The organism is Seleniivibrio woodruffii (assembly GCF_029267515.1).
In the GTDB taxonomy this organism is placed as follows: Bacteria; Chrysiogenota; Deferribacteres; order Deferribacterales; family Geovibrionaceae; genus Seleniivibrio; species Seleniivibrio woodruffii_A.
Map to the genome: position 1 here is coordinate 1 of NZ_JAJUIS010000007.1, position 57,048 is coordinate 57,048.

Sequence of the window (57,048 nt, forward strand, 5' to 3'; positions counted from 1 at the left end):
AGCCACTATCGGTCAGGTAAGCAACACCGAGCATGAGAACATTCAAATCGGTAAAGCGGGTAGAACTCGTTGGAAAGGCGTCAGACCTACTGTTCGAGGCGTTGCAATGAACCCTGTTGATCACCCCCATGGTGGTGGTGAAGGTAGAACTTCCGGTGGTCGTCACCCTGTGACACCCTGGGGCGTACCTACTAAGGGTTACAAAACAAGAGCCAAAAACAAGCCCTCTAACAAGTACATAGTTTCCCGCAGGAAGAAGTAGGAGGATTGACAAGTGCCTAGGTCATTAAAAAAAGGTCCTTTCCTTGACGATCACCTTGAAAAAAAGGTGATGACAGCCAAAGAGAGCGGCGATAAAAAAGTCATCAAGACTTGGTCTAGAAGAAGCACCGTGATTCCTGAGATGGTCGGCCTGACATTTGCGGTCCACAACGGACAGAAGTTCATCCCTGTTTTCGTAACAGAGAACATGGTTGGCCATAAACTTGGTGAATTCGCACTCACCAGAACTTTCAGAAGTCACAAGAAAGACGACAAAAAGGTAAAGGGTAGGTAATATGGAAGCTAAAGCATTCGCAAGATTTCAAAGAGTTTCCACCAGAAAAACCCGCCCTGTAGCTGACCTTATCAGAGGTAAAAAAGTTGAGGAGGCTCTTGCTATCCTCAAATTTACCCCCAACAAAGGCGCAGAAGTTCTGTACAAAGCCATCAAATCCGCTGCAAGCAACGCAGAGGAAAACCATGGTCACACAGACGCAAGCCGCATGATTGTTAAAGAGGTCAGAGTGGATGGAGGTCCCGCTATGAAAAGGTTTACCCCCAGAGCATACGGCAGAGCTTCACTTATCCGCAAACCTACAAGCCACATTACTGTCGTGCTTTCAGACTAAGGGAGGTATTTGGTGGGACAAAAAGTTAATCCTAACGGATACAGAATTGGTATAAACAAGCCCTGGAAATCAACTTGGTATGCCAATAAAAAAGAATACAGACAGCAGCTTCTTGAGGACATCAAGATAAGAAAGTTCCTCAAAGAAAAGCTGAATCAGGCCGGTCTTGCCAGAATAGGCATCGAGCGTATGGGAAACAGAGTGCGCATCACTCTTAACACTTCACGCCCCGGTATCGTAATCGGTAAAAAAGGCGCTGAGATAGACAAACTTAAAAAAGATCTGAAAAGATTCACAGATTCGGAAGTGCTTCTCGTTATCAGAGAAGTTAAGAAACCCGAAATCAACGCTCTGCTTGTCGGCGAGAACATCGCTATGCAGATACAGAGACGTGTGGCTTTCAGACGCGCAATGAAAAAAGCCGTTCTTCAGGCTATGAAGTCCGGCGCACTGGGTATCAGAGTTGCTTGCTCCGGTCGTCTTGCTGGCGCCGATATGGCGAGAACAGAGTGGTACATTAAAGGACGCGTTCCGCTTCAGACGCTTCGTGCGGACATCGACTACGGCACCACAGAAGCCCTTACAACTTACGGTATCATCGGTATCAAAGTTTGGGTCTTCACAGGTGAAGTTCTCGAAGACAGAGGCAGAACAGAGGCAGGTGAGTAATGCTTACACCCAATAGAATGAAATACAGAAAGCAGTTTAAAGGCCGCATCAGAGGTATCGCTTCTAAAGGTCACTATGTGGCTTTCGGCGACTTCGGTCTTGCTGCGGACGGCAAAGCTAAACTTACAAGCCGTCAGATAGAGTCCGCGAGGATCGCTATCAACAGATATCTGAAAAGAGGCGGAAACCTTATTATCCGCATCTTCCCCCACAAACCTATTACCGCAAAGCCCCTTGAAGTCAGACAGGGTAAAGGTAAGGGTGCTGTTGAATACTACGTTGCATGTGTCAAAGAAGGCACGATACTTTACGAAGTAGGCGGCGTAACGGAAGAACAGGCAAAAGAAGCGTTCAGAAGAGCTTCACATAAACTGCCCGTTAAGACTAAATTTGTCAGACGTGAGACAGTGGAGGCGGCACAATGAAAGCAGCAGAACTGAAAAACATGAGCGCCGCCGAGCTGAAAGCCAAAGAGCTTGAGCTGAGCGAAAACATCTTCAGAATGAAGTTTAAACTGGCAACAGGCGATATTGAGGATTCCTCACTTATCAAAAAGGCTAAAAAAGACATAGCTCGTATTCAGACCATCCTGAACGAGAAAAGCACCGAGGGCAAATAATGGAAGCCAGAAACGCGAGAAAAGTAAGGAAAGGAGTGGTAGTCAGCGACAAGATGGACAAGACAGTCGTTGTTAAAGTCCAGAGCCTGAAACTCCACCCCCGTTACCAGAAGTTCATCAAGAGCACAAAAAGTTTCAAAGCTCATGATGAGAACAACGAATGCAAAGTTGGCGATACTGTGGAAATCGTAGAAACAAGACCGATCAGCAAAGATAAACGCTGGAGAGTCTCCAAGGTTCTGCAACACTCCATCGAAGCCGCAAGCGAGGAGTAAGATAGTATGATACAGGTAGAATCCAGACTCAGAGTTGCCGACAACTCCGGAGCCAAGGAAGTGCTTTGCATCAAAGTCCTCGGCGGATCAAAAATCCGCTACGGAAGAATAGGCGACATCATCGTGTGTACCGTTAAACAGGCAGCAGCAGACAGCAACATTAAAAAAGGTTCTGTCGTTAAAGCCGTTATCGTGCGCACAGCGAAAGAACAGCGCCGCCCCGACGGCACATACATCAAGTTTGACGACAACGCGTGTGTGCTTCTGGGTAAAAACAACCTTGAACCTATCGCAACAAGGGTTTTCGGACCCGTTGCCAGAGAGCTGCGCGGAAAAGGCTATCTGAAAATAGTTTCAATGGCTCCCGAAGTACTCTAAGAGGGTTTGTCAATGAGTGTTAAACTGAAAATTAAAAAGGACGACCCGGTTATCGTTACCACCGGTAAGGATAAAGGACAGAAGACAAAGGTCGTTAAAATGGACAGGGATAACGGTAAAGTGTTTTGCGAAGGCGTTAACGTCTCCAAAAAACACGTTAAACCTAACCAGTTCAACCCCGACGGCGGCATAGTGGACAAAACAATGCCTCTGGCGGTTTCCAACGTTATGTACTACTGCGAAAAATGCAGTAAAGGCGTAAAACTTGGAATCAAGGTTCTGGAATCCGGCAAAAAAGTGCGGTTTTGCAGAGCCTGTGGCGAAGTAATCGATAAGTAACGGAGACTAAAAAGAAATGGCGGAACTTAAAAAGATCTATAAAGAAGAGGTTGTGCCGAAACTTATTCAAAAGTTCGGTTACAAGAACGTCATGCAGGTTCCGAAGATCGATAAGGTCACTCTGAACATGGGCGTCGGCGAGGCAGTGCAAAACTCCAAAGCCGTTGAAGGCGCTCTCAGAGACATGACCCTCATCGCGGGACAGAAACCTGTTGTCACCAAGGCTAAAAAGTCCATCGCCAGCTTCAAACTGAGAGAGGGGATGCCCATCGGCTGTAAAGTCACTCTCAGAGGCGACGCTGCATACGACTTCCTGTTCAGGCTGACAAGAATCGCTCTGGCAAGGGTTAGAGACTTTTCGGGTGTAAACCCCAAATCTTTCGACGGCAGAGGCAACTTTGCAATGGGTCTGAAAGAGCAGATCGTCTTCCCTGAGATCGATTACGATAAGATCGATAAGATCAGAGGCTTTGACATCATCGTCACAACAACAGCTAAAACAGACGCAGAGGCAAGAGAGCTTCTTAGAGAGCTCGGTATGCCTTTCGAAAACCCGGAGGCGTAAGTGGCTACTAAAGCTAAATACCACAGCGGATTTCAGAAGAAGAAATTCAAAGTACAGGAATATAACCGCTGCCCCATCTGCGGTAGACCTCGTTCTTTTATGCGCAGGTTCAACATGTGCAGACTTTGCTTCAGGAAGTTCGCCGCTGAGGGAGAAATCCCCGGCGTAAGAAAGTCCAGCTGGTAATATAAGGAGACTATAGTCATGGGAATGACAGATCCTATCGCTGATATGCTTACAAGAGTACGTAACGCTCTTATGGTCAAACATCAGGAGGTTGTAATGCCTCACTCAAAGATGAAAGAGGCAGTGGCTTCCCTTTTCAAAGACGAGGGTTACGTTAAGAATTTCCGTGTGGTAACAGACGGAAATAAGAAAAATATAGTGATTCACCTTAAATATCATGATAACGGCGAGTCCGTTATCCGCGGGATAAAGAGAGTATCTAAACCCGGTCAGAGAGTGTATGTGAACACTAAGAACCTTAAACCTGTACTTGGCGGACTTGGAAACGGAGTAGTATCCACCTCAAGAGGCATCAAGACCGTTAAGCAGTGCATCGCTGAAAAAGTCGGCGGTGAGTACATTTGCCAGATATGGTAATGGAGAGCGTTAATGTCCAGAATTGGTAAAAAACCTATAGATATTCCCGCAGGCGTAACAGTGACAATCGACAGAAACACTGTCAGCGTCACAGGACCCAAAGGCAAGCTGGAGCAGGAAATCCATTATAAGGCTGTTGTTACTGTTGACGGCAACGTTGTGAACGTGGACAGAAAAGATGAGACAAAAATCTCAAGATCCGTGCACGGTCTTACACGCACGCTGATCAGCAACATGGTGACAGGTGTTACGCAGGGTTATGTGAAAAAGCTCGACATCGTCGGTGTGGGTTACAGGGTTGCCCAGAAGGGTGCAGATCTCGATCTGTCCCTCGGCTTCTCTCACCCCGTTGTTTTCGCTCCCCCCGCAGGCATAGAGCTGAAAGCGGAGAGCCAGACAAAGATCGCCGTAAGCGGTATTGATAAGCAGCTTGTCGGTCAGGTTGCTGCAAACATCCGCAAGCTGAGAGCTCCCGAACCTTACAAAGGTAAGGGTATCAGATACGAAGGCGAGTACATACTCAGAAAAGCCGGCAAGACCGGTAAGAAATAAGGGGAGTTGAGATGGCTGTATTTTCAAAAGCGACTGCCCGCGTAAGAAGGCACGTTCGTAACAGAAAAAAGGTACAGGGCTCTGAAATCAGACCTAGACTGGCTGTTTTCAAAAGCAACAAATATATCTACGCTCAGGTAATAGACGACTCTAAGGGTACAACTATTGTTTCTGCCAGCTCCCTTGAAAAAGAGCTTAAAGAGCAGTTCAAAGGCTGTGTAAACCTCACAGTTGCTAAAGCTATCGGCGCAGAGGTTGCTAAAAGAGCTTCCGAAAAGGGAATCAGCAAAGTTGTTTTCGACAGAGGCGGTTTCCTCTATCACGGCAAAATCAAGGCGCTTGCTGAAGGCGCCCGTGAAGCCGGACTTGAGTTCTAAGGAGGTAACCTATGAACAATGCTAACGTAAACGGCGAAAACCAACTTGTAGATAAAGTGGTAAACATTGGCAGAGTTACGAAAGTCGTTAAAGGCGGTCGTATATTCAAGTTCACTGCTCTTGTTGTTGTCGGCGACATGAACGGCAAGGTCGGCATCGGTCACGGCAAAGCAAGAGAGGTTCCGGACGCTATTAAAAAAGCGCTTGAGAACGCTAAAAAGAGTATGGTGGAAGTGCCCGTTGTAAACGGCACTATCCCCCACGACGTTATCGGACGTTTCGTTTCCAGCGAAATCGTTATGAGACCCGCCGCAGCCGGTACGGGTATCATCTCCGGTGGTGTAACCCGCTCGCTTTTCGAGCTGGCAGGCGTTCAGAACATCCTCTGCAAGTCAACCAGAAGCAGAAACCCCTATAACTCGCTTTATGCGGTTATGGACGGGTTTAAGAACATCAGAACCCTGGATAAAGTTGCCGAAATGAGAGGCAAAACCATTCAGGAAATCATTAAGTACTAAGAGGATACACAGATGGAACTTCATGATCTGAGACCGGCTCCCGGTGCCAATAAAGACAGAAAAAGACTCGGAAGAGGCAGCGGAAGCGGACGCGGTACGACTGCCGGCAAGGGTACGAAAGGTCAGAAAGCCAGAAGCGGCGGTAAAGTGAGACCCGGATTCGAGGGCGGTCAGATGCCTCTTAACAGAAGACTTCCCAAAAGAGGTTTCAACAACGCACAGTTCGCGACTGTTTTTGAAACAGTTAACCTTGAAGCCATCAACAATGCCTTCTCTGAAGGCGAAGTGGTGAACTTCGTTTCTCTTAAAGAGAAAGGACTTGTTAAAGGCAACAAAGACGGTATTAAGGTTCTCGGCGACGGCGAGATCAGCAAAAAGCTGAAACTCGAAGTTGACAGAATCTCCGGCTCTGCCAAAGAGAAAGCAGAAAAAGCAGGCTGCGAAGTCGTTGTTCTGGGGTAATTAATGTTTAGAAAAATAGAAGAAATCTTCTCAATAGCAGAACTTCGGAAGAGGATCCTTTGGACCCTCTTCTTCCTGTTTGTTTATCGGGTGGGAGCGCACGTTCCCACACCCGGCATCGACGGCGAGGCTCTCAGCCAGTTCTTTGCCCAGCAGTCCGGAAACCTTCTCGGTTTCTTCGACATGTTCACGGGCGGGGCGCTTTCAAAGCTGACGGTTTTCGGTCTCGGTGTAATGCCGTATATCTCCGCATCAATCATTCTTGAACTGATGACGGTTGCGGTACCTCACCTTGCTGAACTCAAAAAGAGAGGTCAGGAGGGAAGGGACAAGATAACCAGATACACAAGGTACGGTACCGTCCTTATCAGTATGATACAGGGTCTAGGTATCGCAATCGGTCTTGAGGGGATGACATCCCCCGGCGGAGCGCCTGTTGTCATGTTTCCCGGAATGGGTTTCAGACTGCTGACAGCACTCACGCTGACAACCGGTACTATATTCCTTATGTGGCTGGGAGAGAAGATTACTGAAAAAGGTCTCGGTAACGGTATGTCCGTTCTGATCTTCGCAGGTATCATCGCCGGTTTCCCCTCTGCGGTAAGCCGTTCGGTAACACTGCTTAAATCGGGCGAACTCCAGCTCATAATACTTATTATTGTGCTGGGTCTCATTTTCCTCGTTACCGCGGCAATCGTGTTTATGGAAACTTCGCATAGAAGAATACCCATACAATATGTAAGAAAAGGCGGAAGCGGCAGTTCGGCTGCAACAACATCCTATCTGCCGCTGAGGCTTAACCCCGCAGGGGTTATACCGATCATCTTTGCGATGTCAATACTTGCCTTCCCCAGCACAATGGCTACTTTCAGTCAGGATCCGCTGGTTCAGAAGATAAGCTACTGGTTCTCGCCCAGCCACGTTTTCTATTACGTGGTGACAGTGGGATTCATCGTGTTTTTCACATACTTTTATACGTCCATTATCTTCAACCCCGATGACATCGCCGACAACATAAACAAGTCCGGCGGCGTTATTCCCGGAAAAAGACCCGGAGCTGAAACCGCGAAGTTCATTGACTTCACCCTTTCAAGACTCACGTTTGTGGGCGCAATATACCTCGGCGCGGTGGCTATCCTGCCCCAGCTGATAATCCACAGTTTCAGCGTCCCTTTCTATTTCGGCGGAACGTCTGTGCTCATCGTTATCGGTGTCGGTATGGATATGATCTCCAAGATTGAGGCTTCTCTGGTTACAAACAACTATGACGGCTTCCTGAAAAAAGGAAGAATCAAAGGCAGAGGGGGTTATTAATGATCAATCTTATTTTCCTGGGACCTCCAGGAGCAGGCAAGGGCACTCAGTCTGCTAAAATAATTGATGACTATAAGGTTGTGCAGATATCCACCGGCGACCTTCTCAGAGCGGCTGTTAAAGCCGGAACACCTCTGGGCAAGGAAGCGAAAGTATATATGGACGGCGGACAGCTTGTTCCAGACAGCCTTATTATCAATATGATGAAAGAGCGTTTTCAGGCGGATGACTGCAAAAACGGTTTCATCCTCGACGGCTTCCCCAGAACAACAGCTCAGGCTGAGGCTCTGGACGCAATGCTTGTAAACGATCTTAAAACCGAGATAACTCACATCATCAGCCTTGAGGTTGACGATGAAGTGGTCGTGACCCGCAACACAGGCAGAAGAGTCTGCCAGAAATGCGGAGCCACTTACCATATAAAATTCAATCCTCCCAAACACGGCGGTCAGTGTGACAACGACGGCGAAACTCTTGTCCACAGAGACGATGATCAGGAGGAAACAATCCGCAAAAGACTGGCGGTTTATCACGGCACCACCGCTCTGCTTAAAGACTATTACGGCAAAAGCGGCAAGTTCCATGAACTGAACGGCGACGACACAACCGACAACGTTTTTTCGGCTATTAAGAAGATACTGGGATAAATGGTTGTAATTAAATCAAAGTCCGAACTCGACCTGATGAGAATTTCCGGTTCAGTCGTTAAAGAGGTTCTGGAAAAACTGGAAGAGTTCATAAAGCCGGGACTTACAACATTAGATATTGACAAATTCGCAGAGAATATTATATCCTCACGGGATGCTCTGCCATCCTTCAAAGGATATAGAGGCTACCCGGCTTCTATCTGCGCGTCAATAAACGAAGTTGTGGTTCACGGCATCCCTTCTGACAGAAAAATTGTCGAGGGCGACATCATAAGCGTTGATGTCGGGGCATACAAAAACGGTTTTCACGGAGATGCAGCCCGCACCTATGCGGTGGGGAAAATCTCCAAAGAAGCGGAAGATCTTATGAGAGTGACTGAAGAGTCATTCTTTAAAGGTATAGAAAAAGCCGTAGACGGCGGCAGACTCACGGATATCTCGCACGCTGTGCAGGTACATTGTGAGTCCCACGGATACGGAGTTGTAAGAGACTTTTTCGGTCACGGAATCGGAAGAGAAATGCACGAAGAGCCGGCGATTCCCAATTACGGGAAACCAAACCGCGGGCTGCGGCTGCGTGCAGGAATGGTCCTCGCTGTGGAACCTATGGTAACCGCAGGACATTACAGTGTTAGAACCCTCAAAGACGGCTGGACCGCTGTTACAGAAGACGGCAGTTTAGCGGCACATTATGAAAACACTGTGGCCATTACCCCGAACGGACCGGAAATATTAACCATGTAAAAGGCATATGGGAAAAAAAGAAGACGTTATCGAAGCCAGCGGGACGGTGCTTGAAGCTCTTCCGAACGCGATGTTCAAAGTTGAGCTGGAAAACAAGCACGTAATCCTGTCGCACCTCTCAGGCAAGATGAGGATGCACTTTATCAGAATTCTTCCCGGAGACAAGGTTACGGTGGAGCTTTCCCCTTATGACCTCTCCAGAGGACGAATTACTTACCGACATAAGAAATGACGGGGTGAAAAATGAAAGTTCGGGCTAGTGTAAAGCCTATATGCGCTAAGTGTAAAGTTATCAAACGTAAAGGGGTAATCCGTATAATCTGCGACAACCCCAGACATAAGCAGAGACAAGGTTAAAGGAGGCTTTTTGTGGCACGTATTGCTGGTGTGGACATTCCCAACAACAAAAAAGTCGAGGTTGGCCTTACAGGAATTTACGGCGTAGGCCGTGAAACTGCTAAAACGATACTTGGCGTAATCGGCGTAGACCTGTCCAAAAGGATAGGCGACCTTTCTGAGCAGGATATATCTGCAATCAGAAAGTACATCGAGGAAAATCTTACCGTTGAAGGTGATCTCCGTAAAGAGATATCGCTGAACGTTAAGAGACTTATGGAAATCAGCTGCTATCGCGGCCAGAGACACAAAATGCACCTGCCTTGCAGAGGTCAGAAGACCAGAAGCAACGCAAGAACAAGAAAAGGTCTCGCCGGAAAGCGCGGCATTAAGAAAAAGTAAGGATTGAACGAAGATGGCTAAAAGAGGCTCTAAAAAAAGAGAGAGAAAAAACGTCCCCAGAGGCGTTGCTCATATCAGGTCAACTTTTAACAACACTATCGTAACATTTACCGATGCACAGGGCAACACTGTCTGCTGGGCAGCGGGCGGCGGCGTGGGTTTTAAAAACTCCCGTAAGTCCACCCCTTTCGCAGCACAGATAGCCGCCGAGCAGGCTGCTAAAAAAGCTGTGGATAACGGTATGCGCGAAGTGGAAGTTAACGTTAAGGGTCCCGGCGCAGGTCGTGAGAGCGCAATCCGTGCTATTGCCGCTGCCGGAATGAAAATCACCGTTATCAGGGACGTTACACCCGTACCCCACAACGGTTGCAGACCCAGAAAGAAGAGAAGAGTGTAACGGAGGCTAAAGTTGGCTAGGTATACAGGTGCAGTATGCAAACTTTGCCGTAGAGAGGGCATGAAGCTCTTCCTCAAAGGCGAGCGTTGCTACAAAGATAAATGCGGTTTTGAGAAAAAACCTTACGCTCCCGGTCAGCATGGCCAGGCACGCAAGAAACTGAGCGACTACGGTACTCAGATGCGTGAGAAACAAAAAGTTAAAAGACTGTACGGCGTTCTTGAAAAACAGTTCCGCCGCTACTTCGATAAAGCTACCAGGATGCAGGGCATCACCGGTGAAAACCTGCTTCAGCTTCTTGAAAGAAGACTGGACAATATCGTTTACAGAGCAGGCTTTGCAGGCAGCCGTAAAGAAGCAAGACAAATGGTCGGACACGGTCATTTCCTTGTTGACGGTAAACCCGTAAACATCCCCAGCTTCCTCGTTAAAGCTGGAAGCGTTGTTTCCGTGTGCGAAAAATCACGCGAAAACACAAGAATCAAGGAATGTGTCGATACTGCGGAAGGAAGAGGCGTTTCAGAGTGGATTACTCTGGATAAAGGCGCTTTCAAAGCATCTGTTCTCAGGATGCCCGCAAGAGACGACGTCGGTTATGAAATTCAGGAACACCTGATAGTGGAACTTTACTCCAAGTAACGTTTTACACGGAGGTTAAGATAATGATCATCATGAATTTTCATGAAATCATAAAGCCCAGAAAGATTGAAGCTCTGGGTGAAGTCACTAACAGAAAAGGCGTTTATATTGCAGAACCCTATGAAAAGGGATTCGGTACAACAGTTGGTAACGCCCTGAGACGCGTTATGCTTTCCTCCATCGAGGGAACGGCGGTCACTGCTGTTAAGATTGACGGCGTAAGCAACGAGTTCGCCGCACTCGAAGGTGTTTATGAGGATGTTGTTGACATCCTTCTGAATATCAAAATGCTGGAACTGAAACTGCACACTCATGAAACCAGACGTGTGTACATCAGAAAAAGAGGAGAGGGTCCCGTTACCGCAGGTGACATTACCGGCGACACAATGGTTGAAATCCTCGATCCTGCTCAGCATATTTGCACATTAACTGACCCGAACAAAGAGCTCTATATGGAGTTTGTTGTTAAACGCGGCATCGGATATGTGCCTGCCGAAGAGATTGAAAAAGAGAACGATGAAGTTGATATGCTTGCTGTTGATGCGGTTTTCACACCCATCAAAAAAGTAAATTACTTCGTTGAGAACGCCCGTGTCGGTCAGAGTACGGATTACGATAAACTTACTCTTGAGATCGAAACTGACGGGTCTATCAATCCTGAGGACGCAATTGGATTTGCGGCAAAGATCATCAAAGATCAGATGAATCTTTTCATCAACTTTGATGAACCCGTGGTTGACGATTCTGTTTCAGAGGACGCAAGCCAGAACGACCATCTGCTCGACCTGCTTGACAAGAGCATCGAAGAGCTGGAACTTTCCGTTCGCGCTTATAACTGTCTGAAAAATGCCAACATAAAAACACTTGCTGAACTCTGCATGAAAACGGATGCGGAGATGCTGAAGACGAAGAACTTCGGACGCAAGTCACTGGAAGAGATCAAAAAAGTTCTTTGCGAACTCGGTCTTTCCCTCGGCATGGATCTTGAAGCCATCGGATATAACAGTACAGATTCGGAGGAAGAATAGATGCGTCACGGCGTAAGTGGAAACAGACTCGGCAGAAAACCTGCCCACAGAAAGGCTATGGTTCGTAACCTTGCCACTTCTCTTGTGGACAACGGCCGTATCGAAACAACCGTTGCCAGAGCAAAACAGCTTCGTATGTTTATCGAACCTCTGGTTACACTCGGCAAAAAAGGTGATCTTGCTGCACGCAGAACTGCACTGAGCAAGCTCCCCAACATTAAGGTTGTTCACAAAATTTTCGACGAGATAGCTCCTAAGTTTCAAGAGCGTCCCGGCGGATACACCAGAATAATCAAAACAGGATTTCGTCAAGGCGATAACGCTTCAATGGCGATAATTGAATTCGTAGACTAATCAAAGGGGAGCTTCGGCTCCCTTTTTTTTACGGTTATGTGCGCCGTCAACAAAGCATGGCGACGTGCTACATCAATTCCTTCATACATATCATGTGTTCTTCCGCGGTTGTATCCCAACTGAATTTTTTGCATTGTTCAAGTCCGGCACGGGAAAGAGCCGCTGCATAAGTTGAATCAGTAAGGACTTTGACCAGCCCTTCGCGGATACTTTCAATACTCTCAGCGTGAACGTAGTGAGCGGCATCACCGCAGACCTCAGGAAGAGATGAATTTGAGGAAACGAGCACCGGACATCCGCACGCCATGGCTTCCAGAGGAGGAAGTCCGAAGCCTTCGTAGTGAGAAGGGAAGGCGAACACAGAGGCGGCTCTGTAAAGGTTAGCCAGTTCATCGTAATTGATGTAACCCGCACGCAGAACGTTATCCTTATTTACATCTATTAGCTCATGTATTTCGTTGTTGTTCCAGCCATCCCCGCCGACAAGCAAGAGTTTGTAATTATTCTTGATTGAATTGGGCAGCGAGAGATACGCTTTGATAAGACCTGAGAGATTTTTGCGAGGCTCAAGGCTGCCGGAGAAAAGAATAAAATCTCTGCCGCCAGTATACTTTATTTTAAGGTTCTCTGCTGCCGCGGAATTTTTAATGTTGTGGAAAAGCATGGTATCGTATCCGAGATGGATAGCTTTAACAGCACATTCAGGCAGATTGAAATAATCCAAAATCTCATTTTTGGAGAACATAGAATCCGTGATTATCATATCTGCTCTTTTAACGCTGTTCATCAGACGTTTTTTGAAGAGTTCAACCCGTTGGGCAGGGTGCCATTGGGGATGTCTGATGACAGAAATGTCGTGGAGCGTGAAGAGGACAGACTTTGATTTAAAGTAGTTTTCAAGGATATTGTTTGGTTCCCAGTAGAGGTCGTACCTGTCAGGGGAAAAAGCTGAAACTGCAGTTAAGACTTTTTTTAAAGACTTCCTGAGCAGTCGGGTGAAAAATGAATTGGAATTTTTACCAAAAGCATTATCACCAGGACTCAGCACCCTGCCGGACTTGTATCCGTAAAAAAAAGTAATGTCTGCGCCAAGTGATTCGCGATCAAGCCGTTTACATATTTCATAAGTGTATCTGCCCACGCCGCTTAACGGCGAGAGCAGGGGTATAGAGTTGACTGCAATTTTTTTCATAAGTCCAGAGATTCTGCCTAAGTCCTGTGAGCATGTCAAGAGCATGTGTCTAAATTAACCCTCCATTGCCTGAAAAGAGACACACGATTATCAGATATATAGCTTCAGATAGACAGAAATAGCTAATCACAGATATTGCTGTTTATAATAGCGAGGCGGTGCAAAATAAGAAAAAAATATGGAGATGCGCACAAAAAAGGGATGAAAAAGAAAGGTTATAAAATGTATTTTTTGGTTTTATCAAGTGTGAATATTTGGATGATTTGATATCGGGATTCATTCGGTGTTTTTTGTTTTAAATATCATTCAGACAAATTGTGCTGATTATATAGATGATTACAGCATGTTTTAGCTACCTGTGTGTAAAATTATTTTACATGTTTTGTGTAAAAATGTGTTAAAAACAACGTCAACTACCAGAGTTGATAGAGATTTTATTATGAAAATAATGTAGAATAATTTTGATATCATAGAATTTGAAAATATTATGTCTGGAGTCGTATATGAGCAATGTTACTTTATGGACAACAAATATCCATCCTACAGTGGTTCCTGGTGAATGGTCAGAGTGGTACTATGCTATAGAAGGATATTTTTACGGTGTTGCTGAATTTTACGAGAATCTGGGTGCAACAGTGGATACTTTGCCTGTGGGGCACCTTACAGAAACAACTCTGGACTCGACTAACTTATTGATTGTCATGTGTCCGACGGAAGACTTCACGGCAAGCGATATAACATATATGAAGGATTATCTGGCGACCGGAGGACGTATTGTTTTCTGGGCTGAAAACGACGCGTGGATTCCGCAAATCAACGGATACATCACCAATGCCATTGCAGCACTCGGCGGAAGTTTTTCTATAATGTCGGAAGATCACAACGATATAGACGGCGATTATGTATTAAGCAGCAGCAATATATCATCTACATCCGAATTGGCAGAGGGAGTCGACGCTCTGTATTATAATGCTGCATCAAAGATTACGTATACGGGTGCTGTTGATGTAGTTGCAACAGGAGATGACGGTTCCGGATTTATAGTAGATCAGGCTGTAGACAAAGGAAGAATATTTCTTTTTACAGATGTGAATTTACTGTCCACTGTAGTCTCATCATACACTGACCTCGGGGCTTATCAGATTGCGGTTGAAGAGAACTGGGGCTTGCAGGCAACAATAGACAGTTATGCTGTTTATAATGCTGATATGGACGTTCTTCTCGAGAACCTGCTGACAACATCCGAAGCTAATCAGGCTATAGTGACGGCAGGCGGAAACCCCAACGGGGGATTTGGCGGCAGCCCTTCCGCTGAAATATCAGCACCTGATTTTACCTTTATAAACGGAGAGAACTCATACTTCACATTCACGGTAAATTATAAGGTTGCAAGCGACAGCACTGCGACTTTTACAAACGGACAGTTCGATTCCGGAGACTTAACCGTAAAGGATTCAGCAGATAACAGTTATACGGTTGCCCTTGATACAAGTGTTGGCGGGGGAACAGGAATAATCAGCGGTGCAGGAACCGGAGATGTGGTTGTTCAGTATAAAGTGACCGCACCGGACAGTACATGGGACACTGCTGACGCAGGCGCATACACTATAGGAATCGTCAACGCTGCGGTTGAGGATACAGACGGCAAGCAGTTAGCGGGCGATTCGGCTGCGGCTGTTTTCGATATCGACATACTGGCATCGCCCGTAATAACAGAATTTTCTTTTAACGTTACAAATACAAATACATACGCCCGCCCGTGGACACCAGGTGATCATACAAGCTCGGATGTGGACTGGTCCGCAACATGGTTCACTGACGACATCATCACAGCGAACAGTGCTCCGAACACACCTCAGTCGGATGATTCTTTCAACTATGTCACAGTTACTCTTGTCCCTGCTCTGTCGGGTAATTTTACAGCAACGGTGACAGGTGCCACAGGGCTGTATACAAATGATGGAACACAGAATGTCAGTGATACGCAGATTTGGATATATAAAAATTCATTCGACCCTCTCAATCCCCTTGTCAATGTTCTCGCGGTGAATGAAGACATTGATTATCAGGATGCGGATGGAGTCACTGTCAACTGGCTTTCAGAGATAAAAAATGTAACTTTTGAAGCAGGTGAAACATATATTCTTGTTGTCACAACCTATACGGCAGGGACAACAGGTACCGTTGATTTTCAGATATCCGGTCCCTCTGTCGTTTCAGTCAGCGGTGACACAGTAACCGGTACCTCAATCGCCTCTGCGTCATATGATGCTTCAACAGGTACCCTCGTTGTCACTGGAACAGGAATGAACATAGGCGACCCCATAGATGCCAGTGTTCTCACCATTACCGGAGAGGACGGAAACACATACACTCTTGCCGGTTCATATACAGTAACGGCATCAAGTGCAACTTCTTTCACTGTAGTTCTTGACGCCACCGACAAACTGAATGTCAACGGAATACTGAATAAGAACGGGACAGCCTCCGCGGATTCGACAACTTTCAATCTTGCTGCGGGAGCAAACTGGGTGAGCGGTGCCGATGCCGATTCAACAGGTAACGGTATAACTGTTTCAAACGTTACTGCACCGACAATAACTGAAACATCATATAACGCCTCCACAGGAGTCCTTACGGTTACGGCGACAAATCTGGTGCATCTGCCCGGAGCTGCAAATGATATTGACGCATCCGCTTTCACTTTTACAGGAGAGGGCGGGGCAACATACACTCTTACGAATACTTCTGATGTGGAGATCACCTCTTCAACATCTTTTACAATTACACTCAGCTCAACTGACAAGGACGGCGTGGCTGACCTTATCACGGCAAACGGTACGTCTTCCGACGACAGTACGACCTACAATATCAGCGCATCGGATGACTGGAACGGTACGATAACAGGCGGAAGCATTGCGGATGCAACGAGTTCTGTGACAGTCTCCGGTTTTTCCACTAACGATGCTGCTGTTTTGGACCTTAACGGCGCAACAGCCGGAACGGACAACACTGTTGCTCTTGCCGATGCGGCAGACGGACTTGCTCCCGATGTTGTCATAAGCGATACGGAGAACGATTCTGCCGGCTGGGACGGTTGCACTCTTACAATCCACAGAGTGGATTCAAACGGCGATGCCGACGGCAACGTTCATGACGTTTTCGGATTTGCATCCGGCAGCGGACTGACAGTTACAGGAAGCATAGCGGAAGGTGCGGATTCCAACGGAACACTTGCTTCCGGTGGAACAACTTTCGCAACATGGAGTTATTATTCATCCTCAGGCGAGCTTGTGCTCAGCTTCAATTCAGACGCAACAAGCGCACTGGTTCAGGCTGCCGCTGCGGCAGTAACATATACAAACGGCACTCCATACGGAGATGCAAAGATAGAATTTGCGCTTAACGACGGTGTTGCTGTCACAACTGCGGAAGTAACGGTAACAAGCACAGTCATACACGTTACCCAGACGGATTACGATACAGACGGCGACACTGCTGATGGAATGAGCCTTTACGAAGCGCTCGCCATTGCGAAGGATGGCGACACAATCCTTCTGGACGACGGAGTGTACAGAGGGCAGTTCAATATCACCAAGAACGTGACCATTGACGCGGTGAACGGTGCAGACGGCAACGTTACCATCGAGTCGCCCGATTCAACTGATCTTGTTCAGGTTCTTCCCGACATGCTTACAAACAACGGGCACTGGCGTATGCCCGTGCTTAACGTTGATACCGACGATCTCAGCGGAACAGTAACTATAAAGAACATAACCGTAGACGGTCGTGATCAGGGGCTTGCGGACGGTTTTGCCAACAATAAGGATCTGCTGGGAATAGGTATTGTTGACAGTAACGTTGTAATAGACGGTGTTACACTCACGAATTTCCGGTGTACGGACAGCGGAGAATGGGGATGGGGCGAAAACTTCCCGATTATGGCGGAAGGAAGTGCAGGAGCGGGCGGAACAGTGAGCGTCAGCATCCTTAACTCTGACATATCCAACTATCAGAAAACCGGTATAATCGGATGGGGACCGACTCTTGACATAACCATTGACGGAACCACCATCACAGGTTCCGGCGTCGCAGGCATCGCAGGTCAGAACGGTATCCAGATAGGTTCCGGCGGCGACCGCACAGGCACAACAGCCACAATAACAGACAACATCATACAAAATCTGGGATTCGACAGCGCTGACTACTCATCAAGCGGAGTTGTGCTTGTTTATGCAGACGATACCACAATAACAGGCAACTCAATCTCAGGTGTTACAGGCGGCGAAGGCAACCTTAACGGTGTGGACATCATGAACGCCTATGACGGTGACACGGAAATAAATATTTCCGGCAACACCTTCACCGATGTTGACACTGCCATTGTCAACGAACCTGACAACGCATATTCGCTCATAGTCGGTTCTAACGATTTCAGCGGAGCCACTGTTGCTTTCTATGACGCATACGACATATCTGATCCGGCTACCGAAACTCCCGTTGAAACCCCCACTGTGATAAATATAACAAGCTCTGAGGCTCCCGCATCCGGCGTCCTTTCATATTATATGTTCGGAGGCAACGATTCGTTCACGGATAACGGAAGCGTGGATTCGACAGTTTACGGGGGAGCAGGCGATGATACTGTCACCACAGGCAGCGGTGACGACATAATTGCCGGCGGAACCGGTGACGACACCCTCACAGGCGGCGACGGCGAAGATGTGTTTATGTACCTGTCTCAGGAAATGAACTCCGACGGCGATCGTGTGATGTACAATGTGACAGATTTCGGTGCGGATACCATTACGGATTTCACAACATCAGATGTGATCCGTGTTGCCGGTGCCGATTTCGATGACTATACTGCGGTTTCCGGAGACGGACTCAACGTTGCGGCAAACACTGTGGAGGTTGTTCAGACAGGCGGAAACACCACACTGTATATAGATACTGACGGTGTTGCCGGTGCCGATCTTCAGGTAGTTCTTGAGGGAACGTATACCTCCGAATCTTTTACATTCGACGGCACGGATATCGGGCTCGCTCCGAGCATCGGCATATCATCCGCTGCCTATAACGCTGCCACAGGCGTTCTTACTGTGACAGGCTTCGGTCTGACGGTCGGGGATGTTATAGACGCATCAAAACTTTCCGTCACGGGAGAGGGAGGAAACAGCTACACCCTTGCCGGGACATACACTGTGACGGCAACAGCGGACGGTTTCGCACTTACCCTTAACGAGGCGGATCAGCTTAACGTGGAGGGTATTCTCAACTCGAACGGAACATCCGCTGCCGGCGGCGCAACGTTCAACATAGCTGCTTCGGCGGGCTGGAACACAACGGCGTCAGCGGCTGCCGACACGACAGGCAATCCGGTGACAGTGAGCAGCCTTGCGGCTCCCGCTATAAGCGGCGTAACATATAATGCCGAAACAGGCGTTATAACCGTCACAGGATCCAACTTTGTTAAACAGTCCGGAGCGGCAAACGATATCGACGTATCAAAATTCACGTTCACAGGTCAGGGCGGAAACGTGACCCTTTCAACAACATCCGACGTTGAAATATCTTCCGCAACGACCTTCACGATAACACTGAGCAGTACTGACAAATCACTTGTCAACGCTGCTTTGGACAAGAACGGCACTGAGTCTTCGGGCGGAACTGTATATCACCTTTCCGCTGCCGACGATTGGAACGGACCTGTTACAGGTTCAAACACCGCTGACACCGCTAATGCCGTAACCGTCAGCAACGTTAAGGTTGTTGATACTGTGGACGGAGTTCCTGTGACATCGGAAACAGTCACGCAGACTCAGACATATACCGATCTGGACGGCAACACTGTCACCCGCGAGGTTGAAACTGAGACCATGACGGTTGCTCCTGTAACCGACACCAGAGTAAACGATACAGGCGCTACAAATACTGCTGAGATACCTCTTTTCTGGGGTGAAAGCTCAAGAACAGAGTGGGCGACGACAGCCAGTCTTCCTGTGGGTGTAGGCATAACGACAACAGGCACGCGTTCCCCTGTGGATGAAAGAACGCTGAACGACGCCATTGGCGACCTGCTGTTTTACATTGATTCCACGGCATCATCAACGGATGCCGGCAGAACAGCGATGCTTTCAGGCGGTTCAGGCTTCCTTGAGTCAATAAGCGACTCTTCAAATACATTGGTTGTGAATAAAGTGACCCTGACAGTATCCGGAACAGATGTTCCGGCTGCACCGATAGTCATAAACGGAACTCCGAATACCGTTACATCGAGCGAAGGTGCAGCAACTCCGAAAGAGGCGATAGTTATTGATGCTTCCGCTCTTCCCGCCGGAACAGAGCTTGACCTTCAGAACATCGAATTTGCGGTCATAATCGGCAGCGGGGTCATAGTAAGGGGCGGTGACGGCGCTAACATCGTTTTTGCCGGAGAAGGTTCACAGAATATCCTTCTCGGTGCAGATGACGACGAATTGCACGCAGGCGCAGGAGACGACGTTGTCGGCTCCCTTGCCGGCGACGACCTTATATACGGAGAGAGCGGCAACGACCGCATGTCCGGTGGTGCAGGCAAAGACTTCATGCACGGAGGCAGCGGAACGGATACCGTTGTTTATACAGGCAGCATGAGCGATTACATCATAACCCGCGACCACGGTCTGACCTATATCAGCCACGTTTCCGACCCGTCGGATGTGGATACTCTGGTCAACGCGGAACAGGTTGAGTTCTCCGACGGCACTTACGAAGTTCAGAACAGTGAGGAACTGACGTTCATAGCCTCTCTCTATGAGCAGATCCTCGACAGACAGCCTGAGATAAACGGATTCCAGTACTGGTCGGATGCAGTGTTCGAGAAAGACCTTTCCGTGGGCGATATGACCGTATGGTTCATGAAGTCAGCGGAATACCACGATGCTACAGGAGTGGACTTTGCGTCACTCACCGTTGAGGATCAGGTTGAACAGCTTTATGTCGCTCTGCTGGGCAGACCTTCCGATGCGGAGGGAAAAGCGTACTGGGTTGACTGTATCGAACAGGGACATACCATTGCAGAGGTTGCCGAAAGTTTCGTTACCTCCGTTGAGATGCAGGGAATTTACAATCTGCCCAACGAATGGGATTTTACAGCCTGATAAAACAGTTTATAACATTTCTGAAACTCCGGGGCGTTTCAGACGCTCCGGAGTTTTTTTGCCTTTTGCCGTTGCTATGAATATGGCGATATGTAATTATTGAACATGGTAATTCTTTGCCTCAGCGGGAACAGATGAAAGATATTTTCATTCAGATATGGCGTTTCAGGGCTTTTATCGCAGGCTCTGTTCTGACCGGCTTTCGTGTTAAGTTTGCGCGCAGCAGACTCGGCGGTCTCTGGGGAGTGATATCCCCACTATGCCAGTCCGCTGTATATGCGCTTGTCCTCTCTTCCGTTCTCTCCCCGCGCACCTCTTCGGCAGAAGTTTCATATGCGGCATATCTGCTCGCCGGAACTCTGGGGTGGGCTTTCTTTGCGGATGTCACCCTTGGCTGCGTAAACGTCTTTACGGACAATGCAAATATCATAAAAAAGGTATCTTTCCCGTCCGCTGTGCTTCCTTTTGCAGCGGCCGGTACTGCCGTGATAAACGCAGCCCTGCTTCTGGTTTCTGTGGCAGTCGTATTTATTTTTACGGGGCAAAGAGTTACGGCATATGCTCTCTGGCTTCCGGCACTTTACGGCTGTGCGCTGTTATTAGGTCTGGGGCTTGGTTTTCTGCTGGGGATATTGAATGTGTTCATGCGGGATATAAAGCATATGATGCAGGTTGTTATGCAATTCTGGTTCTGGCTGACTCCTGTTGTTTATATGGCTGATATAATTCCAGCCGGATACGGGCATCTTCTGAAACTGAACCCTCTCTATCCAGTTGTCACAGGGTTTCAGGACGCGCTTGTTTTCGGCAGACAGCCTGCGATTCTGCCGCTTGTTTTAGTGTCGGCGGTCGGCGCGGGACTTGTCTTCCTTTCACTTGTCCTTTACAGAAGGGCGGAGGGAGAAATGGCGGACGTGCTGTGAGTGCGCTCAGGGTTGAGAACGCCGGAAAGGTGTACCGCATGTACGGTTCCGGTTTAAGACGCGTGCTGTCATGGTTCGGCATCGGCAGAGGTGGTTATACCGACGTGCGCGTTTTGGAGGGGGTAAACTTCTCAATGGATGCGGGCGAAGCTGTCGGCATAGCCGGGCACAACGGCGCAGGAAAAAGCACGCTGCTGAAAATGATAGCCGGAATGACGCGCCCAACGGAGGGCACAGTTATTTACAGCGGAACCGTTTCCGCCATCATAGAGCTTGGGCTTGGGTTTCAGCCGGAGCTGACCGGCAGGCAGAACGCGGTGCAATATCTCGGCATGAGCGGTTTTCAGCCGGAAAGCATAAAAGAGGGCGTTGGCTTTGTTGAGGAATTTTCAGAGCTTGGCGGATATTTCGACAAGCCTGTTCGTATATATTCAAGCGGGATGCAGGCGCGGCTTGCCTTTGCGGCGGCAACAGCTTTCAGACCGGATATACTGATAGTTGATGAGGCTCTCTCCGTGGGCGATGCGTATTTTCAGCACAAGAGTTTCGGCAGGATAAGGGAGTTTCTCAGCAGCGGCACCGCGGTTCTGCTGGTGTCTCATGACAGGCAGGCTATGCAGAGCATATGCGACAGGGTACTTCTTCTGGACGGCGGCAGGCAGGTGATGGACGGCAACCCTTCGGAGGTGCTGGACTATTACAACGGACTGATGGCAAAACGCAGCGGCACAGCCGTAAGCCGGACAGAGGTGACCGGAGGACGGATGCAGACGGTTTCCGGCACGGGTGAGGCGAAATGCGTTTCAACAGGGATGTACGACGCGGACGGAAATCAGGTTGCCATTCTGCATGTCGGCAGAGAATACGAACTGCGCGTCTGGGTGGAAGTTGTTGCTGATATCAGTGATCTGGTTTTCGGCTATATGCTGAAAGACAGACTTGGGCAGACGGTTTACGGCACAAACACATGGTTTACCGGACAGGTTATTAAAGCGGAGGCGGGTACAAAACTCACTTTCAGGGTTCGTTTCAGGGCTGATCTGGGAGTCGGCAGCTATTCGGTGTCCACAGCGCTTTCAGGCGGCATGACCCATCTTGAGTACAATTACGAATGGCGCGATTTCGCTATGATGTTCGAAACGGTGAATACGGAGAAAACTCATTTTGAAGGGCACAGCTATGTGCCTTCGGTGATAGAGATAGAATATGAATAAGCAGAATATAAAGGCGGCGGTGCGGCGCATATGTGCTGTATTTTTCAGGATACCCTATGCTAAACGGGCGTTTTTTGTGGTCATGCCGGAGATTTTCGCGGAAAAGATGTTTCTGAGGCTGGGCATCCCCTCGGTCAAACCAGCCCTCAGCCGGGAAGGAAGGGGCGTTCTGAAACGTCTGAAAGATATAAGAAACGGGCGCATATGAAGGATTTAACACGGCTGACCGACGAAACAGGATTGCATGTGCCTGATGGCGTTTCAAGGGAGCTTGCTTACTATTCGGAGTCTCTGATAAACCCGCCAAGGGTGCAGCCGGACGGCGTTAAGCGTCTTCTGGCGGTGGTTTCACCCCTGCCGCCTCTGAAAACGGGAATCGCGAAGTACACGACGGAGCTTGCAGAGGGGCTGAAAGAGCATTACATGGTTGAGCTTGTGACAGACCAGCCGGAGGTTACTGGCGTTCCCCAAGGGTGTACAGTCAGAACCGTTTCGTATTTCAGGAAGAATTACAGGCGATATGACCGCGTGCTGTATCAGATGGGAAATTCAGGTTTCCATGCGCACATGCCGCAGCTTTTGCGTAGCTGTCCTGGGGCGGTCGTCCTGCATGATTTTTATCTGGGGCATTTTGCCGCATGGATGCAGTATATGGGGCACGCGTCGGACTTCCAGACTGAGGCTGTTCTCTTTTCCCACGGGCTTGGCGGGCTGAAACTTCTCACCCGCGAAGGACACGAAGCCGCCATGGAGAAGCTGCCCTCAAACAGGGAGTTTTTCGCCGGAAGCGTCGGGGTTTTCGTACATTCGGTCTATGCGCGGGAGCTTTCCCGCAGATTTTACGGGTATGAGTATTCTGAGAGAACCCGTGTTGTTCCGCAGGTGCACGCACTGCCGGAAACAGTTGACAGAAAAGGCGCGCGCGAACGGCTGGGGATACCCCATGATGCTTTTCTGGTGTGCTCGTTCGGGCATATAACGGAGACGAAATGCTGCGGCAGGCTTGCTTCTGTTCTGAAAGAAGTACCGGACGTGACAAGCGTTTTCGTCGGTGGATGCTCCGATGGGGAATATGAAAAGAGGATGGGTGATTCTGTTGTGACAGGCAGTGTTGATGACGAAACCTACGCACTCTATCTTCAGGCGGCGGATGCTGCCGTACAGCTCAGAAAGGCTGGCAGGGGCGAGACCTCGCGGGCGGTTCTGGACTGCATGGCATACGGAGTTCCGGTTATTGTTAACGACGACGGAGCCATGGCGGAGATTCCAGAAGACAGCGTTGTCATGCTGAAAGGCGGTTTTACCGACGATGAGCTTTCTGCTGCTGTTGCGAAACTGAAGGACAACGGGGAACTGCGCAGACTGCTCTCAAAGAGAGGCAGGGAATATGCACAAGGGCTTGTGCCATCCGCAGTCGGAAGGATTTTTTACGATGAGCTTGAGTCTCTGTACACTCAGGATGCGGATACGCACTTTGAAGAGTTTCTTAAAAGGGCGGAGCCGCAGATAAAGGCTATGGACGACGAAGCTCTGGAACAGCTTGCTGAGGCGGTGATGCACTGTCGCAGTGCCGTCGGGCGCAGAAATATATATTTCGATATCTCAGTCATATGGCATACGGATCACAGAACGGGGATACAACGGGTTGTGCGCTCACTTCTGCGCTCATTCGCGGAAGATTTTGTCACGGGTTACAGGATCATGCCGGTCTATATTTCATCTGCCGGCGGGCGGGTCTGCTATCGTAAGGCACCGGAATATTTTCTGAATTCTGTGTCTGAATTTGCTGAAAAACCCTGTCTGAAAGACCTTACGGATCTGGACGAATCTGGGGACATTATAGAACCGAACCGGAACGATATATTTCTTGGTGCGGATTTCGATCCGGTGAAAATTTACGGTGCATACCGTGACGGACTTTTCTCAAAATGGCGCGGGCGGGGTGCGAGGCTTCATTTTATAGTATACGACCTTCTGCCGCTGAAATTTCCTCAGTTTTTCCCTCATTACGCAATGGGGGGACATGCCGACTGGCTTTATGCAGCTGGTGTTTCCGCCAGCAGTCTTATCTGCATATCAAAGGCGGTGGCGGATGAGCTTGAAGAGTGGCTCATTGAGAACGTATCGGACAGAAGTGCAAAGGTGGACTGGTTTCACCTCGGCGCGGATATAATCTCTTCGGTTCCGACAGCTGGGCTGCCGGAGGGAGCTGATGCTTTCCTGTCTGATTGCCGCGAATCGGATACCTTTCTGATGGTTGGAACAATAGAACCGCGCAAAGGGCACTGGCAGGTGATCAAGGCATTTGAAACGCTTCTGGACGAAGGTGCGGACATTCGGCTGGTTATCGTCGGGCGGTTCGGCTGGATGGCTGACGAGGCTGTGTGCGCAATAGAGAACAGCAGGCACAGGGGTAAGGGCATCTTCTGGATAAAAGATGCGAGCGACGAATATCTGGACAGACTTTACGACGCTTCGGTGTGTCTGATTTCGGCGAGTTACGGCGAGGGGTTCGGGCTGCCGCTCATAGAGGCGGCACAGAAGGGTATACCGCTGATGGTCAGGGACATTCCCGTTTTCCGCGAGGTTGCGGGGGGGAACGCCTTCTATTTTTCGGATATAACGGCGCAGGGACTTGCAGACAGAATATCGCAGTGGTGCAGGCTGTGGGACGAGGGGAAACATCCGGACAGCGGCGGGCTGAGATATCTTACATGGTTTGAAAGTGCAGAGATGCTTATGGATAAACTGAATATATCAGGGGGATTACGGTTATGAAAAGGTTGATTGCAGGTCTGGTTCTGCTGCCTGCTCTTTCCGCGGGGTTCGCTTTGGCGGACACGGGGATAAGGGAGGCGTATGACCGTGCCATTGAAAACGACAGCATACTTCAATCCGCAAGACACTATCAGAAGTCTGCGGAGGCGGTGCGTAAACAGACCAGAGCGGGGCTTCTGCCGAACGTTTCCGGTCAGTATACCGCCCTTAAATACGATACTGACAGATACGGGGATTACGACACCAGAGAGCTTACTGTCAATCTTGTTCAGCCTGTTTTCGACCTTAACAGATACCGGCAGCACGAGCAGAGCAGATATACTCTGCAGTCCTCGGATGCGAAGCTGAAATCAGCCGAATCGAACCTGATTGTGAGGGTGGTCACGGCATACATGAACGTTCTGTATGCGAAGGATAACGTTGAGCTGATGAAGGCAAAGAAACAGGGCGCCCAGGAACAGCTTGTTCAGGCGGAGAAGATGTTCAGATCAGGTCTTGTCGCAGTTACCAACGTGCACGAGGCACAGGCAAATCTGGATACCGCCGAATATGAGATCGTGAATGCGCAGAACGCTTATCTGAACAACATGGTGGAGCTTGAATCCATAACGGGAAAGATAGACGGTGTGCGCTGTCTTGGTTCGGGATTCGGTTATGCCTCCCACGAACTGGGCACACTCGACCACTGGATTGAAACCGCAGCACAGAACAGCAGCGAGGTTAAATATTACAAGGCTCAGAGCAAATATGCGGACGAAAACGTTAAAATCGCCAAAACGCAGTATATTCCTACACTTAACCTGATAGCCGCATACAGAAAATCGGATCAGGTGAGCAACATAAAAAGTACGGAAACGGTCTATAAAAGCCTCGGAGCGCAGGTTTCAGTACCGATATTCAGCGGCGGATACACAGCCGCAAAGGTAATGGAGAGCAAAGAACGGTTCTATCAGTCCGTAAGCGACATGAACACCGCCGTGAACGAGATGAAAAAGAACGTTTCCGAAAAATATACGGCTCTTCTGGGCAGCAAAGCAAAGATTACAGCACTGGAAAGAACTTCCGCGTCCAACACACTGGCCTATGAGTCTAACAAAAAGAGTATGTCGGCTGGTGTCGTAACCCTTGTGGACGTTATAAACGCGCAAAACAACATGTTCGACAGTCTTTCACGGCTTTTGCAGGCGAAATATGAATATTTCACCGGATACATTGACCTTAAATACTATGCGGGGGTACTCACCGCCGCAGACGTTGATTTTCTTGAAACTCTCGTAAATTCTGAATGTAAGGTGAACTGATGGACAATCAAAGGCGTATGCCGGGCGGGTTTTCCGCAGGCGAACTTAAAAAGATACTGATGAAATTCAAGCGGACGTTTATTGCGCTGGCAGGTTTCAGCTTTGTAATAAACATGCTGATGCTGGTGCCGTCAATCTATATGCTCCAGATTTACGACCGCGTTCTCACCAGCCGCAATAAGGAGACCCTGCTTGTGATAACCCTTATCACGCTGTTCATGTTCGTTGTGCTGGCGGCGATGGAATGGGTGCGCTCCCAGATAATGATTGTCGCTGGAAACCGCATGGACGAGATGCTTTCGGGCAGAGCGTTTGCGGTAGCATTCGAAAATGCACTGAAAAGCGGGGCGGGTACGGCTTCGCAGGTGTTTCAGGACGTTACGGCAGTCCGCCAGTTCCTTACGGGACACGGACTTTTTGCGTTTCTGGATGCGCCCTGGTCGCCAATATATCTGATAGTTATTTATCTGCTGCATCCCGCGCTCGGTATCCTTGCTACGTGTGCGGCTATAGTGCTTATAATCTTTACTTTTATCACGGAATACGTGAGCAGGAAACCAATTGAGGAGGCGAACGTCAACTTCCGCAAGGCTACCATGTTCGCCACTACGAACTTCCGCAACGCGGAGGTGATAGAGTCCATGGGGATGCTTGAAAACGTGCGGAAACAATGGCTTCCCAAGCACCTTGCCTTTATGAAGCTGCAAAGTGTGGCGAGCGAACGTGCTTCCGGCATAAGCGCCATGACCCGTTTCGTCCGTATATCCGCACAGTCCATGGTATATGCCGTGGGTGCCTACTACGTTATAAATATGGATCTCACCGCAGGTTCCATGATAGCGGGTTCAATCCTTATGGGCAGGGCGCTTGCTCCCGTTGAGATGATTACCTCATCATGGAAGGGCTTTGTGTCAGCAAGAAACTCATACCGCAAGCTGGGAGAGCTTTTTGACGCTTTTCCTGAGGCGGAGGAGAAGATGAAGCTGCCCAGACCTGATGGAACCGTCGTTGCAAAAGGTGTTGTGGCGTCACCTCCCGGAGCGAATATCCAGATACTTAAAAACATCGGTTTCGAAACGAAGGCGGGGGAACTTGTGGCGGTGCTGGGACCCAGCGCATCGGGCAAATCCTCGCTGGCGCGGGTGCTTGTCGGCATATGGCGTCCGGTCATAGGCGATGTGCGGCTAGGCGGTGCAGATGTTTCAAAATGGGATAAGGGCGAGATGGGCAAATATATAGGGTATCTGCCTCAGGATATTGAACTGCTTGAAGGGACTGTTGCGCAGAACATCGCCCGTTTCGGCGAGCTTGACCCCGATAAAATTGTTGCCGCTGCGAAGATGGCCGGTGTGCACGATATGATTCTGGCACTGCCTGACGGCTATGAAACGTACATAGGCGAGGGCGGAACCGTGCTTTCCGGCGGACAGCGCCAGAGAATAGCTCTTGCCAGAGCGGTTTATGACGATCCGGTGCTTCTGGTTCTGGACGAGCCGAACTCAAACCTTGACGAACCAGGGGAACAGGCTCTTGTAGAGACTCTTAACAGACTGAAAGCACTTAAAAAGACCATCTTCGTCATTACCCACAGAACGCCTGTTCTGTCTGTTGCGGATAAAATAATGGTACTGAATAACGGCACCATACAGATGTACGGACCCAAACAGGAGATTATGGATACCGTGCGCAACGGTATGCAGGCGAGATTACAGCAGACAAAACCAACAGCGGTTTAAGGCGGTTGAAACATGAATACAGATACGTCAATCAGAAAAGATTCGAAAAAATATATTTATATCGGACTTGCGGTACTTATTCTCGGACTCGGCTTTTTCGGTATATGGGCCTTCACAGCTCCGCTGAGTCAGGGCGTTGTGGCACCCGGAACGCTGACATTCGTTGACAAGCGCAAGACAGTTCAGCATCTTTACGGCGGAACGGTTCAGGAAATCTCAGTTAAAGAGGGCAGCAGCGTTAAGGCTGGGCAGGTTCTAATTAAACTGGATGATTCCTCCACAAACGCGAAACTGAGCAGTGTCCGCTCGGAGTATTACACAAATCTCGCCCTTGAAGCCAGACTCAACGCGGAAAGGCTTGGGCGCGTATCGGTGGAATATCCGGAAATACTCAGAGACGCGGCATCCGATCCCGAAGTCGCCGATATCTTGAGAACCCAGAACGACCTGTTCAGAAAACGCAGAGATTCCGTTATGAACGAGAAACGGATACTCATGAATCAGAAACATGGCGTTATAGACTACGTCGCGCAGATGGAACAGCTCGCTGCATCCAGAAGAAAGCAGGTTGACCTGCTTGAAAAAGAGATCGATTCCGTAAAAACAATTGCGGATGAGGGATATTACCCCAGAAACAAAATGATAGAGCTGCAGCAGAACCTGCAGGGCATAGAGGCGACAAGGAGCGAGGAACTGGCGACCATCGAGCGCACAAGACGAAACCTTTCAGAGCTTGACCTCAAAATTTTGCAGGTTGACAGCGAATTCAGCAAGGACGTTGAGTCCACCCTCACGGACGTTCAGAAACGTATTGCCGGACTCAAAGAGGAGTACAACGCGGCGCTTGTCACCCATGAATCGATGATAATAAAAGCGCCTGAAGACGGCGTGGTCCTTGGACTTTCCGTGCATAATGCAGGGAGCGTAATCACTCCAGGTCAGAAGATTCTGGATATCGCGCCCATGCACGAGGCGCTTATAGTTCAGGCGGAGATTTCACCGCGCGATATAGACTCAGTGAGGGCGGGGCTTCAGTCGGAAGTCCGCATATCCGCTCTGGACGTGCATAAGACGCCATCTCTTTTCGGCGAGGTTGTCATGGTCTCTCCCGACGTGTTCCTTGAGCAGAACTCAGGGCGCTCATACTATATCTGTCAGATACGCATCCCTGAAAAAGAGCTTGTTAAGATAGGCTCCGCAGACAGGCTGCAGGCTGGTATGCCAGCGGAAGTTATTATAGAGACAGGAGAAAGAACGTTCATGGAATATCTGCTGCGCCCGTTCTTCAACAGGTTTGCATTGTCCATGAAAGAGCAGTAAAAGGAGATTCAGCGGCAATCCGGTTAGATCTTTTTGACTTCGATGCCGTATTTGGCGATGCGGTAGTTGACCTGACGGACAGTCATATTCAGCATCCTTGCCGCTTTTGCCTGAACCCATCCTGTCTTCTGCAATGCCAGCAGAAGCTGGGTTTTGTCAGAGTTGCTGTCGTCGGAGGGGAGTTCCTCCTCCGGCTTTTTGCCGTCGATAATGTGCGAAAGACAGAAATCACCACCGCTGCAGGAAATGTGTTCCGGTTTGATCCGCCCGTCTCCTGCTGTAAGGGCGGCGCGTTCGAGGCAGTTTTCAAGCTCGCGGATGTTTCCCGGCCAGTTGCAGTGGGAAAGAGCGGCGATTGTATCCGCCTCTATGCCGAAATTTTTACCATATGAATTGTTAAGCCTGCCGATGATGACTTCACAGATTGCCGGGATGTCCTCTTTGCGCTTGCGAAGGGGCGGCAGGTCGATTGTGAATACATTCAGTCTGTAGTAAAGGTCCAGACGGAATTTACCCGCCTGAACAGCCTCTTCCAGATTTTTATTGGTTGCGGCGAGTATCCTCACGTCAACCTTTGTGCTTTCAACTGTTCCCAGTTTTTCTATTGTTTTGTCCTGCAATACGCGTAGCAGTTTACTTTGCGCCTCCATTGGCATGTCGCCAACTTCGTCCAGAAAAACAGTGCCCCCCTCAGCCAGCTCAAATTTACCTTTCTTTTCGGCGGAAGCTCCGGCGAAAGCGCCCTTGGCATAACCGAAAAGCTCGCTTTCTATGAGGTCGGCAGGGATAGCGGCGCAGTTGACAGCGACGAAGGGTTTCGAACTTCTGTCGCTGTTATAATGGATGGTTTTGGCGACCACCTCTTTACCGGTGCCGCTTTCTCCACGGATGAGGACTGATGCGGAAGTATTAGTAACCATCGTGATTTTATCGAACACTTTTTCCATGAGCTTGCTGTTTCCTGCAAGCCCCTTAAAGGTGTATTTGGATTTTATCTCATTTATCAGACTCAGGTTTTCTGCTTCAATACGTATTTTCTCGTTTTTTACCAGAGAGAGCTCGTTCTCGAAAAACTCTGTTTTATGCAGGAAAGATGCTATAAGGTTCGCTATCATTTTCAGAATCTCAACCTCTGTGGTAACGCTGTTCATGCGGGAGCTGAATTTGTCCACAGCGAGAACGCCGAGGGTTTTTGCCTGAAATTTCAGCGGAACCGCTATGAATGAGGTTTGCTCAGTTGCCTTTGGGCGGTTGAGCTTGTTCAGAAACTGCGGCTCCCGCTCTATGTCAGGTATAAGAATTGGTACACCGAGACGAAATACCTTCCCTACCATGCCCTCGTCGCTCTGAAAATAAACGTTTGCCGCTGTTGTCTCGTCAACTCCCGCCGATGCCTCAAGCACAAGCCTATGTGTCTGGGGGTCGTGCAGAAGGATAAGGGCGCGTTCCACGGAAAGGGTGTTCTGCATCTGCTTAACAACTCCGTAAAGAGCGTGCCTCATGTTTGTGGAACTGTTTAAAATAACACTTATCTCATAGATGCTGTTAAGGGCTGTCTTAAAATAGTTGAGATATTTCATGCGTAATTGCGAGCAATATATGTGCCACGCAACGCCTGCCTAACGGTAAGGGTTACAGCGATTGATTCTGAAAAACTGATTAAAAAATAGGCGGATATAGCGTAAAAAGTATTCAGGAAAAAGTCATACAGGGTGTTCTATTCTGTTCTGCCGTTGGTCAGGAGAGAGTTTTGTCAAACGGCACGGAGATTGCTTGCATAACCCGTGTCACAACGAATAACCGCAAAGGAGGGTTTTAAATGGCATTTATTACTGGAACCAGAAAAAACGGTAAGGAATGGACTCCCAAGTTCATCATGGAACTCAGCAAAGAGTCCTGCATAGCCTGCGGACGCTGTTTCAAAGCATGTGCATACGCCTGCCTCGCACTTGAAGAATACGAAGACGAAGACTGCGAAAAAACCTATATGACAATAGTGGATGACGGCGCGTGCATAGGCTGCGAAGCCTGCTCAAAAGCCTGCCCCAAAGGCTGTTTTACACACGCTCCTGTAGAAGCGTAACAACAATATGCCCCCTCCCTTTCGCGGGAGGGGCTTTTTTTCACGAGGTGCGGAATGGAACTTAAAGTAAATCAGAAGGTGCTTGTAACAAAAATGATAAGAAACGACGGAACCTGTGCGGGATGCAAAAGGGGAACCCCTGTTGCGTATGAAGGCATGGAAGGGTTTATCTGCGAAATTACGGAGTTCCACTTCGAACCTGTCTACGTCGTTCACTTCCTTGACATAAACAAGAAACTCGGTTTCCGCGCGCAGGAGCTTGAGGTTATCGAGGATTTCGACGAGGAAGAGGGCAAGTGGACAGTTCTGGAGAGAAAGACCGCGTAAGGCTCTTCTCCATCCTTCTGTTGGGATGAGAAATGGAGATTGAGATCGCGTCGTCGCTGTAGCTCCTCGCGAAGACAAACATCTGTCTCTGCGAGCCTAAGGCGCGGCAGTCTCATAACACAGGATGGAGCAATTCTGTATCAGTAATAGGTCAGGGTTTCAGGATGAAACCCGTTCAGGAGGATTTCGGAGCTTTGCTTTGAAATCAGACGGAACGTGAGAGAGGCTTGGCTTTGCCAAGACGAACGTTGACAAAATTGTCCAAGGATGGAGCAATTTTGTATCAGTAATAGGTCACATTTGTATCGTACCGCCCGCCGAGGACAAGATATTCTTTCTCCCCGACGAAGCTGAGGTTCGGCAGAACCTCTGAAAAGAAAACTATCTTTGTATAAGGTATTTCAGACGTCAGGATGTAATCGCCGAACTGAGACGCAATGTCCCTGTCGGATGTGAATGAAACGAGGGAGTTTTGTTCAATACAGAGTCTCGTCCTGTCATATTCCTTCACCACAAGGTGCTCCGACAGGTCGTTGACGCCTCTGTAAAGCGTGATTTTCGGCAGTTTATCTTTATAGAAAGTCTCAAGTATACACTGGGTATAGGTGTAGAGGAGATCGAGCTGATGGAAGATAAGGTTTTTGTTATGTTTACTGTCCATCTTCTCAACCATGTATCCGTAGTATTCCTCGCTGTTGACATCGGGGATAATTTCCTTGTGAAAGAAAGGCATTATGCCGAACCGGCTTTCCACCCATCCTTTCATAACGGCGCCTTCTATGCTGTTGGAATCGAAGAGCCATCCTTTCAGAAGTCTGGTATAGCTGCCCATCTTCTTTCCGTTGTATTTTTCGGAAAGCGAGAAGAGGGTGTCCATGGCGTTTGCAAAAACTTTGGCGGCATTTTCAATTGTATCAGCCTGTTTGATGGAATTAAAAATGTCGGCATAATATTCCCATACGCCGCTGATGGTGATGGGAAGCACTTTCAGGTTATATTCGCTGCTTACGAACATATATGTCGGGATATTGATGAGGTTGGAGTAATGGTAAAACCTCTTCAGATCCTTCAGACGGGATATGCTGCTTTTCTGTTTTTCTACACCCATGATAATGAAATAGATGAAATCCTCAGAGTTTGCAAATGAAAAATGAACTCCTCAGAAGAGCGCTCGGAAGTTATCTGGGATTTGCCGTAGGCGATGCGCTGGGTGCCACGACGGAGTTCATGAACCCGCGGGAGATAAAGGAGCAGTACGGTGTTCATAACAGGATAATAGGGGGCGGATGGCTGAAACTGCGCGCTGGAAGGGTTACGGATGACACGGAAATGGCGCTGGCGCTTGGCAGCAGTATTATAGAGCAGAAGGGGTTTCTGCTGAAAGCGGCTGCCGACAATTTTGTGAACTGGATGAAGTCCAAACCTGTGGATATCGGTTCGACTGTGCGCCGCGGACTGAGGGATTATGTTACGCTGGGCAGAACCGAATCGCCATATTCAGAGCAGTCCGCCGGAAACGGCGCCGCAATGCGCAATCTGCCTGTGGTGCTGTACTGTCTCAAGGACTGGTCAAAATTTGAATATATGTCCCTCGCACAGGGGCGGCTGACTCATAACAACGAACATTCCGACCGGATAACCCTTGTTTTCGGGGAGATGGTGCGTGAGATATTCTCCAGCGGAGATAAGCTGAAAGTGCTTGAGATCGGCAACAGGCTTATCAGGGAATACCCGAAATATTCATATTCCAACTATAAGGGCGAGTGTTCCGGTTACGTTATAGATACTTTCAAAACGGTGATGCACTTTTTTGCAGAGGGCGAATATTTTGAAGATACTATGGTGAACACCGTTAATCAGGGCGGGGACGCAGACACCAACGGCGCGATAGTCGGTATGCTTGCCGGAGCGATGTATGGTGTTAATAATATTCCTTCGAAATGGCTTAGAAAACTGGATACAAAGGTTGTTGATGCTGTTTCCGAACAGACGGGCAGGCTTTTGAATCTGGAAGTGAGGGTGCACGATGAGATTTGAAACGGGCGATCTCCTTGATCATGTGGGTAAGGATCCTGTGGTTATAACCACAAACGGTACTGTCAGAAAGAACGGAAAGGCGAATCTGGGTTCCGGCAATGCGAAACAGGTCGGAGAGGTTCTGCCGTGGCTGGATGAAAAGCTGGGGTATCTCGTAGACCAGTTCGGCAACCATGTGCATCATCTGGATAATATGATAGTCAGCTTTCCTGTGGAGCATAGCTGGCAGGAAAGGGCGGATCTGGGTCTGGTGAAGCGTTCTGCGATTGAGCTTGTGATGCTTGTTGATCAGATTGGATGGGACAATGTATATATGCCGCTGCCGGGCTGCGGCAAAGGTGGCTTGCGTCCTTCGGATGTGATATCCATTCTGGCTCCGATACTTGATACAAGGTTCATTGTTCTGAATAAAGAATAGAGTGGGGCGGTTGAAGCCGCCCCTGAAATCATTTAAGACTGCTCACCGCTATTGTGTTATTTGATTCGATTGATGTGAAGCGGTGCATGTCCGGTATCATAAGATTTGTTACATTCCCTTCTTTGTGCTCAACGGCGATAGCTGCGCTGACGTTTACTCCGCCGGTGATGGTCTTTCCGTCTCTTGTGACAATTTTCACAACTTTCATGGGTGTTCCGTTTGCCGCTGTAAAAAACTCACCTTCAACATTCTGAATGGATCTGATGTCTGAAACGGGAACTTTGAACTGCGCGCCGTCACTTTTTATAAGCAGGACGCTTTTGTTGAGAGCCACTGAAGCTATTTTCGCCTCATAAACCTTGCCGGATTTCCCGACCGCCTTGATATTGTCCCCGACATCAAAGGCATCCGCTGTCTGAACTGCCATTGCGACAGCGAAAATCATGATAAGGCAGTGTGTCTTCTTGTGTATCATTGCACACCTCCATGACAGTTATATAAACAAACTAATATTTAGTTCAAGAGTAAAACTGATTTACATATAAGCCTCTGCTGGAAGTTATTACAGCGGTTAGAAATAAAAAATGTAAAGAGTGAAAAAAGAGTGTTTTAAACTGAAAAAGGCGGTCGCAGTGACCGCCTTCAGAAAACAGGTTGTAGTGTGGATTTATTTAAGGCTGCTTACAGCCATAGGTTCCTCTTCGATTTTGATTGATGAGAAACGGTGTACGTCGGGTATCATAAGGTTAGTAACGCTGCCTCTTGTATTTTCAACAGCCAGCGCCGCGCTGACAGCTATGCCGCCTAAAACTGCCTGACCGTCTCTTGTCGTAATTTTGACCACTTTGAGCTTTGTGCCGTTCTCCGCGGTGAAATATTCGCCCTCAACATTCTCCACAGAACGTACTTTTGCAAGGGGCATCTGGAATCTACACCCCTCTTTGCTGATGAAAAGAATGGTCTTGTTCTTTGCCATTCCGGATATTCTTCCCTCATAATCTTTTCCTGATTTTCCCACCGCTTTAACTTTTATTCCCATCTCAAAGGCCTTTGCATAGGGGATTACAGCGGTAATAAAGAATAAAACCAGAGAAGTGGACAGTAAAACATTAATCATGATGCACCTCCTGTTGCTACCAATAATGAGAGTAAAAAGACCTTTTTGGTAGTGTAAAAGAAATTTACATATAGCAGAACAAAAAATGAGCAGGTGACGCTTTTTTAATCAGTAAATGTTTATATTTGAATGTGTAATGAATATTACAATTTACCCTTTTCGCATATGGCAAAACTTACGAAAACAGGCGGACGAAAATGTGCAAAATATTATTCTATGTTTTAAAACCTTGGAAATAATAAGTTTTATTGCAAATGTAAGGTTTGTTACAATCACTGCTGTACAAGCAGTGGACAAAGAACGGTCGGAAAACGGCATATAAAATGCCTTGGTCTGAATAGTTGCGTTTTATCAATATATTACAAGAACTGGCATGACTGATGCTACATAATAGGCGTCAACGATAAAACAGGAGGAACCCAATATGGCTCTCAGACAAATTGCATTCTACGGAAAAGGCGGTATCGGTAAATCTACAACTTCACAAAACACTCTGGCTGCTATGGCAGAGATGGGCAAAAAGATAATGATCGTGGGCTGCGACCCTAAAGCGGATTCAACACGTCTTATCCTTCACGCCAAAGCACAGGCAACTATTATGGAACTTGCCGCAGAGGTGGGCTCGGTTGAAGATCTTGAACTGGACGACGTTCTTAAAACAGGATTCCTTGATATCCGCTGCGTTGAAGCTGGCGGTCCCGAACCCGGTGTCGGCTGCGCAGGACGTGGGGTTATCACTGCTATCAACTTCCTCGAGGAAGAGGGTGCGTATGAAGAAGATCTTGACTTCGTTTCATACGACGTTCTCGGTGACGTTGTGTGCGGCGGTTTCGCAATGCCTATCCGTGAAGGAAAAGCTCAGGAGATATATATTGTTACATCCGGCGAGATGATGGCTATGTACGCTGCGAACAACATCTCCAAAGGTATCCTTAAATATGCCAACTCCGGCGGCGTTCGTCTCGGCGGTCTCATCTGCAACGAAAGACAGACCGACAGAGAAGACGAGCTGATCACTGCTCTGGCAACAAAGATCAACACCCAGATGATCCACTTCGTGCCCAGAAACAACATAGTTCAGCACGCTGAGCTTCGCAGAATGACTTGCGTTGAGTATGACCCCAACTGCTCACAGTCAAACGAGTACAGAACTCTGGCTACAAAGATCATCAACAACAAAATGCTTAACATCCCCACGCCTGTTTCCATGCAGGAACTTGAAGACCTCCTTATGGAGTTCGGCATCATCAAGGAAGAGGATGAAAGCATCGTAGGTCAGAAAAAAGTTTCCTAACCCCATAGGAATTAAAAAGAGTGGGAAGTCTCAAAGTGTCTTTCCTATTCGGCTCCTGCTGCCGGATTCTTCAGGCATTTTCGAGACACCACGTTTAATTGAAGACTGTACTGAAAATTAAGAGGTCAATCTATGTCTGGTAAAAATGTGCATGAACACGGTGTTGAGGTCATGGAGGAAATCCTTGACGGATACAACGACGCAACCGCGAAAGACAGGAAGAAAAAAATAGAGGTCGTTAAAGCCGAAGACGTTAAATGCGGCATTAACTCTAACAGAAAGATACGCCCCGGCGTTATGTCCATGAGAGGCTGCGCATATGCGGGAGCGAAAGGCGTGGTTTTCGGACCCATCAAAGATATGATACACATCAGCCACGGTCCCGTTGGCTGCGGTCAGTATTCATGGTCTGCAAGACGTAACTTTGCAAACGGCATACCCGGTATCAGCAACTTTGTTACAATGCAGATTACATCTGACTTTCAGGAAAAAGATATCGTATTCGGCGGCGACAAAATGCTTACAAACCTCATCAGAGAGGCAGACCAGCTTTTCCCGCTGAACAAAGGAGTTTCCGTTCTTTCCGAATGTCCCATCGGTCTCATCGGTGACGACATCGAAGCTGTTTCCAGAGCAACATCCGCAGAGATCGGAAAACCCGTTGTCCCCTGCCGCTGTGAAGGTTTCCGCGGTGTTTCCCAGTCACTGGGTCACCACATCGCAAACGATTCACTGCGTGACTGGATATATGAAAAAGACGTTAAAGGCGTTGAGATTGAAGACAGCCCTTATAACGTGGCGCTGCTTGCAGACTACAACATCGGCGGCGACGCATGGAGCTCCAGAAAGATACTTGAGGAGATGGGACTTAACGTTATATCCCAGTCCACAGGCGACTCCACTGTAAGCGAAATCGCGAACCTTACAAAAGCGAAAGTTATTCTTCTGCACTGCTACCGTTCAATGAACTACATATCAAGATATGTGGAAGAAAAATTCGGTATTCCGTGGGTTGAATTCAACTTCTTCGGTCCCACACAGATTATAAAAAGCATGAGAAAGATAGCTTCTCATTTCGATGAGAAGATCCAGCAGCAGACAGAAAAGATAATCGCTGAGAAATATCAGCCTCAGTTCGATGAGATAGTAAGCAAGTTCAAACCGAGACTGGACGGCAAAAACTGTATGCTGTTTGTCGGCGGTCTGCGCCCCAGACACATCATCCCCGCTTTCCGCGACCTCGGCGTTCAGGTTGTGATAACAGGTTATGAGTTCGCACACAACGACGACTACGCGAGAACACTTGAATATGTGGAAAACACAACCTTCATCGTGGACGACATGAACGAATATGAAATGGAAAAGCTCCTTGAAAACTTCAAACCCGACCTCGTGGGTTCCGGTATCAAGGAAAAATATTCAACACAGAAACAGGGTATCCCCTTCCGCCAGATGCACTCATGGGATTACTCAGGTCCCTACCACGGGGTAGACGGCTTTAAAGTATTCGCAAGAGATATGGATATGGCTGTTAACGGAGCCATCTGGAAAAAGATCACTCCCCCGTGGAAATGATCCGACCGGAAATTAAGGAAAGGAGATTAAAATGAGTGAAAGAATAAAAGACCACGTTTCCCTGTTTAACGGCTGTGAATATCAGGATATGTTTGCTGAAAAAGCAAAATATGAAAACGCTGAAACGGATGCCAAAGTACAGGAAACACTTGAGTGGACAAAAACCAAAGAATACAGAGACCTGAACTTTGCAAGACAGGATCTGGTTGTTAACCCCCTGAAAGCGTGCCAGCCCTCCGGCGGTCTGTTCGCTGCAATCGGCTTCGAAGGCACTATGCCTTTCGTTCACGGTTCACAGGGATGTGCTTCATACTTCCGTTCGCACTTTATGCGCCACTTCCGCGAACCCTTCCCCACATCATGCGACGCCATGACTGAGGATGCTGCGGTTTTCGGCGGACACAATGCGCTTTATCTGGGTCTGCAGAACACATACGAGCTTTACAGCCCCAAAATGATAACAATGGTTACATCATGTATGTCCGAGGTTATCGGCGACGACATGAACTCTTTCGTTAAAAACGCGAAAGAACAGGGATTTATACCCGCCGATTTTCCTGTGACATTTGCCCACACCCCCTCTTTCGTGGGTTCGCACATTGTCGGCTACGACAACACCATGATGGCTATCCTTGGTCAGATGGGCGTTAAGAAAGAGACCAAAAATGACAAGATAAACGTCATTATGGGCTTTGACACTTACCTTGCGAACTATGAAGAGATCAAACGTATCTTCAAACTGTTCGGTGCTGAGATAAACCTGCTTTCAGATCCTTCTGAAACACTTAACTCACCCACCGACGGTGAATATAAAATGTACAGAGGCGGCACTTCCCTTGACGACCTCAGAGACGCTCCCAACTCCAAAGCAACACTGCTGCTTCAGAAATGGTCTCTGCTGAAAACCGCAGAGTTCATCGAGAAAGAATGGCAGCACCCTGTTAAAGTGGTCAATCCCTATGGTATCGAAGGTACAGACGAACTTGTCATGGCTATTGCCGAACTGACAGGCAAGCCCGTTCCTGCTGAACTTGAGTATGAAAGAGGTCAGCTTGTTGATGCTATCGCGGATTCCTACTACTGGATCCACGGCAAAACATTCGGTATAAACGGCGACCCCGACCTTGCATACGGTCTTTGCAGAGTCGTTATGGAAATGGGCGGCGAACCTATCCACGTTCTCGTATCCAACGGTTCAAAGGACTGGGAAGCTGAGACAAAAGCTAACCTCTCCAAATATGAGTTCGCTAAAGGCGCTCAGATATGGGCAGGAAAAGACATGTGGCACTTCCGTTCACTGCTCTTCACAGAGCCTGTGGATATGATAATAGGCAACTCATATGCAAAATATCTTGAAAGAGACACCGGCATAGCACTTTGCAGAATAGGCTTCCCGCTTCAGGACAGACACCACCTGCACAGATATCCCACCATCGGATACAAAGGCGGACTTCAGATGATGACATGGATAGTAAACCGTATGCTTGAAGACATAGACAAAAAGACTATGTACACAACAAGCTACGACATACTCAGATAAGCCTATGAAGGTAACGCTTAATAAAAAAGGGGACGTATACTCAGTATACGTCCCTAAAAAAGACATGGAACAGATAGTAGTCTCCATTGAACAGAATGGTGCATGGGGCGGTGAATTTACTCTGGCAAACGGCTGGGTGCTGGAGTTTGAAACATTGGATGCAGAACCGACTCTGCCGAGAACTATGGAGGCTAAACTGCTCACCAGAGGAGACTGATGTCTCCAGGGAGAAGCTATGAGACTGGCAATTCAGCAGCTTACGGAAGAGCCGGGCTGTGATCATAACCAAAAGAAGACGGCAGAGCAGAAGAAAGAAGCATGTAAAAAGCCCACTCCCGGTGCAACGGCAGGCGGATGCGCTTTCGACGGCGCACAGATAGTCCTGCTCCCCGTTGCGGATGCGGCGCACATCATACATGGTCCGATAACATGCTGCGGACAGAGCTATAACAACAGAGGTACCCGCACCCATGTGGGCAACCTTCACCAATACGGCATGACCACCGATATGAACGAACTGGACATAGTGTTCGGCGGCGAAAAAAAGCTGAAAGAATCGGTGCGGTACGTTGCCGGTAAATTCAAACCGAAAGCGATTTTTATCTATTCAACCTGTGTCACTGCTATGACAGGCGAGGATATCCACACAGTAGCAAAGGAGATGACCGAGGAACTTGGTATGCAGATTATCCCTGTGGATTCTCCGGGATTTTCAGGCAGCAAAAACCTCGGCAATAAGTTTGCGGGTCACGCGCTTTTTAACCACGTTATAGGCACGAGAGAACCGGAAAACGTCCCTATGTTTCCAATAAATCTTATAGGGGAATACAACATCGCCGGAGAGCTTTTTCAGGTTGAGCCGCTTTTTGAAGAGCTTGGCATAACTCTTTTCAGCAAAATGACAGGTAACGCGACATATGAGGAGCTGTGCTATGCCCACCGCTCAAAACTCAGCGTGGTGATATGCAGCCGCGCCCTTATCTCGCTTGCGCGTCAGCTTGATGAAAAATACGGAATACCTTATTTCGAAGGTTCGTTTTACGGAATGGGCGAAACGAAAAAAACGCTCATGAAGATTGCGGAAATGATGGGCAGCGACCTCCTGAAAAAGAAGGTGGAGGAGCTTACCGCACGCAAGGAGAAGGAGACTTTTGAGAAACTGGCACCCTATCTGCCGATAATGAAAGGCAAAAAGGTACTCGTTTACACTGGCGGCGTCAAAAGCTGGTCGATTCTGAAACAGCTTGAGGAAATGGGCATGGAGGTCATTAAATCCAGCACCAGAAAATCCACAGAAGAGGATATCGCCAGAATACTTGAATATTTCGAAGGAAACGAAGACGGTCTGATGCCCAAAGGGGACGGAAAGACCCTGCTTAAATATATGAAAGAGTACGATGCCGACCTGTTCCTTGCGGGCGGTCGGAATATGTACAACGCCATGAAGGGGCAGGTTCCCTTTGTGGACGTGAATCAGGAGAGACATTTTGCATTCGCGGGATACGAAGGCTCGCTGGTGCTTGCACAGAAAATATGCGGCACGCTGACGTCCCCCGTATTTTCCATTGTTAAGAAGCCTGCTCCGTGGGAGGTCAGCTTTGGTTAAGATAATAGAAAAACCGCTGTCCGTTAACCCTCTGAAAAAAGGCTCCATAATGGGCGCGATAACCGCATTTCTCGGTATGCACAGGGTTATGCCTCTTGTGCACGGCGCGCAGGGATGTATGGCATTCACAAAGAATTTTCTGACACAGCATTATCGGGAGGTTACTCCTATGCAGTCTACCGCTGTGTTCGACATAGCCACCATAATAGGCGACGACAGCAATCTTCACGAAGGGATTGCAAACGTCATCGACAAGCAGAAACCTGATTTCATAGGGCTTGTGACAACTGGTATGACAGAGGTGCGCGGGGACGATATTAAAGGAAGCCTCATCCGCTTCCGAGAGAAATACCCGCAATATGACTCTACTCCTGTTGTGCCCGTCGCCTGCCCCGACTTCAAAGGGGACGCGGAAACCGGATACGGCGCCGCCTGTGCCGCCACCCTTTCGCTTCTGATAGAGCCTGCGGTGCGCACCGACTACAGAACCAGAAGAATGGTGAACATTCTTGCGGGGATGCACCTCACTGCCGGAGACATAGACTGGATGAAACGAGTTTTCGAGGGTTTCGGGCTGGATGTGATAGTCTACCCCGACCTGTCCGCAAGTATGGGCGGTCAGGTGAACCACTTTTACGGTCTGCCGGAGGAGGGAACCTCCATCGACACCATAAAGAAGATGGGACACGCCGATTTCTCCATAGTTGTGGGCGGCTGTATGGAAGCGTCAGCGGATATACTGCTAGAGCGCTGCACGGTTCCCTATAAAAAATTCGATTCGCTCACAGGCATCGAAGCGTCAGATGAACTTGTTTCGTGGCTGATGGACTATACCGGCAAACAGGCTCCAGGCTGGCTGAGGATTCAGCGTCAGAGGGCTGTTGATGCACTGCTTGACGCGCATTTCAGTTTCAGCGGTAAGTCATTCTCCATCGCCGGAGAACCGGATCTGCTTTACGGTCTCGGCAACTATCTCACAAAGGAGATGGGGATAAGACTGGAAACCGCAGTTACCACCGCGCGCCACGGCATGTTTGAAAACCTTCCTGCGGATAACATAATAATGGGCGATCTGGAAGACCTTGAAGATTACTCCAAGGTTTCCGACTTTATAATAGCCAGCTCAAACGCAATACCCATGTGTCACAGGGCGCATAAGCCGCTCTATCGCGTCGGGTATCCTGTAAAGGACTATCTGGGGCATTTTCACAGAACCTTTATCGGCTACTACGGAGCAATGATGCTCGCATTTGACATAGGAAACATATGTATGACACTCGACATCGAAAGGTCGGGTCACTAGGGGGATTTTTATGAAAATTGGCTTCTGCACAAACGATCTTAAAACCGTGGACGAACACTACGGCAGAGCGACAAAGGTCGCCATCTATGAAATAGATGAAAAATCCTATACCCTGAGCGAAGTGCGCGAGTTCGCAGAACAGGACGAAGGCACAGAGCATAAACTGGACACAGGCTCAAAGGCTGAAAAACTTGCAGACTGCGCAATACTTTATGTCGCACAGATAGGCGGTCCCGCCGCTGCCCACGTCATAAAAAATAAAATACATCCGGTTAAGGTGAACGATCCGGTTCCTATTGCTGAGATTCTGGAAAATCTGAAGACCACTCTGGCTGGGAACCCTGCTCCCTGGCTGAAAAAAGCTCTCTACAGAGACAGACAGCCGGAATAAGGGGATTTTATGGCAAATACTTTCAGGGATGTCCTGATAACTAAGATTCGTTCCCACGATCCGCATAATATATGGAAAAACGTTGCGGACGATACGCTTATGACCAGATACTACGTCCTTACCAAAGATGACAAGAAGAAAATAGACGCTTTTTCTGCTATATCACCGGAGACTGTAGCAAAAATACGGCTTTATTATGAAGCGGTTGCCCTGTATGTTGAGCAGCAGTGCGGAAAGATGGTTGTCACCGTGCTGGATATCAACACCGAGGGATTCGGCAGGGCGCTTCTGGTCTATGAGGATTATATTTTCCTGCAAAAATTCCACCGCAATGCCCATAAATTCGGGTTCGCGACACTCGAAGAGGTTCTGGAAGAGGGCGAAACTCTCGCCGCCAAAGCCATTGCAAAAGCGGAAAGTTTCAATTTACCTGAATAGAAAGCGGGTCATGCCGTGACCCGTGTTCTATTCACAGTCTGCCTGCAAGTCTTGACAGGTAACTCCCTTTTTTGTATCTGCCACCGTGTCCGATGCAGTTTTTATGTACTTTTTTTCTGCCCTCCGCTGATACGGCGGGCTCACCTGTCCTCACTATAGCTCCAGAAGGGCAAGCAATGATACATGCTCCACATTCGTTACAGATGTTCTGCGACAGTTCACAGCCGTCTTCTGAAAAGGCTATAGCTCCCAAAGGGCAGACTGTTGCGCATATGCCGCATTTTGTACAGTCGGTGTTAATTTCCACAGCCATATCATCTCTCCCTGCACATCCCGTGTCCGCCGCCGCAGTTTTTGTCTCTGCGGTGTCCGCGTCCAGCTTGCCGTCCGTGTTCCGAACAGCCGTGACCGTGCATATGTCCGCCGTGGAAGAGTTCTCCTCCCCTCTCTTCGAGGTTGGCAGTGAGTTTCTCCATTATGGCGAGAAACTGGTTCTGTTCCTCTTCAGTAAGAGAATCGAAAAGCGCTCCGGACATTTCAAGTATTGCTGCCTTAGACGCCTTGAGTGCTTTTTCTCCCTTTTCTGTCAGATGGATACGCATGACGCGCTGATCGCTTTCGTCCTGCCTGCGCTCTATAAGACCTGATTGTTCAAGTTTGACAAGCATCTCTGTCATGGATGAAGGGCGTATGTCAAGTATCTCCGCAAGTTCGGACTGTTTTGCCCCTGCGTTTTCAGCTATTAGTGAAAGAAGATGCCCCTGTCCCCGGTGGACTCTGTGGTCGTGCATATCGTGTGCGTGTTTGTGGCTCTCTCTGTGAACCAGCCTTGAAAGGCGGATGAAAGCCGAAAGAATTTTTGGTGAAACTTTATCCATCAGAATACTCCCTGATATTTATTTAGGTACCTTATAAAAAGAAAGATAGTCGATGGATCAGCAAAAGTCAACAGATATATTCAGGTACCTAAGTAAAATGACAGGTGAAAAAAGGCTCCGAGGGGAGCCTTTTAAAAGCGTATTATGCAGCTTCGAATTTATATCCGACCCCGTATACGGTTTGTATCACGTCTTTATTATTGAGAACCGCCGCTATTTTTTTGCGCAGGTTTTTTACATGGCTGTCGATGGTTCTTTCGTATCCTTCAAACTCATATCCGTGGACGTTAGCTATCAGGTCTGTTCTGGAAAAAACTCTGCCGGGCTGTTTCGCCATGATGTAAAGCAGCTCGAACTCACTTCTGGTGAGCGAAAGGTCATTCCCGTTTACAGTCACCTGATATTTCGAAGGCTGAATGACGATTGGTCCCGCAGTGAGCACGTCCTCCGTAGCTTCCGGAGCCAGTCTGCGCAGAACCGCCTTGACCCTTGCCACAACTTCCCGCGGGCTGTACGGTTTGCAGATATAGTCGTCCGCACCAAGTTCGAGTCCGATAAGCCTGTCCACCTCTTCAACCTTTGCAGTGGCCATGAGCATAGGCACGTTTGAGAACTTGCGGACCTGTCTGCATATCTCAAGCCCGTCCGTGTCCGGAAGCATAAGGTCGAGAATAACGGCATCAGGTACAAGTTTTTTAATGGATTCGACCGCTTTTGCGCCTGAGTCCAGGGTGTGCACTTCAAACCCGGACTGTTGAAAGTAGTCTTTCAGAATGGAAGCTATTTGTGTTTCATCTTCAATTATAAGAACCTTTTTATTCATGTTCATCCTCACCCGGAAGAATTATTTCTATCTTTAGACCACCCATACCGCCGCTGACGGCCTTAATGGTGCCTCCGTGTTTTTCAACTATGTATTTGCATATGGCAAGCCCAAGTCCGCTTCCGCCTGTTTCGCGGTTTCTTGATGTGTCGGAGCGGTAGAGTCTGTCAAATAACATGCCGAGCTGATCATCTGAAACGCCTGGACCTGTGTCCTCTATGGTTGTTGTCACACCGAGCCGGTTGTCCATGCAGGAAATGAAGATAACACCCGGACTTTTGCTGTGTTTCAGCGAGTTTTCAATTATATTTATGAACACCTGGCGCAGTCTGGAAACGTCGCCTCTGACAAGTGTGCCGCCGCCGCGTATCATTGTCCGTATTTCAAAGCCGAACTCCTCTGCGCGGCTCTTATAAAGCTCTACGACGTCCTCGGCAATCTGCTGCAGTTTTACGGGTGCGAACTGAAAGTGCATGTTGTCCGATTCCGCCATTGTTATCTCATGAAGCTCGTTCACCAGCTTTATAAGTCTTGACACCTCACCGTGCAGAATGTTCATTGTTTCAGCATCCGTCTTTCTCACGCCGTCCTGCATAGCCTCAATATTGCCAAGAAGAACAGACAAAGGGGTGCGCAGTTCGTGTGAGATATCTGAAATCCAGCGGTTCTGTTTCTGCTCATACATTCTCAGATCCTGCGCCATTTTGCGGAAATCCAGCGCGAGATCTCCCAGCTCGTCGTTGGACATCTGCTTAATATCTATATCAAAATCTCTTGATGCGAGCTTTTTTGTGGCGTTTATCAGAACAGGGACGGGTGCGAGCAGTTTTTTTGTGAAAAACCATGAAAGAACACCAGTAAGCACTATTATTATAAGGGCGCTGAAAAGCATCATGCTCAACTGTTGACGAAGAAATCCGATGGCAAGGGGATGCGTTACCTGCGGCGGTTTGCGTATACCCAGATAACCAACTGTCTTTTCATATGCTTTAATGGGCATCAGAACAAATTCGTCTCTGTTTCTGTTAAAATTCTTTCCGACTATGATGTTCTTGTTGACATCCAGCATGGTCAGAAACGGTCTGAAATGGATAAAAGATGCTACGTTCAGTTTATTGTCTTTGGTAAGAAAGACTTTTTTGAGCATCTCTATCTCTCTTTCCGGTTCGGTTTTGCGTCCTTTATCATCCATAAAAGGAGGCGGAGGAGGCAGAAAAGATGACATGGCTCTGTCAGGGTTGTCCATTATGTCCCTGATCTCATCAAAGCTGCCGTGTGTCTGGTAATATTCGCCCAGCTTGTCCGCAAGCCACGTCATTTCCTGCATTTTTGACTTTATCAGGTATTCTCTGAAATTAAAGTAGCCGAAATAGCCCACCATGAGTATCATGATGGACATGCTCACAACGACTGCGAAAAGTGAAAGAGCGTATATCTTATAAAAGAGTCTGATTTTCATACGTCACCTGACATAAAATAATGCTTAAAGTTTGCAAATTCCAATAAAAAAATATAAACAATCGTTCAAATACACAATTTCTCCATATTTTCCACACAATCTCGTGCTATCTTTTATTAAAGGAAAAAGGTAACGAACCTTTTATAACCTCCTTTAAAAAGTACTCCTTGCACGCCTTAGAAAAAGCGGCCTTACAGCCGCTTTTTCATTTGTTCGTTGCCGCAGACCATATCCCGCCTTTACTCAGTTATTACGCCTCGTAGGAATTTTGTGAATAGAATCCCTGAAGGAGCTTGTCGATTGTGCTTTGGTATGCCGCTTCTGTTGTTTCGTCCGAACCGTCGGACTGTAACGACTGGAGCATACTCAGGTAATCTGTTGTGCCGGAGTCACTGCTGCCGAAGTATGAATCAGACGAACTGTCGGTGTCATCCGCTGAAAACAGGGAATCCAGACTGTTCTGAATGGAAGTGAGTAGACTTATGATGCTTGAACTGGAGCTGTATTCGCTGCTCTCGTCCTCATCTTCCTTAGCCGGAGGAGGTCCCATAGGTGCACCTTTCGGTTTGATATCTTCCGACTGCATGAGACTTTGCAGCTCTTCGTCGCTGAAACTTCCGTCCCCGTCTGTGTCATATTCGCTGAAAAGGGATTCTCCATCCACTTCCTGTCCTGTTTTGGACGTAATGTCGTCTACCAGTGCAAGGAGTTCACTCTTGTCTACTGTCCCGTCCTGGCTTGTGTCAACCTTACTGAAAAAAGATTCCGCACCCTGTGACTGCTGTTTTGCAGCAGCGAGCTTGTCTTGCGCATAGCTGTAGAGAGCGGAACTCTGGTTGCTTATACTGCTGATACTCATTGTTTCCCTCCATTGTCTAGATAGGAGCAGCGGGAGAACAGGTCTGTGACATTATACTTTAAACCACATGTGTGAAGACAGTTTGCAATGATTGTGTTAAAACGATGGACGAGGGCTGTGCTTCCCAAAATGCGTGTTGCTTTAGGTGTGAAATTCTAATATTATAATAAAAATCAGCAATGGGGCGTGAGCGTCCCGTTTTAAAGGGAAGCGGAACCATCGCAGATGAACAAATATCCTTTTATACGTATCACTTTGATCTTTTTTGCGATTCTTTCCTGCTATGAACTCTATCAGGGCTATTCTAATTTTCGCACCAATGTTTTAAATAAGGCAAGGGATATCTCCGATGTGAACCGTGCGTTCGGTTATTGGGGTGCGAAAGTGGGCACGATATATGCGCCGTCCGGCAATGTCGCGGTACGCGAAAACTATGACGGGAATTCGCATCAGACAACAAAAGACGGGCAGAGCCTCACAAGGATAAATCCCGCATATATGATGCGCATGTCCTCGCAAGAACTTCACTCCTCCACGGGTATAAATTTCCGTCTGGTGAGCAACAATCCCATAAATCCCGCAAACCTTCCGGTGGGATGGGAAAAGAACGGACTTTCCCAAATCTCTTCTGGCAAAAATGAATTTGCCAGACTCGACTACGTTCACTTACTTAAAGATATCCGGTTCGAATATATGATTCCTCTGTATATTAACGAAAGCTGTCTGCGCTGCCACGAATACGTCAATTACAAAAAAGGGGATATGCGCGGAGCTATCAGCCTCAGCTTTCCTGTTGCGGATGAGCACAACAGACAGTTTTTCTTTACGCTTCTCACGATACTTGCATATGCGATGGTAACCGCACTGGTTATCCGTCTTATAGTCCTTTCCCGTCGCGAGCTTGAGCACGCATGGCGGGAAAAACTGAAGAATATCAGCGACCTTGAGTCTGAGATGGAGCGAAGGGAGATGAGTGAAGCCGCTCTTATCCACAAAACACGAAGCTCCTCCATAAACGAGATACTGCGCATGGTGGCACATCACTGGCGTCAGCCGCTGAACAATATAGGACTGCTGATACAGACCATTCAGGTTGCAAACACCAGACAGGAAGAGGAAGAAGCGGCACAGCACGCAATTAAGATAGTTAAAGAGATGAGCGAGACGATAGACCTTTTCACGTCTGCCGTTAAGGTTGAAAATAATGTCCTGATGGACGTCAAAGCTATGACTTTTGACGCTCTGAAACTCCTCCGTCCTGAATTTGAGGCAGTTGGGATTGAAGTATACGTTGTCTGCACCATGGGCGGAGAGAATCGCGAAATTCAGATGACAGAAGAGGACAACCTCTTCCACTCCTGCGGACGCGGACGATTCACCTGTGACAATGTATGCGGATTCAGCCATGTCTATCTTGAAGGCGAAGAATCCATGTTTAAACAGGTAATGCTGATAATCCTGAAAAACTCATACGACTGTCTTATAGAAAAACCCGCCGGAGAGGAACGTCTAATAACCGTCCGCTTTATAAGGGTCGGTGACTATGCTCAGATAGAGATATGCGATAACGGTGCTCCTGTTGAAGAGGAATCTAAATCCAGACTTTTTGAACCCTATTTCTCCACAAAAGGCTGCGGCGCCGGAAAAGGCATTGGGCTTTTTACCGCCCAGAACCTTGCTTCAAATTTTGACGGCGGGGATCTGTTCTTTGACGATACCTACGGCAAATGCTTCATATTCCGCTTCCGCCCCTGCGGTCACGACTGACGATTCTTTTCAGTTAAAATTCATCTTAACAGTTATTATTTGAATACCGATAAAAAACAGGCGGTCTTTCGACCGCCGTTATGTGTTATTTACCCAGTGCTTTGCCTCTGGCTGTGTGTCTTTCCTGCTGCGACAGTATCTTTTTGCGGAGTCTGATGGATTTGGGCGTTACCTCCACCATCTCGTCGTCGGCAAGAAAATGTATGGCTCTTTCAAGGGTCATAGGCGGAACGGGCGTAAGTATGATCGCCTCGTCTTTACCGGATGCCCTCATGTTGGTGAGTTTCTTCTCTTTGCATGGGTTGGCGTTCAGGTCGTTGTCCTTGTTATATTCGCCGATGATCATGCCTTCGTATACCACGTCACCGGGAACGATGAACAGCGTTCCTCTGGGTTCGAGGTGGAAGAGACCGTATGCGACGCCTTTTCCGGCGCGGTCAGCAACTATGGAGCCTGTGAATCTGCTTGGTATGTCGCCCCTGTGGGGTTCATAGCCGAGCAGAAGTGAGTTCATTATGCCTGTTCCCTTGGTGTCTGAAAGGAATTCATCGCGGTAACCGATAAGTCCGCGGCTGGGTATTGAAAATTCAACCCTCGCCCTTCCTGTGCCGTTGTTTATAAGGTTAATCATCCTGCCTTTGCGGATGGAGAGCTTTTCAGTGATAACGCCGACGAAGACCTCTTCGCAGTCGATGAAAAGGTGTTCGATGGGTTCGCAGAGCTCGCCGTCTATGGTTTTGCAGATAACTTCGGGTCTGCCCACGCATACCTCGAACCCTTCGCGGCGCATGGTCTCAAGAAGTATCGCCATCTGAAACTCGCCGCGCCCTTTAACAATGTAGCTCTCCTTGTCGGAGCTTTCCTCAACTTTGATGGCAACGTTTTTAAGCGTTTCTTTCAGAAGTCTTTCTTTTATCCTGTTGGACTGAACCAGCTTGCCTTCGCGTCCGGCAAGGGGACCTGTGTTGGGGCTGAATTTCATTGAAACGGTGGGTTCGTCCACTGTGATTCTGGGCAGTGCCTTGGGTGATTCTTTCGTACAGATTGTATCGCCGATGGAGATGTCTTCCAGACCGGAAAGAACGATTATCTCGCCGGGTTCTGCAAGGTCAACCTCTTTTGTACCGAGACCTTCATATATCTGAAGTTTGCTGACGCGCAGTGTCGCTGTGTTGTCTGCACCGATGCGCACAAGTGTTTCGTTTGCCTTTGCGGAACCGTTGATAACCTTTCCCACAGCCAGCCTGCCGAGATAGTCGGAATATCCGAGGTCGCTCACAAGCATCTGGAAGGGTTCCTCGTCGTCATATCCGGGGGCGGGGATTTCGTTTACGATAGCTTCGAAGAGGGGTTTCATATCTGTTCCGCGCTCTTCCAGAGTTTTCTGACAGATGCCTTCACGTCCGATGGCGTAGTATACGGGGAACTCAATCTGTTCGTCATCCGCGCCGAGATCGATGAAAAGGTCATATACCTCGTTGAGCACTTCGTTGGGTCTTGCATCCTGACGATCTATTTTGTTTATTACTACTATAATTTTAAGTCCTGCTTCAAATGCCTTGCCAAGAACGAATCTTGTCTGAGGCAGGGGACCTTCGGACGCGTCCACAAGGAGTATTGCGCCGTCAACCATGGAGAGTGCACGCTCAACCTCGCCGCCGAAATCGGCGTGACCTGGAGTATCAAGGATGTTTATCTTAACATCGCCCCAGCGTACCGCGCAGTTTTTAGCGGAGATAGTGATGCCGCGCTCACGTTCCAGATCCATACTGTCCATAAGTCTGTCTTCGACCTGCTGTTCCTCACGGAAGAGACCGCTCTGTTTGAAGAGTGTGTCAACCAGAGTGGTTTTTCCGTGGTCAACGTGAGCTATGATAGCTATATTCCTGAGTTTCTCGTTTTTTTGTTTTGCCATTTTACACCTGAAAAAATTTGAACCCGACAGTATTCAACAGATTTTAAAATAAAGAAAGGCTTTTCTGACTGTTTGACCGAAAAATTACACACATGGGGCGTTTTTGTTGAGAGTTATCTCCATTGTCACACCCTGTCCGTTGTTTTTCGCAGTGATTGTGCCGCACATATATTTTTCAATAACCGTTTTAGCCATATAAAGTCCGATGCCTGTTCCTTGCCCCGCCTCTTTCGTTGTGAAGAACGGATTGAACACCTTGTCAATTATGTCTTCGGAGATACCTGTTCCGTTGTCGGTGACTGTTATTTTTATGATGTCTCCGTCAACAGTGATGATTACGGTGATAAGTCCGTCCTTCTCTCCGTTCTCTTCCGCATATCTTGTGCGGATGGCATCCACGGAGTTATAGATGAGGTTGAGCAGTGTCTGTTTAAACTCGTTAAGAAAGCCTGTTATACGGGTGTTTCCGTATTCGCACGCCGGCATACGCTCAAGAAATACGCATTCGAACTCTTTTTGCGGACATTTGCAGCTTACCATAAGCCTGATATGCTGGGTGGAGAGGGTCGCGCTTAAAATGTCCCCGATTTCGCGCAGAATATCGATTATTTCAAAGCTCTCCTTCTCAACGCTGGGTTCGAAGAATGTTCTGTATTTATCAATGGATTCAGAGAGTTTATTTAGCAGACTCATGTTTTTCTTTTCAAACTCTTCTATATACTGGATATTCAGCTCTCCGCTTTTGTATGCCTCGGAAAGATCCTGCACATACAGCCCTACGGCGTTGATGGGCTGGCGCCAGTGATGGGCAAGGGCTGAGAGCATTAGTCCCATGTCCGCAACCTTCTGCTGCTGATTGATTATCTGGTCTTTCATGCGGCAGTTTTCCACCTCTCTGCGCACACGTTCCTCAAGTCCGGCATTTGCCTGTTTCAGCTCATTCAGAACCTTTTCGTGTTCTGTTTCAAGCTCTGCAATGGAATCTATAAACCCTTTCCGCGCTACATAAATTATGAGCAGAAGCCCGGCAGTGCAGATTATAAGTACATTTATGAAATGGCTCTGCATCCACTCCTGCATTCCGCCGGATTTTGCAAGGAAAATGAAATTTCCGATGTTTTTACCCGAATAGTCATACAACCTGAAGCCTTTGATTATTTCATAGCGCCCGTCCGGTGTTTCGGCGGTAAGATTCAGTTTATCAGAGTTCAGTATGGTTTTCAGAGTCGCTTTGCTGTTGTTGAAATAGGTTGTCTGTTCATTGTCTGCCGTTTTCATTTTAAGCAGTCCGGCAACTTCGCTGTTAACGGTTATCACGCTTTTGATGTTGGAAATACCGGCTATGCGGTTTGCAATGAAATTAAGGTCTGCGCCAACTTCAACAACGCCTATTATTTTGCCGCCCCGCTTTACAGGCACCATAAAGCGCTGTCCAACTACTTTGGAGCATACTTCAAGCCCGGAGAGAGGTTCTCCGGTTTTAAGAACCTTGCGAAGCATCGGGCGGTAAGCTGCACTGCTGTCGCCGTATACATCCGGCAAAAGCGTTCTGAGAAAAACTTTTCCGTCCGCTGTGTGAAATGTAAGAACAACCGTTGAACCGGGAAATGACTTTTCCAGCAGAGACACGTAAGGTTTAAGCTGTCTGTTCAGCGCCTCCCTGTTTCCCGAAGAATACACGTCGGTGACATGGTGGTCGTTGACAATAAGGCTGGCGTATGCCTTCAGAATTGCGGTTGTGCGTTTGGGGATGTTTTCATAAAATTTTGTTACAACAGAGATATGCTCCTGACGGAGAATTTCGAGATGCTTGTTATAACGATACCATTCATCAAACAGGTAGCAACCTGTAATGATAACCATGATAGCCACAAGCATATAGATGGTTCTGGTTTTAACCTTCAAAGCATACTCCGTTGATTTCGGCATATGCTCAAGTATACTACATAATGACTATATAAACCACTAATTAATACACAAAAAAAAGCGGGGCGGAGGACAGAACACTCCTCCGAGGTACAAAGAAGATTAATCTTTTGTGGGGGTGACAGATCTTCTTTGTACGCCCCGCAAACCTTACAACCTGCAACATTTTTCCGTCGTGGAAAAATGTTGTGAACGCTCCAGTCGGCAAAGCCTTCCTGCGCTCACGTTTCATCCTGAAACTTCAGTAGCTTCTTTATTTATTCAGTATCTTCCGCATCATGTAGTTTATGTCGCGGAAAACGAGAACGTCTTTTCCGTTCATCAGACAGTAGATGGGTCTGCCAACCTCAGCGCCTGAAAGTTTTGCATCCTTCACAGGCAGAAGAAGAGAGACAAGTCTCTGACCGGAGCGTATCACCATGCTGGCGGTGACATGTCCGATGTCGAGGTCTTCCACATATCCTTTTATAAGTTTGTATCCGTCTTTTTTAAGCAGCGCGGATACGTCTGCTCTGCTGGTGAGTTCTGACTGCATAATAATAGTACCCCCTGCCGTTAAGCGGTTTTAGAGCCGGACATTTCGGCGAGAAGTCTGCTTCCCGCTTCCCAAGCCGCTTCTTCGATACCCTTGTATGCCTGCCGTGTGTCCACAAGGATGCCTTTGCGTTTCATATCGTCATAGGCGTTTTTGCCTGCCACTGTGCATATCATGACGCTGCAGTCTTTGATCAGATTTGCAACGTTTTTAAGGTGTCCTGAGAGCTTGATGCACGCCTGGGAGTTGTCATAGTCCAGAGTTCGTATCTCCCTAAGGTGCGCTCCCCATCCAGAAACCTCGTAAACGTAGAAGTTTCTTGCATTTTTAAAGGAGATGTCCGCCATGCGGTGATTGTCCGTTGCGACGGCAACGAGAACCATTCTGCTGCGGTCGTATGTCCTCACCTTCCATTCACTGTGGAACTGTTCGAGGTAGTTGTGTCTTCTGTTGCTTATTACCTGCGCTTTCAGCATGGAAGCTGCGGCTTTAACATCTTCTGTGACATTGTTGAAATCCCAGTCCTGACCCAGTTTTCCGATTGCATCGGCACGGCACTGGCGGCAGTGCTGCATAACGGAATCAAATCCGCCCATAATTTCGGCGCATTGGAAGCGTACTTTGCCTATTAGTTCCGGAGTTGGTTCCGGCACGCCGTCGCTGGCGAATTTCGTACCGTATTCCGGTTTGCTCATAAGTGGGATTATGTTGTGGATGAACACGCCGAGTTCTTTAATCTTTCTGGAAACCTCGCTTATATGGGCGTCGTTTATGCCGGGGATAAGGACTGTGTTAATTTTTACGAGTATGCCCCGCTCAACCAGACCTCTGATTCCCTCTATCTGACGCTCCATAAGAATGCGGGCGGCCTCGACACCGTGATACGTCTTATCGTTGTAGTGTATCCAACTGTAGATTTTCTGACCGATTTCGGGGTCAACTGCATTCATGGTTACGGTAACGTGTCCTATTTTAAGCTCTGCAATGTCGTCCAGATGGTCGGGCAGTGCCAGACCGTTTGTGCTTATGCAGGGGATAAGTTCTTTGTCATATGTTTTGAGAAGTCTCAGCGTTTCGAAAGTCGCTTCGGGGTTCGCAAGTGCATCGCCGGGACCCGCTATGCCAACCACGGAGAGATTTTCGATTGAGTGTTTCACCATAATAACCTTTTCAAGCGCGTGTTCGGGGGTAAGTATACTGCTGGTAACGCCGGGTCTGGACTCGTTTGAACAGTCGTACTTCCTGTTGCAGTAGTTGCACTGGATGTTGCAGGCGGGCGCAACGGGAAGGTGTATCCTTGCGAATTTATTGTGGGCGTCCTTGCAGTAGCATGGGTGCTTGTCAATTTTAGCCTTAACAGCGTCTCTGTCCATTTGTCACCTCACACTCTGGTGAAAGCAACGGACGTGCCAAGAAATACATTTTACAAAATAAACCGGATAGCTTCGGGCTAAAGCCCTCGCAAAGACACACAATCGTCTCTGCGAGGAGCATAGCGACGCGGCAGTCTATTGTCTTATGTCAGATAGACTACAGATTTTCATCTGGTCATTTCTTGTGCAATCGACTGTTTTTTAATCATTGGCACACCTTTTGCAAGATAAACCGCAAGGGAGGCAACCATGATAATAGATGACACAACACTAAGAGACGGCGAGCAGACGCCCGGTGTGGCGTTCACCCGCAAAGAGAGGCTGGAGATAGCCCGCAGGCTGGATGCTATCGGTGTTCAGGAGATAGAGGCGGGCATACCTGTAATGGGTACTGACGAATCCGCAATGTTCGCATCCATCATGGACTTAGGGCTTAGCGCCCGCATCATAGCATGGAACCGCGCACTGGTGAAAGACGTCCAGGCATCGGTGGCAGCCGGTGCCAACGCAATAGAGATTTCGCTGCCCCTTTCGGATATACAGATTGAGACCAAGCTGGGCAAAACACGCAAATGGGTGCTTAAACAGATAGCAGAGGTGCTTGATTATTGCGCAAAATATAACCTCTATATCTCTGTTGGCGGCGAGGATGCTTCAAGGGCGCATCCCGACTTCATAGAGCAGTACGTTCAGACCATAGAGGCGCACGGAGCATCCCGTTTCCGCTTCTGCGATACGGTAGGGATACTTGACCCTTTCCGCACATATAATATGACAAAGAGAATACGCGAGGCTACCAAGCTCGACCTTGAGGTGCACACACATAACGATTTCGGTATGGCTACGGCAAATGCTCTGGCGGCCGTTCAGGCAGGTGCGACACATGTAAACACCACTGTTATCGGTCTTGGCGAGCGTGCGGGCAATGCACCTCTGGAAGAGATAATAATGGCGGCGCGCCACGTTTACGGAAATCAGGATGTGTTCAACACCAAACATCTGCGTCCGCTTTCCGAATATGTGGCGCAGGCAGCGGGCAGACACGTCGATCCGCAGCGTCCTGTAATCGGTGAGTACATGTTCACCCACGAATCGGGGATACACACCGACGGAGTGCTGAAAAACCCGAAAAACTATGAGCCGTTCGATCCTGAGGAACTGGATATGAAGCGCCATCTTGTGTTCGGAAACCAGTCGGGTCTGCACGTTCTGGAGCATATGCTTGCGCAGGAGGGGATACATCTCAGCCAGTGGCAGCTCACGGGACTTCTGCACGAGGCGAAGAAACTTGCCAGAAAAAACAAGGCTGTGCTGAGAAATAAGGACGTTTCCGGTCTCTGCGAAAAAATGGGACTCTGCGTCGGCGCATAAGTTAATGGGGCGGAAATCATCCCCCATTACATCTTTCTTGCATATAATTTTCCGCTTTCTGGCAAAAGAACGACATTTTCATTTCATTTTGCACTTATGTTGAACCGTTGGATATTCTGACGGAGGTCAAAATGAAAAAATTACTTCTGATGTTTATTGCGATGCTCACTTTCGCCATGTCGGCATTTGCCGGAGAGATAACGGTTTACACCGCCCTTGAGGACGACCAGTACCCCGTTTATCTCGAATCGTTCAAAAAACAGTATCCCGATATCAAGGTCAATATTGTAAGGGATTCC

General features: G+C 48.3%; 62 protein-coding genes and 1 pseudogene (1 of these 63 only partly in view). 49 read left to right on the top strand and 14 right to left on the bottom strand.

Annotated features, from left to right (window positions below; translation table 11 throughout):
* The 26 genes and pseudogenes from rplB to rplQ form a co-directional block, all read left to right on the top strand.
* A pseudogene (rplB, locus tag Q7P67_RS08500) lies at positions 1-262 on the top strand (50S ribosomal protein L2); the annotation flags it as partial.
* A 12-nt stretch (positions 263-274) separates the two neighbouring features.
* Positions 275-556: a 30S ribosomal protein S19 gene (gene rpsS / locus Q7P67_RS08505; RefSeq protein ID WP_303851537.1), complete on the top strand. Its 282-nt coding sequence runs from the start codon at positions 275-277 to the stop codon at positions 554-556.
* Between the two features lies 1 nt (position 557).
* Positions 558-890, top strand: a complete 333-nt coding sequence (rplV, locus tag Q7P67_RS08510; protein WP_303851538.1) for a 50S ribosomal protein L22 — start codon at positions 558-560, stop codon at positions 888-890.
* 12 nt (positions 891-902) lie between these two features.
* Positions 903-1,559: a 30S ribosomal protein S3 gene (gene rpsC / locus Q7P67_RS08515; RefSeq protein ID WP_303851539.1), complete on the top strand. Its 657-nt coding sequence runs from the start codon at positions 903-905 to the stop codon at positions 1,557-1,559.
* Positions 1,559-1,984 carry a 50S ribosomal protein L16 gene (gene rplP, locus Q7P67_RS08520; RefSeq protein ID WP_303851540.1) on the top strand — a complete coding sequence of 142 codons (426 nt, stop codon included), beginning with the start codon at positions 1,559-1,561 and terminating at the stop codon, positions 1,982-1,984. The genes rpsC and rplP overlap by 1 nt, the downstream gene beginning before the upstream one ends.
* Positions 1,981-2,178 (top strand): 50S ribosomal protein L29, encoded by a 198-nt coding sequence (rpmC, locus tag Q7P67_RS08525; protein WP_303851541.1) that lies wholly within the window; start codon positions 1,981-1,983, stop codon positions 2,176-2,178. The genes rplP and rpmC overlap by 4 nt, the downstream gene beginning before the upstream one ends.
* Complete coding sequence (gene rpsQ / locus Q7P67_RS08530) at positions 2,175-2,453, top strand: 30S ribosomal protein S17 (RefSeq protein WP_369696015.1); 279 nt, start codon at positions 2,175-2,177, stop codon at positions 2,451-2,453. Before rpmC ends, rpsQ begins: the two co-directional genes overlap by 4 nt.
* A gap of 6 nt (positions 2,454-2,459) precedes the next feature.
* Positions 2,460-2,831, top strand: a complete 372-nt coding sequence (gene rplN, locus Q7P67_RS08535; protein WP_303851543.1) for a 50S ribosomal protein L14 — start codon at positions 2,460-2,462, stop codon at positions 2,829-2,831.
* Positions 2,832-2,843: 12 nt separating this feature from the next.
* Positions 2,844-3,170 (top strand): 50S ribosomal protein L24, encoded by a 327-nt coding sequence (rplX, locus tag Q7P67_RS08540; RefSeq protein WP_303851544.1) that lies wholly within the window; start codon positions 2,844-2,846, stop codon positions 3,168-3,170.
* 16 nt (positions 3,171-3,186) lie between these two features.
* Positions 3,187-3,735 (top strand): 50S ribosomal protein L5, encoded by a 549-nt coding sequence (gene rplE, locus Q7P67_RS08545; RefSeq protein ID WP_303851545.1) that lies wholly within the window; start codon positions 3,187-3,189, stop codon positions 3,733-3,735.
* Entirely contained in the window at positions 3,736-3,921 is a 186-nt protein-coding gene (locus tag Q7P67_RS08550) for a type Z 30S ribosomal protein S14 (protein WP_303851546.1), read from the top strand. It abuts the gene before it with no gap.
* An 18-nt stretch (positions 3,922-3,939) separates the two neighbouring features.
* The gene (rpsH, locus tag Q7P67_RS08555; protein ID WP_303851547.1) at positions 3,940-4,338 is read left to right on the top strand and encodes a 30S ribosomal protein S8; all 399 of its coding nucleotides are present in this window, start codon (positions 3,940-3,942) and stop codon (positions 4,336-4,338) included.
* 12 nt (positions 4,339-4,350) lie between these two features.
* Positions 4,351-4,890 (top strand): 50S ribosomal protein L6, encoded by a 540-nt coding sequence (rplF, locus tag Q7P67_RS08560; protein ID WP_303851548.1) that lies wholly within the window; start codon positions 4,351-4,353, stop codon positions 4,888-4,890.
* Between the two features lie 11 nt (positions 4,891-4,901).
* The gene (rplR, locus tag Q7P67_RS08565; RefSeq protein ID WP_303851549.1) at positions 4,902-5,267 is read left to right on the top strand and encodes a 50S ribosomal protein L18; all 366 of its coding nucleotides are present in this window, start codon (positions 4,902-4,904) and stop codon (positions 5,265-5,267) included.
* A gap of 11 nt (positions 5,268-5,278) precedes the next feature.
* Complete coding sequence (rpsE, locus tag Q7P67_RS08570) at positions 5,279-5,785, top strand: 30S ribosomal protein S5 (RefSeq protein ID WP_303851550.1); 507 nt, start codon at positions 5,279-5,281, stop codon at positions 5,783-5,785.
* A 12-nt stretch (positions 5,786-5,797) separates the two neighbouring features.
* Positions 5,798-6,247 (top strand): 50S ribosomal protein L15, encoded by a 450-nt coding sequence (gene rplO, locus Q7P67_RS08575; RefSeq protein ID WP_303851551.1) that lies wholly within the window; start codon positions 5,798-5,800, stop codon positions 6,245-6,247.
* 3 nt (positions 6,248-6,250) lie between these two features.
* On the top strand, positions 6,251-7,561 hold the full coding sequence (gene secY, locus Q7P67_RS08580; protein WP_303851552.1) for a preprotein translocase subunit SecY: 1,311 nt from the start codon (positions 6,251-6,253) through the stop codon (positions 7,559-7,561).
* A complete protein-coding gene (locus tag Q7P67_RS08585) occupies positions 7,561-8,208 on the top strand; it encodes an adenylate kinase (protein ID WP_303851553.1) in 648 nt (215 codons plus the stop codon). Before secY ends, Q7P67_RS08585 begins: the two co-directional genes overlap by 1 nt.
* Positions 8,209-8,952: a type I methionyl aminopeptidase gene (map, locus tag Q7P67_RS08590; RefSeq protein WP_303851554.1), complete on the top strand. Its 744-nt coding sequence runs from the start codon at positions 8,209-8,211 to the stop codon at positions 8,950-8,952.
* Between the two features lie 7 nt (positions 8,953-8,959).
* Complete coding sequence (gene infA / locus Q7P67_RS08595) at positions 8,960-9,184, top strand: translation initiation factor IF-1 (protein ID WP_132872128.1); 225 nt, start codon at positions 8,960-8,962, stop codon at positions 9,182-9,184.
* Positions 9,185-9,195: 11 nt separating this feature from the next.
* Positions 9,196-9,309 carry a 50S ribosomal protein L36 gene (rpmJ, locus tag Q7P67_RS08600; protein ID WP_303851555.1) on the top strand — a complete coding sequence of 38 codons (114 nt, stop codon included), beginning with the start codon at positions 9,196-9,198 and terminating at the stop codon, positions 9,307-9,309.
* A 12-nt stretch (positions 9,310-9,321) separates the two neighbouring features.
* Positions 9,322-9,690 (top strand): 30S ribosomal protein S13, encoded by a 369-nt coding sequence (gene rpsM / locus Q7P67_RS08605; protein ID WP_303851556.1) that lies wholly within the window; start codon positions 9,322-9,324, stop codon positions 9,688-9,690.
* Positions 9,691-9,703: 13 nt separating this feature from the next.
* Positions 9,704-10,087 carry a 30S ribosomal protein S11 gene (gene rpsK / locus Q7P67_RS08610; RefSeq protein ID WP_295221533.1) on the top strand — a complete coding sequence of 128 codons (384 nt, stop codon included), beginning with the start codon at positions 9,704-9,706 and terminating at the stop codon, positions 10,085-10,087.
* Positions 10,088-10,099: 12 nt separating this feature from the next.
* Positions 10,100-10,726 carry a 30S ribosomal protein S4 gene (gene rpsD / locus Q7P67_RS08615; protein WP_303851557.1) on the top strand — a complete coding sequence of 209 codons (627 nt, stop codon included), beginning with the start codon at positions 10,100-10,102 and terminating at the stop codon, positions 10,724-10,726.
* A 23-nt stretch (positions 10,727-10,749) separates the two neighbouring features.
* Positions 10,750-11,754 (top strand): DNA-directed RNA polymerase subunit alpha, encoded by a 1,005-nt coding sequence (locus Q7P67_RS08620; protein ID WP_303851558.1) that lies wholly within the window; start codon positions 10,750-10,752, stop codon positions 11,752-11,754.
* Entirely contained in the window at positions 11,755-12,108 is a 354-nt protein-coding gene (gene rplQ, locus Q7P67_RS08625; protein ID WP_303851559.1) for a 50S ribosomal protein L17, read from the top strand. It abuts the gene before it with no gap.
* 67 nt (positions 12,109-12,175) lie between these two features.
* Here the strand turns inward: rplQ and Q7P67_RS08630 are convergent, their stop codons facing one another.
* Positions 12,176-13,300 carry a glycosyltransferase family 1 protein gene (locus Q7P67_RS08630; protein ID WP_303851560.1) on the bottom strand — a complete coding sequence of 375 codons (1,125 nt, stop codon included), beginning with the start codon at positions 13,298-13,300 and terminating at the stop codon, positions 12,176-12,178.
* Positions 13,301-13,803: 503 nt separating this feature from the next.
* Here Q7P67_RS08630 and Q7P67_RS08635 point away from each other — a divergent pair.
* The 8 genes from Q7P67_RS08635 (at position 13,804) to Q7P67_RS08670 (ending at position 29,714) form a co-directional block, all read left to right on the top strand.
* Entirely contained in the window at positions 13,804-20,442 is a 6,639-nt protein-coding gene (locus Q7P67_RS08635; protein WP_303851561.1) for a DUF4214 domain-containing protein, read from the top strand.
* Positions 20,443-20,576: 134 nt separating this feature from the next.
* The gene (locus Q7P67_RS08640) at positions 20,577-21,365 is read left to right on the top strand and encodes an ABC transporter permease (RefSeq protein WP_303851562.1); all 789 of its coding nucleotides are present in this window, start codon (positions 20,577-20,579) and stop codon (positions 21,363-21,365) included.
* Positions 21,362-22,579, top strand: coding sequence for an ABC transporter ATP-binding protein (locus tag Q7P67_RS08645; RefSeq protein WP_303851563.1), 1,218 nt, complete (start codon positions 21,362-21,364; stop codon positions 22,577-22,579). Before Q7P67_RS08640 ends, Q7P67_RS08645 begins: the two co-directional genes overlap by 4 nt.
* A complete protein-coding gene (locus Q7P67_RS08650) occupies positions 22,572-22,787 on the top strand; it encodes a hypothetical protein (protein ID WP_303851564.1) in 216 nt (71 codons plus the stop codon). Before Q7P67_RS08645 ends, Q7P67_RS08650 begins: the two co-directional genes overlap by 8 nt.
* Positions 22,784-25,357 (top strand): glycosyltransferase, encoded by a 2,574-nt coding sequence (locus Q7P67_RS08655; RefSeq protein WP_303851565.1) that lies wholly within the window; start codon positions 22,784-22,786, stop codon positions 25,355-25,357. The genes Q7P67_RS08650 and Q7P67_RS08655 overlap by 4 nt, the downstream gene beginning before the upstream one ends.
* A complete protein-coding gene (locus Q7P67_RS08660; RefSeq protein WP_303851566.1) occupies positions 25,354-26,658 on the top strand; it encodes a TolC family outer membrane protein in 1,305 nt (434 codons plus the stop codon). Before Q7P67_RS08655 ends, Q7P67_RS08660 begins: the two co-directional genes overlap by 4 nt.
* Entirely contained in the window at positions 26,658-28,394 is a 1,737-nt protein-coding gene (locus Q7P67_RS08665) for a type I secretion system permease/ATPase (protein WP_303851567.1), read from the top strand. Before Q7P67_RS08660 ends, Q7P67_RS08665 begins: the two co-directional genes overlap by 1 nt.
* 12 nt (positions 28,395-28,406) lie before the next feature.
* Positions 28,407-29,714, top strand: a complete 1,308-nt coding sequence (locus Q7P67_RS08670) for an HlyD family type I secretion periplasmic adaptor subunit (protein ID WP_303851568.1) — start codon at positions 28,407-28,409, stop codon at positions 29,712-29,714.
* Positions 29,715-29,737: 23 nt separating this feature from the next.
* Here the strand turns inward: Q7P67_RS08670 and Q7P67_RS08675 are convergent, their stop codons facing one another.
* A complete protein-coding gene (locus tag Q7P67_RS08675) occupies positions 29,738-31,294 on the bottom strand; it encodes a sigma 54-interacting transcriptional regulator (RefSeq protein ID WP_303851569.1) in 1,557 nt (518 codons plus the stop codon).
* A 239-nt stretch (positions 31,295-31,533) separates the two neighbouring features.
* Between Q7P67_RS08675 and fdxB the strand changes: the two genes are divergently transcribed.
* Together fdxB and Q7P67_RS08685 are read left to right on the top strand one after the other, a co-directional pair.
* Positions 31,534-31,797 carry a ferredoxin III, nif-specific gene (fdxB, locus tag Q7P67_RS08680; RefSeq protein ID WP_303851570.1) on the top strand — a complete coding sequence of 88 codons (264 nt, stop codon included), beginning with the start codon at positions 31,534-31,536 and terminating at the stop codon, positions 31,795-31,797.
* A gap of 54 nt (positions 31,798-31,851) precedes the next feature.
* Positions 31,852-32,124 carry a nitrogen fixation protein NifZ gene (locus Q7P67_RS08685; protein ID WP_303851571.1) on the top strand — a complete coding sequence of 91 codons (273 nt, stop codon included), beginning with the start codon at positions 31,852-31,854 and terminating at the stop codon, positions 32,122-32,124.
* A 283-nt stretch (positions 32,125-32,407) separates the two neighbouring features.
* Here the strand turns inward: Q7P67_RS08685 and Q7P67_RS08690 are convergent, their stop codons facing one another.
* Positions 32,408-33,232: an NAD(+)--dinitrogen-reductase ADP-D-ribosyltransferase gene (locus Q7P67_RS08690; protein ID WP_303851572.1), complete on the bottom strand. Its 825-nt coding sequence runs from the start codon at positions 33,230-33,232 to the stop codon at positions 32,408-32,410.
* A 35-nt stretch (positions 33,233-33,267) separates the two neighbouring features.
* On the opposite strand from Q7P67_RS08690, the gene draG reads away from it, so the two are divergent.
* Both draG and Q7P67_RS08700 read left to right on the top strand, forming a co-directional pair.
* Positions 33,268-34,161: an ADP-ribosyl-[dinitrogen reductase] hydrolase gene (draG, locus tag Q7P67_RS08695; RefSeq protein ID WP_303851573.1), complete on the top strand. Its 894-nt coding sequence runs from the start codon at positions 33,268-33,270 to the stop codon at positions 34,159-34,161.
* The gene (locus Q7P67_RS08700; RefSeq protein ID WP_303851574.1) at positions 34,151-34,579 is read left to right on the top strand and encodes a hypothetical protein; all 429 of its coding nucleotides are present in this window, start codon (positions 34,151-34,153) and stop codon (positions 34,577-34,579) included. The genes draG and Q7P67_RS08700 overlap by 11 nt, the downstream gene beginning before the upstream one ends.
* Before the next feature lie 28 nt (positions 34,580-34,607).
* On the opposite strand, the gene Q7P67_RS08705 is transcribed toward Q7P67_RS08700, so the two are convergent.
* Both Q7P67_RS08705 and Q7P67_RS08710 read right to left on the bottom strand, forming a co-directional pair.
* Positions 34,608-35,054 (bottom strand): hypothetical protein, encoded by a 447-nt coding sequence (locus Q7P67_RS08705; protein ID WP_303851575.1) that lies wholly within the window; start codon positions 35,052-35,054, stop codon positions 34,608-34,610.
* Between the two features lie 192 nt (positions 35,055-35,246).
* Positions 35,247-35,696, bottom strand: a complete 450-nt coding sequence (locus Q7P67_RS08710; RefSeq protein WP_303851576.1) for a hypothetical protein — start codon at positions 35,694-35,696, stop codon at positions 35,247-35,249.
* Between the two features lie 424 nt (positions 35,697-36,120).
* Here Q7P67_RS08710 and nifH point away from each other — a divergent pair, with 424 nt between their 5' ends.
* The 8 genes from nifH to Q7P67_RS08750 all read left to right on the top strand — a co-directional run bounded on the left by nifH (position 36,121) and on the right by Q7P67_RS08750 (position 43,843).
* On the top strand, positions 36,121-36,990 hold the full coding sequence (gene nifH, locus Q7P67_RS08715; protein WP_132872172.1) for a nitrogenase iron protein: 870 nt from the start codon (positions 36,121-36,123) through the stop codon (positions 36,988-36,990).
* A gap of 132 nt (positions 36,991-37,122) precedes the next feature.
* Positions 37,123-38,565, top strand: a complete 1,443-nt coding sequence (gene nifD, locus Q7P67_RS08720; RefSeq protein ID WP_303851577.1) for a nitrogenase molybdenum-iron protein alpha chain — start codon at positions 37,123-37,125, stop codon at positions 38,563-38,565.
* A gap of 31 nt (positions 38,566-38,596) precedes the next feature.
* Entirely contained in the window at positions 38,597-40,105 is a 1,509-nt protein-coding gene (gene nifK, locus Q7P67_RS08725; protein ID WP_303851578.1) for a nitrogenase molybdenum-iron protein subunit beta, read from the top strand.
* Between the two features lie 4 nt (positions 40,106-40,109).
* Positions 40,110-40,322, top strand: a complete 213-nt coding sequence (gene nifT, locus Q7P67_RS08730) for a putative nitrogen fixation protein NifT (protein ID WP_303851579.1) — start codon at positions 40,110-40,112, stop codon at positions 40,320-40,322.
* An 18-nt stretch (positions 40,323-40,340) separates the two neighbouring features.
* On the top strand, positions 40,341-41,711 hold the full coding sequence (gene nifE / locus Q7P67_RS08735; RefSeq protein ID WP_303851580.1) for a nitrogenase iron-molybdenum cofactor biosynthesis protein NifE: 1,371 nt from the start codon (positions 40,341-40,343) through the stop codon (positions 41,709-41,711).
* Positions 41,704-43,014, top strand: coding sequence for a nitrogenase iron-molybdenum cofactor biosynthesis protein NifN (gene nifN, locus Q7P67_RS08740; RefSeq protein ID WP_303851581.1), 1,311 nt, complete (start codon positions 41,704-41,706; stop codon positions 43,012-43,014). The genes nifE and nifN overlap by 8 nt, the downstream gene beginning before the upstream one ends.
* A 10-nt stretch (positions 43,015-43,024) precedes the next feature.
* On the top strand, positions 43,025-43,405 hold the full coding sequence (gene nifX, locus Q7P67_RS08745; protein WP_303851582.1) for a nitrogen fixation protein NifX: 381 nt from the start codon (positions 43,025-43,027) through the stop codon (positions 43,403-43,405).
* 9 nt (positions 43,406-43,414) lie between these two features.
* Positions 43,415-43,843 (top strand): DUF269 domain-containing protein, encoded by a 429-nt coding sequence (locus Q7P67_RS08750; RefSeq protein ID WP_303851583.1) that lies wholly within the window; start codon positions 43,415-43,417, stop codon positions 43,841-43,843.
* Between the two features lie 31 nt (positions 43,844-43,874).
* Here Q7P67_RS08750 and Q7P67_RS08755 read toward each other — a convergent pair whose 3' ends face one another.
* From Q7P67_RS08755 to Q7P67_RS08775, 5 genes are all read right to left on the bottom strand, one after another.
* Positions 43,875-44,156, bottom strand: a complete 282-nt coding sequence (locus tag Q7P67_RS08755; protein ID WP_303851584.1) for a 4Fe-4S dicluster domain-containing protein — start codon at positions 44,154-44,156, stop codon at positions 43,875-43,877.
* Between the two features lies 1 nt (position 44,157).
* Complete coding sequence (locus Q7P67_RS08760; RefSeq protein ID WP_303851585.1) at positions 44,158-44,721, bottom strand: MarR family winged helix-turn-helix transcriptional regulator; 564 nt, start codon at positions 44,719-44,721, stop codon at positions 44,158-44,160.
* Between the two features lie 142 nt (positions 44,722-44,863).
* Complete coding sequence (locus tag Q7P67_RS08765) at positions 44,864-45,550, bottom strand: response regulator (RefSeq protein ID WP_303851586.1); 687 nt, start codon at positions 45,548-45,550, stop codon at positions 44,864-44,866.
* On the bottom strand, positions 45,537-47,003 hold the full coding sequence (locus Q7P67_RS08770) for an ATP-binding protein (RefSeq protein ID WP_303851587.1): 1,467 nt from the start codon (positions 47,001-47,003) through the stop codon (positions 45,537-45,539). The genes Q7P67_RS08765 and Q7P67_RS08770 overlap by 14 nt, the downstream gene beginning before the upstream one ends.
* 250 nt (positions 47,004-47,253) lie before the next feature.
* Entirely contained in the window at positions 47,254-47,862 is a 609-nt protein-coding gene (locus tag Q7P67_RS08775) for an EF-hand domain-containing protein (RefSeq protein ID WP_303851588.1), read from the bottom strand.
* Between the two features lie 351 nt (positions 47,863-48,213).
* Between Q7P67_RS08775 and Q7P67_RS08780 the strand changes: the two genes are divergently transcribed.
* Positions 48,214-49,629, top strand: a complete 1,416-nt coding sequence (locus Q7P67_RS08780) for a DUF3365 domain-containing protein (protein ID WP_303851589.1) — start codon at positions 48,214-48,216, stop codon at positions 49,627-49,629.
* A gap of 85 nt (positions 49,630-49,714) precedes the next feature.
* Here the strand turns inward: Q7P67_RS08780 and typA are convergent, their stop codons facing one another.
* The 4 genes from typA to nifB form a co-directional block, all read right to left on the bottom strand.
* Positions 49,715-51,544 carry a translational GTPase TypA gene (gene typA / locus Q7P67_RS08785; protein ID WP_303851590.1) on the bottom strand — a complete coding sequence of 610 codons (1,830 nt, stop codon included), beginning with the start codon at positions 51,542-51,544 and terminating at the stop codon, positions 49,715-49,717.
* Positions 51,545-51,628: 84 nt separating this feature from the next.
* The gene (locus tag Q7P67_RS08790; protein WP_303851591.1) at positions 51,629-53,449 is read right to left on the bottom strand and encodes an ATP-binding protein; all 1,821 of its coding nucleotides are present in this window, start codon (positions 53,447-53,449) and stop codon (positions 51,629-51,631) included.
* 274 nt (positions 53,450-53,723) lie between these two features.
* Complete coding sequence (locus tag Q7P67_RS08795) at positions 53,724-54,005, bottom strand: hypothetical protein (protein ID WP_303851592.1); 282 nt, start codon at positions 54,003-54,005, stop codon at positions 53,724-53,726.
* A 20-nt stretch (positions 54,006-54,025) separates the two neighbouring features.
* Positions 54,026-55,378: a nitrogenase cofactor biosynthesis protein NifB gene (gene nifB / locus Q7P67_RS08800; RefSeq protein WP_303851593.1), complete on the bottom strand. Its 1,353-nt coding sequence runs from the start codon at positions 55,376-55,378 to the stop codon at positions 54,026-54,028.
* A gap of 249 nt (positions 55,379-55,627) precedes the next feature.
* Here nifB and nifV point away from each other — a divergent pair, with 249 nt between their 5' ends.
* Positions 55,628-56,749, top strand: a complete 1,122-nt coding sequence (gene nifV / locus Q7P67_RS08805; RefSeq protein WP_303851594.1) for a homocitrate synthase — start codon at positions 55,628-55,630, stop codon at positions 56,747-56,749.
* 131 nt (positions 56,750-56,880) lie between these two features.
* On the top strand, positions 56,881-57,048 hold the start of the coding sequence (locus Q7P67_RS08810; protein WP_303851595.1) for a putative 2-aminoethylphosphonate ABC transporter substrate-binding protein. 843 nt of this gene lie beyond the right edge of the window; 168 of the gene's 1,011 nt are visible here — the first part of the coding sequence; the start codon lies at positions 56,881-56,883; its stop codon lies off the right edge, out of view.

Excerpts from the sequence above, each read along its gene's own strand:
- rplV (WP_303851538.1), top strand. The coding sequence starts at position 558 with ATGGAAGCTAAAGCATTCGCAAGATTTCAAAGAGTTTCCACCAGAAAA.
- rplP (WP_303851540.1), top strand. The coding sequence starts at position 1,559 with ATGCTTACACCCAATAGAATGAAATACAGAAAGCAGTTTAAAGGCCGC.
- rpmC (WP_303851541.1), top strand. The coding sequence starts at position 1,981 with ATGAAAGCAGCAGAACTGAAAAACATGAGCGCCGCCGAGCTGAAAGCC.
- rplN (WP_303851543.1), top strand. The coding sequence starts at position 2,460 with ATGATACAGGTAGAATCCAGACTCAGAGTTGCCGACAACTCCGGAGCC.
- rplX (WP_303851544.1), top strand. The coding sequence starts at position 2,844 with ATGAGTGTTAAACTGAAAATTAAAAAGGACGACCCGGTTATCGTTACC.
- rplE (WP_303851545.1), top strand. The coding sequence starts at position 3,187 with ATGGCGGAACTTAAAAAGATCTATAAAGAAGAGGTTGTGCCGAAACTT.
- rpsH (WP_303851547.1), top strand. The coding sequence starts at position 3,940 with ATGGGAATGACAGATCCTATCGCTGATATGCTTACAAGAGTACGTAAC.
- rplF (WP_303851548.1), top strand. The coding sequence starts at position 4,351 with ATGTCCAGAATTGGTAAAAAACCTATAGATATTCCCGCAGGCGTAACA.
- rplR (WP_303851549.1), top strand. The coding sequence starts at position 4,902 with ATGGCTGTATTTTCAAAAGCGACTGCCCGCGTAAGAAGGCACGTTCGT.
- rpsE (WP_303851550.1), top strand. The coding sequence starts at position 5,279 with ATGAACAATGCTAACGTAAACGGCGAAAACCAACTTGTAGATAAAGTG.
- rplO (WP_303851551.1), top strand. The coding sequence starts at position 5,798 with ATGGAACTTCATGATCTGAGACCGGCTCCCGGTGCCAATAAAGACAGA.
- secY (WP_303851552.1), top strand. The coding sequence starts at position 6,251 with ATGTTTAGAAAAATAGAAGAAATCTTCTCAATAGCAGAACTTCGGAAG.
- Q7P67_RS08585 (WP_303851553.1), top strand. The coding sequence starts at position 7,561 with ATGATCAATCTTATTTTCCTGGGACCTCCAGGAGCAGGCAAGGGCACT.
- map (WP_303851554.1), top strand. The coding sequence starts at position 8,209 with ATGGTTGTAATTAAATCAAAGTCCGAACTCGACCTGATGAGAATTTCC.
- infA (WP_132872128.1), top strand. The coding sequence starts at position 8,960 with ATGGGAAAAAAAGAAGACGTTATCGAAGCCAGCGGGACGGTGCTTGAA.
- rpmJ (WP_303851555.1), top strand. The coding sequence starts at position 9,196 with ATGAAAGTTCGGGCTAGTGTAAAGCCTATATGCGCTAAGTGTAAAGTT.
- rpsK (WP_295221533.1), top strand. The coding sequence starts at position 9,704 with ATGGCTAAAAGAGGCTCTAAAAAAAGAGAGAGAAAAAACGTCCCCAGA.
- Q7P67_RS08620 (WP_303851558.1), top strand. The coding sequence starts at position 10,750 with ATGATCATCATGAATTTTCATGAAATCATAAAGCCCAGAAAGATTGAA.
- rplQ (WP_303851559.1), top strand. The coding sequence starts at position 11,755 with ATGCGTCACGGCGTAAGTGGAAACAGACTCGGCAGAAAACCTGCCCAC.
- Q7P67_RS08630 (WP_303851560.1), bottom strand. The coding sequence starts at position 13,300 with ATGAAAAAAATTGCAGTCAACTCTATACCCCTGCTCTCGCCGTTAAGC.
- Q7P67_RS08635 (WP_303851561.1), top strand. The coding sequence starts at position 13,804 with ATGAGCAATGTTACTTTATGGACAACAAATATCCATCCTACAGTGGTT.
- Q7P67_RS08640 (WP_303851562.1), top strand. The coding sequence starts at position 20,577 with ATGAAAGATATTTTCATTCAGATATGGCGTTTCAGGGCTTTTATCGCA.
- Q7P67_RS08650 (WP_303851564.1), top strand. The coding sequence starts at position 22,572 with ATGAATAAGCAGAATATAAAGGCGGCGGTGCGGCGCATATGTGCTGTA.
- Q7P67_RS08655 (WP_303851565.1), top strand. The coding sequence starts at position 22,784 with ATGAAGGATTTAACACGGCTGACCGACGAAACAGGATTGCATGTGCCT.
- Q7P67_RS08660 (WP_303851566.1), top strand. The coding sequence starts at position 25,354 with ATGAAAAGGTTGATTGCAGGTCTGGTTCTGCTGCCTGCTCTTTCCGCG.
- Q7P67_RS08665 (WP_303851567.1), top strand. The coding sequence starts at position 26,658 with ATGGACAATCAAAGGCGTATGCCGGGCGGGTTTTCCGCAGGCGAACTT.
- Q7P67_RS08670 (WP_303851568.1), top strand. The coding sequence starts at position 28,407 with ATGAATACAGATACGTCAATCAGAAAAGATTCGAAAAAATATATTTAT.
- Q7P67_RS08675 (WP_303851569.1), bottom strand. The coding sequence starts at position 31,294 with ATGAAATATCTCAACTATTTTAAGACAGCCCTTAACAGCATCTATGAG.
- fdxB (WP_303851570.1), top strand. The coding sequence starts at position 31,534 with ATGGCATTTATTACTGGAACCAGAAAAAACGGTAAGGAATGGACTCCC.
- Q7P67_RS08685 (WP_303851571.1), top strand. The coding sequence starts at position 31,852 with ATGGAACTTAAAGTAAATCAGAAGGTGCTTGTAACAAAAATGATAAGA.
- Q7P67_RS08690 (WP_303851572.1), bottom strand. The coding sequence starts at position 33,232 with ATGGGTGTAGAAAAACAGAAAAGCAGCATATCCCGTCTGAAGGATCTG.
- draG (WP_303851573.1), top strand. The coding sequence starts at position 33,268 with ATGAAAAATGAACTCCTCAGAAGAGCGCTCGGAAGTTATCTGGGATTT.
- Q7P67_RS08700 (WP_303851574.1), top strand. The coding sequence starts at position 34,151 with ATGAGATTTGAAACGGGCGATCTCCTTGATCATGTGGGTAAGGATCCT.
- Q7P67_RS08705 (WP_303851575.1), bottom strand. The coding sequence starts at position 35,054 with ATGATACACAAGAAGACACACTGCCTTATCATGATTTTCGCTGTCGCA.
- Q7P67_RS08710 (WP_303851576.1), bottom strand. The coding sequence starts at position 35,696 with ATGATTAATGTTTTACTGTCCACTTCTCTGGTTTTATTCTTTATTACC.
- nifH (WP_132872172.1), top strand. The coding sequence starts at position 36,121 with ATGGCTCTCAGACAAATTGCATTCTACGGAAAAGGCGGTATCGGTAAA.
- nifD (WP_303851577.1), top strand. The coding sequence starts at position 37,123 with ATGTCTGGTAAAAATGTGCATGAACACGGTGTTGAGGTCATGGAGGAA.
- nifK (WP_303851578.1), top strand. The coding sequence starts at position 38,597 with ATGAGTGAAAGAATAAAAGACCACGTTTCCCTGTTTAACGGCTGTGAA.
- nifT (WP_303851579.1), top strand. The coding sequence starts at position 40,110 with ATGAAGGTAACGCTTAATAAAAAAGGGGACGTATACTCAGTATACGTC.
- nifE (WP_303851580.1), top strand. The coding sequence starts at position 40,341 with ATGAGACTGGCAATTCAGCAGCTTACGGAAGAGCCGGGCTGTGATCAT.
- nifX (WP_303851582.1), top strand. The coding sequence starts at position 43,025 with ATGAAAATTGGCTTCTGCACAAACGATCTTAAAACCGTGGACGAACAC.
- Q7P67_RS08750 (WP_303851583.1), top strand. The coding sequence starts at position 43,415 with ATGGCAAATACTTTCAGGGATGTCCTGATAACTAAGATTCGTTCCCAC.
- Q7P67_RS08755 (WP_303851584.1), bottom strand. The coding sequence starts at position 44,156 with ATGGCTGTGGAAATTAACACCGACTGTACAAAATGCGGCATATGCGCA.
- Q7P67_RS08760 (WP_303851585.1), bottom strand. The coding sequence starts at position 44,721 with ATGGATAAAGTTTCACCAAAAATTCTTTCGGCTTTCATCCGCCTTTCA.
- Q7P67_RS08765 (WP_303851586.1), bottom strand. The coding sequence starts at position 45,550 with ATGAACATGAATAAAAAGGTTCTTATAATTGAAGATGAAACACAAATA.
- Q7P67_RS08770 (WP_303851587.1), bottom strand. The coding sequence starts at position 47,003 with ATGAAAATCAGACTCTTTTATAAGATATACGCTCTTTCACTTTTCGCA.
- Q7P67_RS08775 (WP_303851588.1), bottom strand. The coding sequence starts at position 47,862 with ATGAGTATCAGCAGTATAAGCAACCAGAGTTCCGCTCTCTACAGCTAT.
- typA (WP_303851590.1), bottom strand. The coding sequence starts at position 51,544 with ATGGCAAAACAAAAAAACGAGAAACTCAGGAATATAGCTATCATAGCT.
- Q7P67_RS08795 (WP_303851592.1), bottom strand. The coding sequence starts at position 54,005 with ATGCAGTCAGAACTCACCAGCAGAGCAGACGTATCCGCGCTGCTTAAA.
- nifB (WP_303851593.1), bottom strand. The coding sequence starts at position 55,378 with ATGGACAGAGACGCTGTTAAGGCTAAAATTGACAAGCACCCATGCTAC.
- nifV (WP_303851594.1), top strand. The coding sequence starts at position 55,628 with ATGATAATAGATGACACAACACTAAGAGACGGCGAGCAGACGCCCGGT.